We start from the raw sequence: 57,671 nt of genomic DNA, 5'->3' as shown, positions 1-57,671 counted from the left end.
CTACAGCGCTAGTTTTAGCCCAGATGGCAAGACTTTAGCCAGTGCTAGTAGGGACGGTACAATCAAACTCTGGAGTTTGGACATTAGGAAACGGCAAACTTTGACTGGTCATGGAGATAGGGTCATGCGCGTCAGTTTCAGCCCCGATGGTAAGACAATTGCCACTGCTAGCGAGACTATTAAACTCTGGAGCCTCAACGGGAGGGAACTGCGAACTTTCAAAAATCCTAGCGCTGGTGTCACAAGCGTTAGCTTCAGCCCTGACGGTAAGACACTCACCACTGCTAGTTATGACTTTTCTAGGGATAAATCCGGCACAATAAAACTCTGGAGTTTTGACGGTAGGGAATTGCATACTTTCACTGGCGATGCAGACCGCGCGTACAGCGTTAGTTTCAGCCCTGACGGCAAGACCATCGCCGCAGTTGTCGATGACAATATCAAACTATGGAGCCTTGACGGTAAGGAACTGCAAACTTTCACGGGTCATAGCCTTGACGGTAAGGAACTGCAAACTTTCACGGGTCATAGCAGCTGGGTCCGTAGTGCTAGTTTCAGCCCTGACGGCAAGACCATTGCCAGTGGTAGTTTTGACGGCACAATTAAACTCTGGAGTCTGGACGGTAGGGAACTGCATACTTTTATCGAGCATAGCGGTGGGGTTACAAGTGTCAGTTTTAGCCCGGACGGCAAGACCCTCGCGAGTGCTAACCTTGACGATACAATCAAACTCTGGAATGTTAACGGCAGGAAACTGCATACTTTCAAAGGTCATAGACGTGCGGTCTGGAGTGTGAGTTTCAGTCCCGACGGGAACACTATAGCGAGTGCTAGTTTGGACGGCACAATTAAACTCTGGAGTCTGGACGGTAGGGAACTGCATACTTTCAAAGGTCATAGACGTGCGGTCTGGAGTGTGAGTTTCAGTCCCGACGGAAAGACCCTCGCCAGTGCTAGTGATGACAAGACAGTAATTTTGTGGAATTTGGATCTGGAAAGTCTACAGGCACTCGGTTGCAGTTGGGTGCGCGACTACCTGCAAAACAACCCTAAAGTTAGCGAGGGAGATAAGCAGCTGTGCGATCGCATTCCAAGCCAGAAGTGAAAGAGCGATCGCTTGTTTTCCTAGCTCGATTCTTTATATGGAAATCAAGAGCGATCGCTGCCACTACTTTGGCCTAAAAATGGGTGCTGGCAACAGCTAGCGATCGCTACAGCAGGAAGGGAATGCTGAGAACGCCCAAAACTATCACAATACCCGCCGTTACCCAAATTATGAGACGATTCGGCTGATAGTCGCTGCGCTCGATTTGCCAAAAGACTTGGTTGTAGCGCCACGCCGCTAAAGCAATTAGAACAATGCCGACAATTACCAGACTTATGCCAACACTCTGCGAGTTGAGGAGGGACTCCGAAGAGCTATCCTGGGGCGCGATCGCCGCTTGGAGTTGGCGCATAAATAAACCAAAACGAGCTATAGCAAACCCAAACCCAATCAGCGCAATAGAGGTACGCAACCAAGCCAGGAATGTGCGTTCGTTGGCTTGATGCTCTCGCTGGCGGTCAATTTTGGGCATCCGCTCATTGGACATCTAAATTAGCGCCAATCAATCAAAACTAGCGATAGTTAGTAAATTGCAAAGCAACGGGCAAATCTTCCTGCTTCAATCGCTGAATCACCTCTTGCAATTCATCTTTAGATTTAGCAGAAACGCGCACGGCATCACCTTGAATTGAGCCTTGCACTTTTTTAAATTCGTCCCGCATCAACTTAGTAATTTGTTTAGCAATTTCCTGGCTAATACCCTTACGAAGTTTGATTTCTTGACGGACGCGATTACCGCTAGCTGAGTCAACTTTGCCGTAGTCAAAGATTTTCAGCGATAGATTGCGTTTTGCTGTTTTAGTTTGCAGAATAGTGTGAACAGCATCAAGGGTGAATTCGCTATCCGTGTTAACAGTAATAGCTTCCTCGCCCAATTCCACAGTTGTTTTGGTATCTTTGAGGTCGTAGCGGCTGTTGATTTCCCGAACAGTTTGGTCTACAGCGTTCACCAATTCTTGGCGGTCAAAGTCGCTAACAATGTCAAATGAATATGTAGACGCCATAAAGAGTTGTGAGTGGATAAATTGCGATTGGTAATTGGGAATTGTTCGATTTTGGATTTTAGATTTTGGATTGGAGTTTTCTCCGATTAGCCATTACCTATTACCAATTACCCATTACCTAAAGAGCTATTAGCAGATAGGAGACTCAAGACAATGAGAGTACCAGAGCTAAGGGAGCCAATGCCGAACATGAGCGATCGCGCTATCGGCACATTTAATATATAAAATACCGAGTAGAGCAATCGGGCGACAACAAAAGCGATCGCAGCGATCGCCGCCACCGAGGAATCTTGATTCGTTACATAAGCCATCAGCGCCGCTGCTGCAAACACCATAAACGTTTCAAACGAATTTTGGTGCGCCCAAGTAGCACGTTGAGCATAAGCAGGCAGCTTCTCAAACATAGCGCGAGGGGCGGCGGTATCGTACCCAACCTGAGCGCGGGCGTATCCCACTACCAGAAAGGGTAAATAAATCAAGACAGCGGCGGCGGCTATGCAATCCAACAGAATAGCAGAGACGGGAAGAGTCATTTAGTCTTAATCAAAATAGAACAGAGTCACAACCTTGCGTTGATCTTCCGCATCCCGACAACTTTTTAGCAGGGTTTGGCTATCGTGAAACGCAAAGCAAATAAGCTGCTGACACCTAGACACGATCTCCTGATTGCACAATGCACTGGCTTCACCCAGAGTCAGGTTATCGTTTTCAGGACTTTCAACAAGGTGCATCACCTGTTGCAACTGTTCTTGGGATTCGCGTGGCTGACGATCCAGACTTTGGGGCAATATAACAGTTAGCAGGCTCGGATCTGCCCGCATTGCACCGCGAATAGCGGCAGAGTTAGTCCCAGTAGCGCCAGACGTAATAATACGATTGCCCGTTAAAACTAGGGCGTAGCTCATCATCTCAATCATCTGTTGATGAGTAATCGGAACGTGGCGCGAACCCAGCAAGGCAATCCGTTTGGAACCAGTTTGCTGGATAGAAGCCAGTTCTTGAGCTAATTCATCTACCTTGGGGATATTTATAGATTGACTCAAAGAAGGCATGATACCTGAACAACCCCGCTATTTTAGCTCATAGCGTGGGGTTAGGATTAGAGGAATGAGAGTTTTATTATTAACAGAAGATTTAGAGAGCGCGATCGCCATCCCGCTTGCACATCCAAGAAAAGCTGTGCTATATTAGTTTTCCGGACGGACGCATAGCTCAGTTGGTTAGAGCGCGTCGTTGACATCGACGAGGTCACTGGTTCGAGCCCAGTTGTGTCCATAACATTTCTCACGCAAGAGCCTGAGCTGAGGTTGGGGCTTAATACTCAGTTTACTTGCCTATTTTTCGCGGATAGGTAGTACCTCGACGCAGCTTTTCACCTGCCGCAGCCTACCTTGTTCTGTTCCGGTGTGCCCGTACCACTTTTTCTATACTTTCGAGGTGTTGAAGTTTAGAGTCTGGGGTCTCTTCGTAAAAAAGATAGCAGCCGAAGTATAAGTTAGGACGTTAAACGAAAGGCTGTATCTACTCGTTTACGGAAATCTTCGATAATTCCAAGAAACTTGCTCATTTTTGTTCTTAATAGAAAACCAGTAATGCTCAATATCCTTTAAGTCTGGAGAATAAAGTGGTAAGTATTCGAGTTTACATCCGGCTGATTCTATTAATTCTCTAATTTTTTCTTATTTATAAAAAGTGACATTATCTAAAATTACAATTTGCCTTAATGCAACTCAGTTTATGAGTCTTTATGATAACCATCCCTCAAAAAAAGTTTAAAAGAGAAAAAGTTTTCTATTTAAAAGGTTAATTTATAAATTTGCAAATTATTTGTAATACTAATCACGGCACCTTTTTTAGTTGTTTAAAATTATGTAATCTTTGTCATTTTCCACTCCATACATAAATATAATTTTTCTACTATCTATGCCTTATTCCTCAACATACAGTAGGTTTATGGCTTTTGGCTCTTGATATCTTGGATGAACATCATTCTTTTTTCTCCATCCTTTCGAGGTAAGCAGAATTTTTTTAAATCCAAGTTTTTTCAAGCATGGACCAGTTGTGCGGGCGCTAATCTCACCGCTCTAGGCTTGCGCCATTTCGGCTAGAGTTTTACTGCCAAAATCCATCGTATATTCTTTAACTCTTCGTAAGTCACTAATTTGCGGCTGTATATCTTTTTTGATAGCAAACTTTTGCTGGATAATCTCCTGTTTCTTTTCTCTGCTTGAGCCACAGTTCAATCGTATTAGGACTAATTCGGAAAATTCGGCTAGCTTCCGTTTTTCTCATTTCTCCATCAAGGGCTTGAAGGTTTTTTGCTCTAAAGTCGAGCTATAAAAAGTTGACATCCCTCTTTTTATCCTTGTTTCAACATTTCTATCTCTAATATGTCCTGAGCTTTGCTTCAAGGGCATAGGTGATGAGCTGATTATGCCTTCTGCATTAATCCTTTTCCAACAACCTACATTTGTAAGCGCCCCGCCGTGCAGCTTTTGGTAAAATCTACTATAATTCGCAAGATAACCCCTTCTTAACCCCGCAACCTAAACTTGTGTTTACGACTGCACTTACTCCAAGAGACATCACTAAGACGGCTACTGGACTACCTTACGATTTATTTGAGGCCATTAAAGCCCTAAAAAAAGAGCTAAACGCTATTATTCTCGCTCATTACTACCAAGACTCGGATATTCAAGACATTGCCGACTATATTGGCGATTCTCTGGAACTTTCCCGCAAAGCTGCCAACACGGATGCAGATGTAATCGTCTTTGCAGGAGTCCACTTTATGGCAGAAACTGCCAAAATTCTCAATCCAAATAAGCTTGTACTGCTGCCAGATTTAAATGCTGGTTGTTCCTTAGCAGACACCTGTCCCCCAAAAGAATTTGCCGCCTTTAAAGCCGCTCACCCCGGACATCTAGTTGTTTCCTATATCAACTGCTCCGCTGACATTAAAGCGATGAGCGATATTATTTGTACCAGTTCCAACGCCGTTAAAATTGTCAATCAGATTCCAGAAAATCAACCAATTATCTTTGCGCCGGATCGCAACTTGGGGCGTTACGTTATGGAGCAAACTGGGCGAAACTTGGTGTTGTGGCAAGGTAGCTGCATGGTGCATGAAACCTTCTCTGAAAAGAAAATTATCCAACTAAAAATACAACACCCAGAAGCAGAAGTAATCGCTCACCCAGAATGCGAACCTCCCGTATTGCGCCACGCCAACTTTATTGGTTCGACGACAGCACTGCTGAAATATTCGCAAGCTTGTTCTAGTAATAAATTTATTGTTGCTACCGAGCCAGGAATTATTCACCAAATGCAGCAGCGCGAACCTAAAAAGCACTTTATACCAGCGCCGCCGATGAACAACTGCGCTTGCAATGAGTGCCCGCATATGAGGTTAAATACTTTAGAGAAGCTGTATTTGGCAATGAAAAATCGTGCGCCAGAGATCGTTTTGCCGGAAGAAACGCGAGTAGCGGCTCTGCAACCGATTCAGCGGATGTTAGAAATGAGCGTCTAATATATTTTAGATTTTGCCCTAATGAGTTTGGGGCTGGGATGATTTCAGATGGGCGATCGCGGACGTGGGAAAATAGAAAGTTTGTAGGGGACTGTCGGCGCCAGGTCTCCCCGGAAAACCTAACTTGTCGATGAACCCACGTCCAATCTAATAGCCTAATAATCTAAAATCCCAAATCAAAAATATGAGTACGAACTGCCTGATCGTTTTTACTCGCTATCCAGAACTAGGAAAAACGAAGACGCGATTAATTCCAGCCTTGGGTGAAAAAGGTGCAACGAACCTGCATCGCCAAATGGCGGAACATACGCTAGCTAATATTAAAGAACTCCAAAAAGTTTATCCGCTATCAACTGAAGTCCATTTTGTAGGTGGTAATTCAGATCTGATGCAAAAATGGCTGGGTTCTGGTATTGTCTACCGCAATCAGGCTGAAGGTGATTTGGGATGGCGGATAACGTCAGCTTTCCATACTGCTTTTAATAACGGTATGGAAAGCGTGGCTATTATTGGTACAGATTGCCCCAAACTCAATGCGAAAATAATCGAGCAAGCATTTGACCATTTAAGCAGGTACGATTTAGTTATCGGCCCGGCTACAGACGGCGGCTATTATTTAATAGGTTTGCGCCGTTTGGTTCCAGAATTATTTAAAGAAATCAACTGGGGAACATCTGAAGTGCTGCAAAAAACTCTGGCGATCGCTACTTCTCTCAATTTGGCAGTTGCATTCCTCCCCCCCCTCGCTGATGTTGACCGTCCAGAGGATATTTCAGAAGTTTTGGGTTATGGAATTAACTTAGACCTCAAAACTGATTTATAAGTAATGGAAGTAGCAAAAATTTCCATTATTATTCCAGTTTTGAATGAAGCTACTAACATCAGTTTAGTATTAGCTAGTCTTCGCGATGCCGCAAATATAGAAGTAATTGTGGTAGATGGTGGAAGCCAAGATGAAACGGTAGCTATAGCTACATCTTTGGGATTCAAAGTTGTGTTAGCTAAGCCTGGACGTGCCCATCAAATGAACGCAGGTGCATCTTCGGCTACTGGGGATATCCTGCTTTTTCTCCACGCAGATACGTTTTTACCAACGGGGTTTGAGACAATGGTACGTTTAGCATTGACTCAACCTGGAGCGATCGCTGGTGCTTTTTCCCTTAGAATTGATGGCAATATGCGATCGCTGCGGTTAGTGGAAAAAATGGTGAATTGGCGATCGCGCAATATTTCCTTACCCTACGGCGACCAAGGTATTTTTTTGAAAGCTTCTGTATTTCATGACATCGGCGGCTTCCCCGATTTGCCGATTATGGAAGATTTTGAATTGATGCTTCGCCTCAGACGTAATGGGCGAATTATAATTGTCCCCGCCTCTGTGCTTACATCAGCCCGTCGTTGGCAGAAACTTGGTGTAGTAAAGACTACTTTCATTAACCAAATAGTAATTATTGGCTACTTCCTGCGAGTTCCTCCTTCTATCCTAGTTCGTTGGTATCTAAGCTTCCGCCATTAAAAGATTTTAGTAAGGCTGGAACGCCAAAATTTAAAAATTTCATTAATATTAATTATATTTAGTGTTTTTAGTATTGCGTGGTTATATAGTAATAATACCGATGCCAATGCTAAATGAATATTGCAAAATAAGGTATTGCACAATTAGTGCATAACATAAAAATAGAAAGTATATAAAGTATAAAAATTTTTTTTGTTATCTTTAGAGTTAATTACTGTTTTTAAAAGGGAAAATTAGTCAAAACGGGGGAGTAATTGCAGCGAAGAAGCTTTCTAAAGCATAGTTATCTCTAACCCAATATATCGCAATGGTGATAGTGCAGTGAGTAATCGATAAGTACGTTTAGGCAAAATCTACAATTAAAACATCAGATTTAGTCCCTATATGAAAGTCATGCGTTTAATCGTGCGATCGCTATACAGACAACTGGGTAAAGTATCTCTAGGCTGCGTTAAGTTTTTTCGTAACTACCTCAAGAGGGGGAAGAGAAAACCAGTCGCTTCTAGTTCTGATAGCACGCCGACACCAAAAGCAAATCCAGCACCCTTGCCTAGTAACGAAACGGAGAGACTAAAGGCGCTACACCGCTATAACATTCTGGATACTCCTGCGGAAGAGGCATTCGACGATCTGGCTGTCTTGGCTTCCTATATTTGCGACACTCCCATTGCCTTAGTCAGCCTTGTTGATGAAAATCGGCAGTGGTTCAAGTCAAAAGTTGGTATTGAAGCAGCAGAAACACCAAGAGATTTAGCGTTCTGCGCCCATGCCCTTCTTAGACCCGATCAACCGCTCATTGTGCCCAATGCTCTACAAGATGAGCGGTTTGCCACGAACCCCCTCGTACTTTCTAACCCAGCGATCCGATTTTATGCAGGAGTCCCGTTAGTTACACCCGAAGGGTTTCCTGTGGGAACCCTCTGCGCGATTGACACAATTCCTCGCGATCTAACTAATGAGCAGATTGACGCGCTAAAAGCTTTGGGGCGGCAAGTTATAACCCAACTAGAGCTAAGAATTCATGTCACTCAGTTACAACGCACAGTTATTAAACGCAAGCAAGCCGAGGAGGCATTGCAGGAACAGAGGGAGTTATTAGAAGTAACTCTTTCCAGCATCGGTGACGCTGTAATTGCAACTGATACAACAGCAAACATAACTTTTATAAATCCTTGGGCAGAAGTGCTAACAGGATGGCTTGCCGAAGAAGTTATAGGAAGAAAAATAGATGAAGTTTTTTATACTATCGATGGTCAAACGCGGCAAGAAGTTGAAATTCCTATAAGGAAAGTGCTGCAAGAAAGAGTTGTTGTTGAACAACTAACTAATAATACAGTCTTGCTCGCACGAGATGGCAGACAAATCCCGATCGATCATAATTGTGCCCCCATTCTTAGCAGCAATGGGGCAATGTATGGAGCGGTATTAGTATTTCGCAACATCACTGCTCGTCGGCGGGCAGAACAAGAGCGACTGCAACTCCTCGAACGAGAGCAGGCAGCAAGGAGCGCAGCGGAGGCAGCGAAAAACAGAGTTACGAACATTTTAGAAAGCATCACCGATGGTTTCTTTGCTGTAGACAACGAGTGGCGATTTACCTATCTGAACCCACAATCAGAGCCGCTTTTGCAGCGATCGCGCGACAAACTGCTGGGTAATAATCTGTGGAACGAGTTTCCCGAAGCTGTTAGCTTAATCTTTTACGAGCAATTTAACAAAGCCTTATCCCAGAAAATTGCCGTAGAATTTGAAGAGTTTTATCCGCAGCTCAACACCTGGTTTGCCGTCCATGCTTATCCTTCTAAAGATGGCCTGTCAGTTTATTTTGAAGATATCAGCAAGCGCAAGCAAGCTGAAGAAGACATGCGGCGCACTCAAAACTTCCTAAACTCCATCGTTGAAAACATTCCCCATACAATTTTTGTCAAAGGTGCGGACGAACTTAAGTTTGTCAGCGTCAACAAAGCAGCTGAAGACCTATTTGGTTTTTCCAAAGAAGAGATAGTTGGCAAGAGCGATCGCGACTTTTTTCCTCAAGAGGTAGCTGATTTTTTCACCGCTAAAGATCGGGAAGTATTGTCAAACGGGAAATTTTTAGATATACCCGAAGAACCTATACAAACAAGCCATAAAGGCAGAAGGCTACTGCATACCAAAAAGATACCGATTTTCGACGCCACAGGAAAACCGGAATATTTGTTGGGTATTTCAGAAGACATTACATCGCGCAAGCAGGCAGAGAAAACTTTGCGGCGACAGTTAGCTGCTGTGGAAGCTGCAACAGATGGTATTGCCATTCTTAATAAAAATGTTGAATATATCTATCTGAATGATTCGCACGTCCAAACATTTGGCTACGGCAATGCGGAGGAAATGATTGGCAAAGCTTGGAAAGATTTATACCATCAAGACGAACTAGAGAGAATTGAAAGCGATATTTTTCCCAACCTCTTAGAAAAGGGTAACTGGCAAGGAGAAGCACTTGGCCAAAAACGGGATGGCACTACATTTCCTGTGGAAATTTCCCTTACCTTAATTTCAGATGGTGGAATGATATGTGTCTGTCGGGATATAACTGCTCGCAAGCAGGCAGAAGAAACATTGCGACTGCGCGATCGGGCGATCGCAGCTAGCAGCAACGGCATTGTTATTTGTGATGCCAGAGTGCCCGATTTGCCCATGATCTACGTGAATCCTGCCTTTGAGCGGATGACTGGGTACAAAGCCGAAGAAGTACTGGGACGAAACTGCCGATTTCTTCAAAGCGGCGATCGCCATCAACCAGAGTTAACCAAGCTAAGGGATGCGCTTCAAGAAGCTAAAGACTGCACCGTTGTTTTACGCAACTACCGCAAAGATGGCACTCTGTTCTGGAATGAATTAAGCATTGCGCCGATGTATGATGCTGCTGGCAATCTCAGCCAATATATTGGCATTCAAACAGATATCACTGAAAGAAAAGTAGCTGAGGAGGAACTGCAACAGGCTAAAGAACACCTCCAAGCCGTCTTGGATGCTGTACCTGGGTTTGTTTCTTGGATTGGTTCAGATCTGCGATACAAGGGTGTCAATCGACATCTTGCTGCCAGCTATAACTTATCTCCAGATGCCTTTGTCGGTCAAACTTTGGACTTTTTAGAAAAAAAATCTGAGTGTGCTGGATTTATGCATCAGTTTCTTACCAGCCAGGATCTAGCAGCAAGTCAAGTCATACAAACTAAAGTTAATAACTCTATTAGAGATTACTTAATCGTCGCTCAAAAGTATCAGCAAGGCAGCGCGGCTGTTTCAGTAGCAATTGATATAACCGAGCGAAAGCAGGCAGAAGAAGCACTGCGCGAAAGCGAGGAGCGGTTCCGCCAGATGGCAGAAACTATCCATGAAGTCTTTTGGATAGCTTCTCCAGATCGCACCCAGGTCCTTTACGTCAGTTCTGCATATGAAAAGATATGGGGCTACAGCTGCGAGAGTCTGTACGAGCAGCCTAGCTCTTGGATGAATGCTATCCATCGCGAAGATCGGGAGCGCCTGATAGCTGCTCTAGAGACACAGGTTCGTGGCGGCTACGACGAGGAGTATCGAATTGTACGCAAGGACGGTACGATTTGCTGGATACGCGATCGCGCTTTTCCCGTTACAAACGAAGCAGGAGAAATTTCACGCATCGTCGGTCTTGCAGAGGATATTACCAAGCGCAAGCAAACCGAGGAGGAAGTCCGTTTCTTACAAATAATAACGAAAGCGGTTTTTGATTCCGAAGACTTTCACGCTGCGTTGCGAATTGCCCTAGAGAAAGTTTGCGAAGCTACAGGGTGGGATTTTGGAGAAGCCTGGATTCCGCGCCCCGATGGCACCGTTCTCGAATGCAGCCCAGCTTGGTACACCCGCAGCGATCTTTTACACGAATTCCGAAGACTGAGCGAAGAGGTGACATTTGCACCAGGCGTTGGAATGCCCGGTCGCGTCTGGGTATCGCAAGAACCAGAGTGGCGACGAGATGTTTCTATTGAGTCCAAGCAAGTTTATCCGCGCGTACATTTAGCACTCAAAGCTGGACTAAAAGCCGCACTAGCAATTCCTATTGTTGCTAATGATAGTGTCCTGGCAGTCCTCGTTTTCTATATGTTTGAATCTCGCGAAGAAGATCGACGTCTGATTGAACTTATTTCAGCTTCGACTGAATTGGGCTTATTCATTCAGCGCAAGCGAACCGAAGAAGAAGTTATTAAAGCACTAGAAAAAGAAAAAGAACTGGGGGAACTCAAATCCCGGTTTATTTCTATGACTTCTCACGAGTTTCGCACTCCGCTGACGGCAATTCTGGGTTCTGCCGAATTACTAGAACATTATGGCCACAAATGGCCAGAGGAGAAAAAGCTCAACTATATCCTTCGCATTCAATCTAACGTAAAACATTTAGTTCAGTTATTAGAAGATGTGATGCTGATTGGCAAAGCAGAAGCGCGAAAAGTAGAATTTAAGCCTTCCCCGATCGATTTAGTGCAATTCTGCCTTGTCGTGGTCGAAGAACTGCAACTTACAAGTGGCAGCCAGCATAAAATTGAATTTACGGTTCGAGGTACGTGCAGCGATGCTTGCATGGATGAAAAGCTGCTGCGGCACATACTCACAAATTTACTCACGAATGCTATTAAGTATTCACCCCAAGGCGGTGTCATTGATTTTGAGTTATCTTGTGGGGATGGCAGCGCAGTTTTCCAGATAAAAGATCGAGGAATCGGCATGGCCGCAGAAGATTTACCAAGGCTATTTGAGTCATTTTATCGGGCTAAAAATGTTGGCAAAATTTCTGGGACTGGACTAGGACTGGCAATTGTAAAAAATTCTGTAGAGTTACACGGTGGAGCGATCGCGGTTACAAGCGAAATTGATAGGGGTACAACATTTACTGTCACTCTTCCATTGAATAAATAGATACAAAACTATGACAAAAATTTTAGTAATCGAAGATCAAGAAGATCTTAGAGAGATTATTTTAGAAATGCTTGATAGTGAGAATTTCGCTGCCCTTGGTGCAGAAAACGGCCAAATCGGCGTCCAATTAGCTCAGTCTTACAAACCTGACTTGATTATTTGCGATGTAATGATGCCTGAACTCGATGGTTATGGCGTAATTACCGCCTTGCGCCAAAACCCCGCAACGGCGATGATTCCCTTTATTTTTCTCACCGCCAAAGCTAGCAAAGCAGATTTGCGTCAAGGTATGGAACTGGGAGCAGATGATTATCTCACCAAGCCGTTTACCGTAAAAGAACTGCTGGGAGCTATCACCACTCGATTAGCAAAAAAGGTAGCCGGGGATAGACAATCCCAAGAAAAGCTGGAGGAGTTGCGGAGTAATATCGTCAAGTCACTTCCCCACGAATTGCGTACCCCCCTCAATGGGATTATGGCATTTTCAGAACTTCTTATCGAATCATATGATTTGATGGAAAAAGAAGAAGTTGTGGAAATGCTTTCAGATATTAATTCTTCGGCGATCCGTTTAAACAGGCTGATCCTGAATTTTCTCCTATATGCAGATCTTGAATTAATGGCAAGTAAGCCGGAGCGAGTTGAGGAACTGCGGAATAGTCAAACGAAGAATCCGCAGAAAGCGATCGCAGAAGTTGCTCGCAAAAAAGCTAAAGATGTTGGTAGAGAAGCAGATTTGTCATTAGAATTGCAGGATGCAACTGTTCAAATCTCCGAAGACAAACTGAGGAAGATTGTTGAAGAATTAATTGATAATGCCTTCAAATTTTCTGCAACTGCAACCTCAGTTTACGTCAAAAGTATTTGTCAGAACAATACATTTAATATATACGTGAGCGATCGCGGACGGGGTATGAACGCCGAACAAATCGCCAAAGTAGGAGCCTGTATGCAATTTGAGCGCAAACTCTACGAACAGCAAGGTTCAGGCTTAGGGCTAGCTATTGTTCAACGCTTGGCTGAATTACATGGAGGAGAATTGACTATCGAAAGTCTCCCCAGCGTACAAACAACTTTACATATTTCTCTCCCATTGTCCAGTTAATATTGTTTAAAGTTGTTGACATAACCTCCAGCCACTCAGACTTTTCAAGAGAGGGGCTGGGGGTTATGTTTGGGTTATGCAAGTGTCAAGAAAAGTTAGGAAAATATCTCCTCAACCTCATCCCAAGTGCTTCCAACCAAGAAGATTACACCTCCTAACTTTTACAAAATACCCATTTATAACTAATAACTACCCAACCACCCAGTTAGGTTTTGTTTCTGGGCGTCGGAGGGATTTTCCAGCAGCACAACTTGATAGCGGGTGGGGCGGGGTTCGTCTAAAGTTACATTGCAGGTGCGGAGTTGATCTTGATGGAAAATTGAGACAGCGATCGCGTTTCCAGGTTGGTAATCTTTCAAGCGATCGCTCAACTGTTCTGCACTCACCCGTATCCCATTAATCGCCAGCAACTCATCATTAGCATCAATTCCCGCTAGTTGCGCTGGAGAACTATATTCAACAAACTGAATTATCTCGCGCCCGTTTTGTGATTTAACAGTTATGCCTAAATAGGGTGGTAGATCCTCTTCTATTTCCGGTTCCAGCCGCAAGCCAAAGGGTTCCAAGTATTCCTCAAAAGGCAACTCTTCAGTCCCATCAACGTACCGCTTAAAGAAGTCGCTTAAATCATCGCCAGCAACAGATTCAATTATCTGTTGCAACTGTTCTGGAGTAAAACCGATTTCCTCTTTACCAAATTGCTGCCACATTTGGCGCATGACATCATCGAGCGATCGCTTATTTTCATGACGCGCTCTAATCAGCAAATCCAGCAACAAAGAAATTAATTCCCCTTTCACGTAATAAGAAATTTGCGAATTGCCGCTATTTGCATCAGGTCGATATAGCTTAATCCACGCATCAAAACTCGACTCGCTTACTGGCTGCACTAACCGCCCTGGCGTTGTAAGAAAGCGAGTCAGTTCTTTACCCAAATTAGCCAAAAATGTCTTGGTATCATAAATACCAGCCCGCAGCGGAATCAGCAAGTCATAGTAACTTGTGGCCCCCTCGGAAAACCACAGAGAGGGAGTGTAATTTTCGTTTTCGTAATCAAACACCTCTAATGCTTTAGGGCGGATGCGCTTGACATTCCACAAGTGAAAGAACTCGTGCGCCACCAACTCCATAAACTGATTGTATTTATCCTTCGCCCGAAAGCCTAAGCGCGAGTAATTTAACGTACAACAGTTTTTGTGTTCCAAACCACCAGCGCCCTGAGATGCCAGATGCAACAGAAAAACATACCTGTCATAAGGCAGTCCTTCAAACATCTCGGCTTCTATTTGCACGATTTTCTGGATATCTGGAATTATCCGCTGTGCATCAGCGTTACCTTCTCCCCAGATTGCTAACTGATGAGGTTTTCCTAATATCTCAAAGTCATACAATTGGTGGATACCAATTTCAAACGGGCTATCTACTAGCGTGTCAAAATCCGTCGCATAAAAGGTGTTTGCTTCTCCTGACACCTGCGGTAAGGGTGTTGTGACGCGCCACTCGGGTCGGGGTGGCACAATTTTCACGCGGATGGGTTGTTGCTCTAAACCCGGTATAAAAAAGAACAGGGCAGCGCCATTGAAATAGCCGTGAGTTGAATCCAGATGGTTAGTCCGCACCGTCAGCTCGTTAGCAAATATGCGGTAACGCACCGTTATTTCTGATCTGCCAGCAGTTTGTAACTGCCAGTGATTTTTGCTCAATTTTTGCCAGTTTAAAGATTCCCCATCGCTAGAAGTGGATGAGAAGTTTTGCAGATGTTTGGAATATTCCCGCACTAGATAAGAGCCAGGAGTCCAAACGGGCATTTTTAAATCTAAAACTGCGTTCTGCCAATTTTCTACCCGTAACTCCACTTCAAATAAGTGGGATTCTGGCTGGGGCATGGCGACTTGGTAATGAATCGCCGGGGCGGTGTTAGATAGATTAGCGGGGCGAATAGCTGTTGCTTCAGTCATGGAAGGGGCGATCGCTAGTGACTAGGGACTAGGGCAGCATTACAACGGTTTTTGCTGCCCTGGACTATTAACTATGAACAGTCTAATGTCTCAAGTCTAAATCGCGTGCCTACCGTCGGGCTAAACTCCCCTGGCTAGATGGGTCAATTGCTTAAAATTGATCAGATGGATTATCTCGCGAGCAGGCTCAATCTTGAGCCAGCCTCTACTATCGAGCTTTTCCATAATTTTTGCTGTTTCATCGATGCTAATATCCGTGACGTTGGCCAAATCTTTATAGGGGATGTTGAAGATTTCTATCCCATTCTGGGTTACGTGGCCGTAGTTTTCTCCAAGAGAAACGAGGGTATTAGCTAATTTGACCGCTGGGGGCTGCTGGCGACGTTGAAGGCGTTGATTGATTTGGCGCAGGCGTCGCACCATGAGTTGCAGCATTCGGTGGTGCAACTGGGGGTCTTTGAAGAGGGTTTGAATAAATCTTTGAGCGGAGACACTGAGCAATTTTACATTTGAGAGGGCAATCACATCAGTTGAGCGGGGGGATTCATCAAGAATGGCCATTTCGCCAAAAAAATCGCCCTTGCCCAAGATAGCTAGTGTAACGACATCATCACCTACAAGACGACGGACTTTAACCCAGCCAGACACCACAAAGTAAACGGCGTTGCCCCAGGCATCTTCCATCAAGACTGCTCTGGCTTCTGGATATTCGTGTTCGACGGCAACAGATAGGAGCCATTCCAATGTCTCTGCGTCGGCAGTATTAAACAGAGGGAAAAGCTCGCTAAAAGTTTTAGTGTGCATGGAAGATACTCGGCAATTGTGAACTATAAGGTGTAAAGTATGAAGTGTTAAGCAAGTATGAAGTATTAAGTTTTTTAGGGTAGGCGATCGCATGTCACATCAGCGCTTACCTTGCGGCAGGAAAGAGCTAGCGATGGGTTAGTGCATTATGAACTTTAGGTTTCTAGTGTTGCTGCCGGGGTTTTTGGCAGTAATCTTCAACCCCTTGCCTTTTAATCATCGTTCATTTTTCATCTTTTATGCGACTTTTAGCCCAGCCTGAGAACCTTCTACGGTTCTATTAGAACACAGACAGGCGAAAGCAGTCGTCAACCATTGTTGTTAATGTTTTGCAACTTCGTTCCTGATGGCTGCCAACTGTTGGTCTAGGCTGTCTAGCATTTGGTTGAGCGCTGGAAGAGACTTTAAATCACCGGGAGTGAGCCTCGTGCGATCGCGTATCTCATGCACTTTACGCTGCAACTGTTGAGCCAGACTTAGCGCATCCCGGCTGAGTCTGTCTATCTGTTGCTGCTGATAAAACTTCAAAGCAGCTCCTCGTATCACTTGTAACGTTGCCTCTTCTCCATACTTACCTGGCATTACCCGCAAGCACAGCAATAGACGGTTTTGCTGATAGCGTCGCTCAATTTCTACCTGTGTGGGTTTTTCGACCGGGATTAACGACATATGCGCCATCCGCTTTAGCTCGTTCATTACACCCTGTAAGACTGACAGGGGTAAGTTTTCTAACACTGACTGCAAAACACCATTTTGGCTCCACAGTATGCGGCCTTGAGATTCCTGCCGCTCGAAATAAAGCCGACCAATGCCCTCAATTAATACCCGACCTAGTAATTCTTGGAGTAGTTGCTTAGGCGGCAACGTTCCCAGAACTTGAATCGAATCGGACAAGTGCTGCGCCTGGACTTCTAAAGAGGGCAGATGAGTGCCTATTTTCTGAATATCCGATTTTTCTGTAGGTGTTTTTTGCTCTGGGGCTGGCTGGGGCTGGGTATCTGTACGATCTGCATCAATTTTTGTTTCTTTCTGGTGTTGCGTCTCCCGCGACGGGTCGATCTGAGATTCCATCGCACGACTCAAATGCTCTGGACTTTCCACAATTAAAGTGGGTTGAGCGTTTTGTGGCGGTCTTTTTGCTTGTTTGGTTGTCTCTTTTGGGGCGTTTTTAGACTTGCCGCTATAGTTCAAATAAGCTGAAAGCATTGTTTGGTGGCATTCAACTGAGATCTGCTCGGGTTTAAGCGAACAGTTTAAGTAAGCCAAGATGCGCTTCGCGTAATCTAATGCGGAGGTATCTTTGGTATTTACCATGCCCAACTTGAGGTGACTGCCTTCGAGTGCCAGGGGCAGGATTTGATAGTAAAGGCAAGCTTCAAAGGGGAGAATACTGTCAATGAGGCGAAACATCTGCTCAGTATTCATATGTCACGCCCCAGAGAAAATAAAAATTAAAATGCCAAAAGTAATAAGAAAGAATAAAAGTAGGCTTCCACCCTGACACGGGGCAGCTAGGGGGTTGCATTTTTACTTTCGCCTTCTTACGGAATTGCTTTAAATTAGCCTTGTGTTTGGACTGGGCTGGGTTAACTGGTAGGGACACCATTTACCTTATTCTCCCTATGGTATTTACTCTAATTAGATGCCCCTGGGAGCGATTTTTAAGAGGGAAATATGCAGCTTTGCGGGCATAAATCCACCAATATTGCTAGTTTTTCTCAGCCCCTAATTTTTTTATGGATTAGCGATTAGCCTTGAGAACGGCAACCAAGGGGTTTTTAGCAGCTAGGGCTGCTTTGTAGCGCAGGCTGCGGATTAACAGCTAAGAGCCAAAGTCATATCAAAAGACATTACTCTAAGAGGCAATATCGGCTCACGAAGCGCTGCGTATAGCTTGAGCTGCTAAGTAAAGTTTACTCCATTCGCCCATAACCTGATGAGTTTTCAGGTTTAAGTCTTGGGCGATCGCTTCTAAACTTTTTCCTGCTTTTAACTTATCTAGTAGCTGGCGTTGCGGTTCGCTAAGGGTTTCCCTATATTGCTCCCACTGTTTTGGCGTCAGCCCCAAGCTGTGTTCCTGCACTGATATCTCCAGCCAGCTATCGACTAAGTGCGGCTGAGTTTTGAGGGCAAAGACGCGAATAGCATGGTAGCTGACTTTTTCCCGCAGCCGATACACTTGGTTGATAGGCAAATTCAGGGCAGCCGCGATCGCCTCTTGCGACTTGCCTTGCAGGTAAAGCCGCAGCCACGTTGCAGCCTCTGCGCTGACTTTTTGTGCTAAATAAGTTTCAAATTCGTTTTTGACGGTACTCCGCAGTGTTTGTTGTTCTTCCCAAGCTCGATCGTCTTGATAATCGGTAAGTGCTTGGGAATCTAGCAAACTTATTGGTGAGTCAGAATCATCTAAGTTCACTTCTTCGGAAACCATCCGCACTAGCTCCCCTTCAGGAACGTGGGTCATTCCCGCTCTTTGGCTGCGCCGCAGATAATTGACAAACCTGTATACCAACAGCGGTTGGTTGCGAATCGGTCGCAGGCAATATTCCTCGACGCTGGTTAGCAGCAGCGAGTCGCGCAGGCGGGCGTCTTTGGTACACTTGGCAATCCAGCTTATTTGCTGTTGGATGTAGCGATCGCCTTGCAACATTTCCTGAATTACTTCTTGCAAGACATCCCCCACAGCTCTACTGCGATCGCGGCTGAGTGCTACCCATGTGCGGATTTTATTTCTCAGCAACACTAAACTCCCCAATCTCCCCGTCAGATTGCGATAAGCACGCTCTGGTGACACTCCTAAGTAGCGAGAACGCAAAATTCTGTAGCGATAGTCCATCGCTTGTCTCGCAATCGCCATTTGGCTGGTCGTTAGTGTCTCATAGCGGTCTAAATCTTCTCCTAATAACCAGCGAATGATACTTTCTTGCGTCGCTGGACTTGCTTCTGGGCAATCGCTCAGCAGCCGCGATCGCCAATCTTTTTCCAGTTCCTCCGCCAACCTTGCCATGAGATTGCGCTCCTCACATCCCTGCTTTAAAGTTTGCATTACAACCCCCATTTCAGCACTTCCTCTGTTTTCTGGCAGATGGTCTTTATTTCACCATGTCTCACCAATGGATGATGCGATCGCACTCGCCGATCTACTCCTAACTTAGTCACACTGCCTCTAGTACACAGCTCATGAGGTTTCACGACTTCGATCTATACCCATAAGTGTCTGAGATCACAAACGATCGGGTTGTAGCTCACTACAAAGATTTGTTAAGTTTTTTAAACTAAAGAAATAACTATTTTTAGCAGCTCGAAGATTTGAACTTTTGGCCGTAATAAAACGCAAAAATTTAAACTAGAAGGTGTAATAATATACCGTTTTAATACATAAAATTTCGGCAGTAAAAATGAAAACAATGCAACCAGAGCAGATTGAGCGGCGTTTACAGCAGTTACAAAACGAGCAAAAACTGATACTGAACCAAGTGGATAACGCGATCGCCCTATTTAACAAATCCCATCACCTAGTTGTCTTCAATCAGAAATTAGCCGAAATATGGGGACTAACCCCCGAATGGTTAGCCACCGCGCCACATTGTAACGATGTATTTGCCGCTGTCGTCGCTCAAGGCTACTGGTCGAAGGCTCAGTGCGAACACATCAAATCAACCCTTCACCAAGCCGATGCCCCCGATATCTCAACCTATATAGAACAAACCAACGGCATCTGCTTGGAGGTTTACACAAATGTAACCTGCGATGGCGGACGCCTCTTCAACTTCCGGGATGTCACCCCCAGACAACAAGCGTTTCGTGAAGCTTCGCTAACCCAGTCAAATTTGAACGCCGAGGTAAGGCGGCTGAAATTCTTACTGAGTTTAATGGAACGGCTGCAACCCGCCACTGAACTCAAGGAAATTGGAGAATTTGCGCTTACCTACCTCGTACAGGTTATGGGTGCAGCCTTCGGCGATGTCAAAGTAATTAGAGGTGAGGGATTCGACGCCCAAGCTAAGTTTCTAACAAATCAGATCTCCAGCGAGTTTATTGCCACCTACGGCATACCAGCAATAGAACACATGCAAGCTGTTCTAAGTCAAGGTATCCCCTACGGTCAAGGATTACTCTGGCAAGTTGTAGAAACGGGTAAGCCCCTGTTTGTTGACGATTATCAAACACATCCCAACTCAGTGCCTGGTTTTCGCCACCCAGGAATCGGTCAGCTGGGCATCTTTCCCATTCCTGCCGCCAACGGCAAAATTATTGGAGTGCTTACCCTGGAAAGCAGATGCAACAAGAAACTTCAGGAGGCCCCGCAACAGGATATGCTATTGGCTGCCTGTCGGACGCTGGGCGTCGCGATAGAACGCGCCCAAGCTCAAGAACATCTGCGCCACGTCAACGAGAATTTAGAGAAAGCTTCTCAGCTAAAGTCGGAATTCCTCGCTTCTATGTCCCACGAACTGCGAACGCCCCTCAACAGCGTATTGGGGTTTTCTGACCTGCTGTTGCGAGAACTGGCAGGCCCTTTAACCAAACGCCAGGTAAGCTATGTCCAGGCAATGGAACGTAGCGGGCAACACTTGTTACAGCTAATTAACGACATTTTGGATTTGTCGAAAATTGAAGCTGGTAAGGCAGAACTTGACTTGGAACCAGTCTCGATCCAGACCCTTTGTTCAGAGTCCCTCAAAATGATTCAACCGCGTGCTGATAAAAAGCGGTTGGCACTTTCGCTGGAAATTGATTATCGCTTACAGCAGGCGTCTCTCGATGAACGTCGAGTGCGCCAAATCTTGATTAACCTCCTCTCCAATGCGGTTAAATTTACCCCAGAGGAAGGAAAGATCAAATTAACTGGGCGGCTGGCTTACGGGAGCCAGTTGGCCGGAGAACTGCGACCAGACCGCAGCCCCGTCAATGCCACTACACCTTATCTTTGTCTAGAAGTACAAGACACTGGCATTGGAATTCCCACAGATAAGCTGCATTTGCTGTTTCGGCCTTTCCAGCAGGTGGACTCTTCGTTAACTCGTCGGCATGAAGGTACGGGCTTGGGTCTGGCACTCACCAAGCGGCTGGCGGAACTTCACGGCGGTACTGTTTCTTTGGAATCAGTGGAAAATCAAGGCAGTACGTTTAAGGTCTGGCTGCCTCTTACGGAGATGCGCGAGGAGTTATCGCAGCGGCAAAGTTCCACTGCTGACAGACCTGCTTCTGCTGTGTTCGGAAGCCAACTATCAACCGAGAAGGCGAAACGCATTATGGTTGTGGAGGATCAGCCTTACAACCAGGTGCTGATTACTGAGGTGATGGAATTGGAAGGTTATGCTGTAGAAATTATCTATGACGGTCGCAGCATGATGGAGACGATTCATTCTCCTTTGGTGACGGCTAAATCATTGCCAGATCTGATTTTGATGGATATTCAGTTGCCAGATGTAGATGGATTTGAGCTTATTCGGCAACTTAGGGCTTCGGCTTTATGGAAGCAGGTGCCGATTATTGCGGTTACAGCTATGGCTATGCCTGGAGATCGCGATCGCTGCTTGGCTGCTGGTGCGTCAGAGTACTTGAGTAAGCCTTTAGATCTCGATAAGCTGATTTCTATAGTGCGATCGCATATCTAACCTAGAGTTGATAACTGAAGTTACCTCGCAGGTTAGACCTTCTATCTGCGGTGTATTGCCAGTCACAGAAATTCTATGTTTCAATGTGTTAAGCATCTTTCACCTGGCTCCTCTAGCGGAGGAGTTTGGTTATTTTTTTGGTTCGGCTTGCTAATCAGAAAACTAAAGATTCATCCAGGGGCATCGTTTCCAACGCTATAGTAACCAGTCCGTCTCTTATACGTCGTCCGAACCGTATCCACTTCGTTCGGCAATTGGCATCATTACTTTGGTTAGTTGAGAAAGATGCAGAAGCCGTATTGGTATTATTTTCTATTTTAAACTGCTTATATTGCGTTAGCCCCATGCCAAACAATCCGCCCTGCATTCTACTGGTTGATGATGAGCCTAGCAATTTATTCATGCTTGAAGAGTTGTTGCAATTAAAAGGCTATACCACTCTTTCAGCTGGTTCTGGGGTAGAAGCATTGGAGATGGCTTTGGCGTCAAACCCAGACTTAATTTTGCTGGATGTGATGATGCCTGATATGGACGGATTTGAAGTCTGTCGCAGGTTGCGTGCAGATGTAAATCTGCAAACAGTGCCAGTGATATTTCTAACGGCTTTGGATGATGATGATTCCCGAATGCGGGGATTGGAGATGATGGGAGATGACTACTTCACAAAGCCGATTAAGAGCAATTTACTGCTGACAAAACTGGAAAGCGTGCTGCGATTGAGCAAAATGCGATCGCAACAATCTGCTAAAGTTGTTGAGCAAAAAGTAAAAGAAAAAACCAGGAAGCAATTATCAGCTGCTTGGGATATTAATCAATATCTTTCAGAAAAATTTCGATTATTTGTACCCGACCAATTTCTCAAACGGATTGCACCCAAAGGGGTGGAGTCAATTAAATTGGGTAATGCAAACGAAGAAGAACTTACTATATTATTTTGTGATATTAGGGGATATACTACGATAGCGGAATCGCAGGATGCATCGGAAACTTTCCGCTGGATAAACGCTTTTTTTACTCTGATGAATGAAGCGATCGCTACCCATTATGGTTTTATTGATAAATTTTTGGGAGATGCTATATTGGCCGTGTTTGACCGCACAGAAACCCACGCTGGTGATGCGCTTAGTGCGGCATTGATGATGCAACAAACCCTCATGGATTTTAACGCTACGCGGGACAAGTACAACCTGCAAGAGCCAGTGAAGATTGGGATTGGCGTTCACACTGGTAAGGGTATAATTGGCACTATTGGGTCAGATCGTCGCATGGACTCGACAGTGATTGGCGATGTGGTGAACACTGCGGCACGACTGGAAGAATTAACCAAAGTTTACAACTGTCAAATTATTGCCAGCGATGCTGCGATCGCGCAACTTAGTAAACCGGAATTATTTCAGCACAGGTGGATAGATCGCGTAAACCCGCGAGGAAAGAAGCAAGCAATTGACTTATATGAAATTCTCGGCAGTCACCCCCAAGTTTTAGGCGAAAAGAAAGTGCCAAGAACCTTTTGAGGAATGAGAATTGATAAATTGATTCGGTAAAGCCACCCGATTTATATAACTATCGAAGGTGAATTGCCGGAAATGCTGTATCTAATAGCATTTCTTTTTTTATGCTGGGGTTTCCCGCCAGCAGCAGTTGAGTTTATGAGAGTGGGCTTGAAGTTGTGATACCTACTGACAAAGCTTCCCCACTCAAAATTCTACTACCAAGGAGACTTAATATTTAGTAAGGACAAAGCAAAATTGTATAAATTTTGCACTTTTCCCGGATATGGCTTTTTCGCGCTTGTAATACAAGACAATAATTTAGTAGTTCTGTTAGCAGTCATTGGTTAATAGATTAAGGACAAAGGACAGACTAACAACTACTTAGTAAGCACTGCAAAACATAAAATCATGACAAGCGAATCAAATTTTACACAAAAGCCTCATTTAATAACACTCAACTGCTCTGGTGGCATCTCTCTAGGGGCATATATGGCCGGAGTGTTTTATGAGCTTACAAAAGAAGCAGTAAAGCCAAATCCTAAGATTATTATTGATATTATCACAGGGGCTTCAGCGGGGGCAATGTCGGGAGCGATCGCAGCCTACAGCTTACTTAGAAAAGACACAGATCAACTGCCTCAACCAGGCAGTCAACAACATCTCGACCCCGCACAAAACAGCATATTGTATCAAGCTTGGGTTGAACAAGCTGACATTGAATTAATCGATAGTTTACCCGTAGCTATCAAAAGTTTTCAAGATGGCATACAAGCCACTATCGATAGTTTTAAGGACAGCTTAAAAATACCATTTACCCCAGAAGAAAATCGACGAAGAAAAAAATTGAGCGTGCTTTCAGGAACTGCAATAGAGAAAATTGCTCAACTTGTTAGCAACTCTATGGCCATCCCACCAAAAACACAGCCTTTAGCCCTTTTGATGACTATTACTAACTTGCAGGGGCTGCTTAAAGAAGTAAAATTCAAAAATTCTAAAGGCGCGTGGGAAAATATTAAAACTACCACCAGCGCAGAAACTCGCCAATTTCTCTTTTACTCAGGACTCGATACTGAAAAAAGAGATGATATGTGGAGAAAAGCAGTAGATGGCGGTCGGGCATCTGGAGCATTTCCTGTTGCTTTTCCACCTATTTTAGATCCTTCAAACAATATTACCAGCATCAACCTAAAAGGTTTAAGCGATGATTACTTTGCTCCAGGCAGCGATAGAAAAATACTTAGTAACGATCCGCAATTAGCTGATATCCACAAGGATGATACTCATTTAAGTTTTCTCTATACTGATGGTGGGATATTAGATAACTTACCCATCGTTAAGGGAATTGACCTAGAAACTGCCTTGCTTTCAGAAAAAGAACAATCACTGCACTTTCTAGAATTTCAAAATCAATGGCAAGAAATTAGGAAAGAAAGCAACCCAGAAAGGGTATATGTTTACATTAGGCCAGTGCCAGTAGAAAGTTTAAATAGTGCGGCAAGGTTAACGCAAGGCCACTTTACGGTTCTGGATGTTGCACTCAGCGGACTAACACTACCGAAGACAGAATACGACGCAACGCAGTTAAGAGAAATAGAAAAACGAAATCAAATAGCCGAAACCAAAAACAAGTTGCTACAGGAACTTGATAAAGAATGCCCCCCAAATTTAGACAAGCTCAAAAAAATGTTGGACGAGGCGATACCTTATCGCCACATCGATCTTAGCCCGATTACTCCAGCAATTCTGTGCAAAATTGACCGCGCAGAACCTGGTTCAAAACTTGCCCAGCTTAAACAAATTTACGCAGGACTGCAACAAACTGAATATATCAAAGAGAATCTTAATACAGGTAATGCAGCAGCACTGCTTGCATCAGATTTCTTAGGGGCATTTGGTGGCTTTTTTGATAAACGTTACCGCGAACATGATTTTCTATTAGGGAGGCTGTGTGGCATTACCTGGCTATATGATAATTGTCCATCTGTAGAGATTCCGCCTGAAGAAATTGATGATTTAGTAAGGCAAATAACGGGGGATGAGAAAAAACAAGGTAAAAAGATTCTGGATCGAGATCCAACAGCCGCAGATTTGAAACTGAGTCAGAAGATTAGAATCGCAAGGCTGGCTTTGCGTGCCCTAAGAATAGTGTTGATAGAATCAAGAATCTATGGAATGGCGTGGATTTTAGTTTTCGGAGTTATTAAGCTTTCTTTGATTGTAGTTGTGGCACTTCTGGAGATTGCGGTGAGTTTATTAGGTATGCTGCTAGATAGATTAGGTTTCTAAATGCGATCTAATGTTCCCTTTAGTCTTCCTGAACCGCTAGCAAAATGTAACTTGCGATGGATGCGTAATACAAGCGAAAGGTTGGACACTTAAAGATGTAAACCATAAGCCTTGTTCCTTGGAGCCAATATGAGCATTGAAGATAGGGCGGCAGCGGTTGCCAAAAATATTGAAGGCAAGATTCAAGAAAGCGTAAGCGAACTGACTGGCAGCCAGAAAGACAAGTTAGAAGGGCAAGCCAAGCAGGATGAAGCAGCGGGAATTCATCTGAGAGAAGACCTTAAAGATAAAGCAAAAGAGATAATTGACAAAGCTTAGTTTTTCTTTGTAAAAAGTTGCTTTTGAATAAACCTAGCAGACACTGGTCTGCTAGGTTTATTTGTGTTCAGCCTTTGCAAGACTTATAATTTATTACGGGGATTAGATATAGGGGGATTACATGGAAAATATGGAAAATATGGAGTGGATGAATTACGTGGCAGGCGGCTTAGCGATCGCTATTTTTATCGGCGCGTTGCTAATGATGTTTACTACGGTTTGGACTACCAAACGCAAATAAATTAGTTTTTTAGTCGATTTCCCTGCACCCTTGCGCCAAGCGATCGCGATCTTGCTGCTGTAGTCTGCATACCTTGGCGTGCGGGGATATCGTCATATCTGGTTGTCAAGCCGCAGCAGCTTTCTTAAGTCGCATGAAATTTATGGATGTGCCCAATAGCTTCATCCAACCGCTTCGCACAGTTGAAGTTGCTTCCGTCGGGTAAGCTGGCTCCTGTAAGATCTGCCCCAGTCAGGTCAGCACCTTGCAGTTGTACTGTCTTTAGATCCACCCCCCTCAAATCTGCTCCAACTAAATTAGCGCCTCTCAAGTCGGCTCTGGTCAGATCTACTTGTCTAAGGTCAGCATTATTAAAATTGACATGATGCAAATCGGCCTTGGTCAGGTCTACCCCTCTCAAGTCAGCTCCACTAAAATTGGCTCCTCTAAGGCTTGCTTTCGTCAGATCTACCCCTCTGAGATCCGCTAAAGCTAGATTAGCTTCATTCAAGCTGGCTCCCGTCAGGTCTACCTCTCTCAAGTCAGCTCCTGTTAGAGTTGCGCTATCCAAGTCAGCCTTTTTCATGTTCGCCTTGGTCAGGTCTGTCTCGCTCAGGTTGGCTCTACGGAAATTAGCTTCTCTTAAGTCGCTTCCCCTCAAGTCTGCTCCAGTCAGATCGACTCTACTCAGGTTAATCCCTGGAAGGGATATACGCGGGCCAATCAAGTAAGCTCCAGCTTGCCTGGGGTCAAAGCCGTCAGGAAACACCGTTTCGTGATTGTAGACAGCTTTTTGCAGAACAATCCCCCTTAGACTAGCTTTAGTCATGTCTGCGCCAAGGAGATTGGCTCCAGACATATTAGCAAGGCCCAGGTTGGCTCCGGTAAGGTTAGCCTTTCTTAGGTTGGCAGAACTTAGATCGACTGATTTGAGATCGACACCACTTAGATCTGCTTCACTTAGATTGACTCCTGGAAGCGATACTTGAGGTGCAATTAAGTAAGCCCCAGCTTCCTTTGGGTCAAAGCCTTCAGGAAAAAGAGTTGTGTTATTGTAAACAACCTTTTCCAGAATGGCTCCATGCAGTTCGGTTGCACTCAAGTCTGTTCCAACTAAAATGGCTCCACTCAAGTTGGCGTTTTGGAGGTTGGTGCAAACGAGAGTCGCCTTTTTTAGGTTTGCTCCTTTCAAGTCGGCTGAACTCAAATCTGCTCCTACCAAATTTGCCCACCTCAAATCCGCTCCACTGAGGTTGGCTCTATTCAGGTGTGCCAAATTTAGGCAAGCTCCGCTGAGGTTTGACTTACTGAGATTTGCCTCAGTCAGGTCTGCTTCAATCAGTTCTGCATAGGCAAGGTTCGTCTCGCTCAGATTTGCTCCCCTCAGCTTGGCTCCTCTTAGGTTTTGGCCTTTGAGTTCACCTGCGCTCAGGTCGCCTTCTGTGAGATCTGATGCGCCTAGTTTGGCTGCTTTCGGATCGTAGCCATTTGGGCGCTTATTGTTTAAACTTGCCCGAATTAGTCTTACCCTAGTTAAGTCTGCATCAAAAGCTTCCAATTCCTTCCTCCGGCACCTGCTAGTAAAATACTTGCTGTTCTTGACTTATTATTCCCAATGCTAAGGCGCGTACACCACTGCCAAAATTTAAACGACAAAAATATCAGAAATGCAACCCAGATGTAGGAAAATATATTCAGATAATTTTAGCTCTTTTGGCAGATGTCCGGAAATCTAATTGATGCAGAGGGGTTATATTCGAGAAATCCGGTTTTTAGAGTAGCTGCATTAAGTTTACTGCGATCGCAATGGCAGTATGCGATCCTATTTTCGGTGCGAACAAACTCCCTACCGAGGGCTTTGCACGCTTTGTTAGCAAAAGCGCGATCGCTTTTTTTGTTTCGGTGGCTCCTATAAATTTTGCCATTGCTTGCTTTGTTGTCCATTCTACCTGTAGGCGTAATAACTTTCGCCTTGCTGAAGTATGAGCAAATTTAGGTTTGCATATACTATATGAAGTTATTACAACACAAACCCTTGCCAAGATTTTTATTATTAATATTTTGTTTATAGATTAAAAATAACTTTTACAAATGCTATAAAAATTTTCTTATAAAATCCCAAATTGAACATCGTTATGGCAGCGATATCACGCCTTTATAATTACTGCGATCGCTTTGATTCTCCCCTAATTACTAGCTAGTTAATATTTTAAATAATATCTTGTTTTAGTATTGCCAAACGCTATAGCACACTGGTGACATTGCTGTAATATACCCCAAAATATTAACAATAACACTATGCTAAAGTTAGTATAAGGAATGACTAATTTATTATAATAACTCAGCTAGATTTGGGGCGAATATAAATACTGCTTTATTTAGAAGTTCGTGATAAATTAATTAAACAGAACGATATAAACTATTAAATTAAAGCATAATTATTATAAATAGCAATCAATAATTTGCATTAAAACGGCAACCATTACAGATACCCGCCCTGCAACTGTAATGAAAATTAATGCCGTATCTTTCCTATCCCTTGGCGCTTTAGCACCAAGGTAGGATGAGTAAGAAATACTCTTCAAGCCGTTAAGGGTGATTTTAATAAAATTTGTATGTATCGAGATACACGCAATATTATTGTTACTAGATAACAATTCACTAGCATTAAATTATTTCGGATAAAATATATTTTATCCGGATTATTTTCGCACTTCCATGCAAAAATATTGCATATCTGCACTCACCAGTATCGCCATGTGGCTAAGTGCCCTAAAGTAATCGTCTGAATAAAGAGAAAACCATATGCCTTTAAAAATGTACGGTGTTTTGAAGTGTAGGGTAGAAGACAGCAAACCCGGTGAAAAGTCTAATCCTCATTACCAGGTGCTTGTGACTGAGGGTAAGTTTAACTATCGCATTGACATAAACGTACAATCAAAACAAAGTCCATCTGAGTTGCTGTACTTCGTAAATAACAATTTTCAGCACCCTATTACTCAGGAATTAACTCAATTAGGCTTCGGATTCAATAATTTGGATAGCAAGCCGGGAGGACTTGCGTTAGACTTCATTCGAGGCAATATGTTTGATGTCCAAAATATGAAGCCGTTACCGTTTGAGGTTCAAGGGCCAGAAAATGACCTCAACGAGTTGTTAGATGTTTATATTCAACGAGCAATTAGCGAAAGGGATGCTGTCCTCTATGCGTATGGACAAAAGTGGGGGCCAGATAAAAATATACCTGACAAAGTTTTTCACTTTCTCCCTGGTAATGGCATCCACAATATTCATATGAATCAGGGTAATAGCAAAGAATTTAGAGGGGACAATGGTGTTTGGCAAGATGGGGGTTTGCTGATTAATTTTCCCTCGCGCAATCAATGGGTTGCTGTATTTCTAGCTTTTCAGTCGCAAGCTTTACATACTGATGATGTTACCGGACATCAACTAGATGATGCGGCGATTTCAAGAGACACGGCGGGGGTGCGTATCATTGCAGCTATGGTGAATCCTATTGGTGATGATGTTGGTAAAGAGTCAGTGACTTTAATTAATACTTCCCCTAATAGTATAAATCTGACTGGTTGGGCGATCGCTGATAAATTTAAGCACAAACGATCCCTTGATGGGACTATTCTTCCTCCTGGTGCGTTTGTCAGGATACCTTTGAGTGGAGATAACCTTCAGCTATCCAATGATGGCGGAATTATCACTCTTCTAGATGATAAAGGGCTGAAAATTCACGGAGTCTCTTACACTAAAAGCCAAGCGAAAAACGCAGGTTGGACAATTTTATTTTAATAAGAAAACTTAGGTAGGCGCTGTCTACCTTGCATCTACTTTATTTAACTTACGCAGAGAAACATATTTTTAATACTTTATCCGTAATGTTTTCTCTGGATAATATCTTTTTGTTTTAAACTTACCCAAATTAAATTTATAAACTTTGCTATAAGCAAGTTTATTATTATCCCCCTTCCCGCATCCCAAATATTATAAGGTGTTTTTCTAACAAATCGCTAAATTTAGGTTGGTTCAATGCGGCTCCTTCCTAAGACAGATTTCATCCTATATCTTGGAACAGGATACTGAATACAGCCAGCCGTTTGCGTATAAGGTTGAGTGCAGATGAAACGCAGCATAATGGGAAAATTTATTAATAATTGGGAAGGCGAATCTAAAAAACGTGTCAACTTATCTTTAACGGAAACGGCTTGGAACACCCTAGATGAATTTGCTAAAACAAAAGGGCTGTCTAGGTCGGAGATAGTTGAACTTTATGCTCGAAGCTTAGAGGCGGAAACCAAGGAGCCATTTGCACAGGAGAAAGAATGTGTAGTGCAAGTGGCTGATGAGCAGAAAGAGGGAAGAGAGTTGTGCTTGGCGATCGCTCAATTACCTAATGGAGAAAACGATCTGCTAGCAATTATAGATGCCGTACCTGTATTGGTTGCCTATATCGATGCACAGCAACGTTATCGCTTCAACAATAAAGCGTTTCAAGATTGGTTCGGCTCAACACCTTCCCAATTCTATGGCAAACATCTCGAAGAAGTAGTGGGCAAGACAGCGTATGAAAGCGTGCGTCCCTACATTGAAGCAGCCTTAGCAGGACAAGAAGTAACTTATGAAAGCAGCGTAACTTACAAAAAGGGCGAGACACGTTACATCCGCGCCACTTATGTACCTCGTTTTGCAGAAGATGGGGTTGTTGAAGGGTTTGTTGCTTTAGTTAAGGATATCAGCGATCGCGTCTTCGTTCAGGATGAACTCCGCAAGAGCGAGGAGCGCTACCGCTCGTTGGTCGAAGCTAGCGCCCAAATTATCTGGGATACCAAAGCTGAAGGTGAAATTGTCACCCCTCAACCAGGGTGGAGCGAGTTTACAGGGCAAAGCTACGACGAGCTAAAAGGGTGGGGCTGGCTCAACGCCGTCCACCCAGACGATCGCACTCATACCGCGCAAGCATGGTCAGCCGCACTTAGCGATCGCACCTTCTATCAAGTAGAGCATCGCCTGCGGCGCAAAGATGGCGAGTACAGGTACATGAGCGTTCGTGGCGTACCTGTATTGGAGCCAGATGGCAGCATCCGCGAGTGGGTGGGGGTACACACAGACATCACAAGTACCAAGCAAGTAGAAGAAGAGTTGCAAGAAACAAACCAGACGCTTCAGGCTTTAATTCAAGCCTGCCCTCTGGCGATTACCGTCTTTGCTCTCGATGGCAAGGTGAAGATGTGGAATCCAGCGGCGGAAAAGATTTTTGGCTGGACTGAGCGAGAGGCACTCTCGACGTTTATTCCTTGCGTCCCTGAAGATAAACGAGACGAGTTCCTGGCGCACCTTGATGCTATCCGCAAAGGCCAAATTTTAACTGGTGTAGAGGCACGTCGTCAAAAGAAAAATGGAGAATCGATCGACATCAGCTTGTGGGCAGCACCGTTGCGCGATGCCAAAGGCAACATTAGCTGTATGTCGATCCTTGCTGACATAAGCGAACGCAAGCAGGCGGAAACAGAACGCGAGGCAGCGCGAGAGCAAATCTCCAAGATTCTCGAAAGCATCACCGATGGCTTTCTCGCTTTCGATCGCGAGTGGCGCTTCACCTACCTTAACCAAGAGGGAGCGCGGACGCTGGGACGTTCGCCAGCAGAACTTGTTGGCAAGAATCTCTGGCAAGAGTTTCCAGAACTCAGCAGCACCAGCTTTGGAAAACTTTATCAGCAAGCGGTTGCTTCTAGAGTGGTGCAAGAACTGGAAGATTACTACCCTCCGTTCGAGGCTTGGTTTGCAGTCCGCGCCTACCCTTCTGAAGCCGGGTTGTCACTGTATTTCCGCAACGTCAACGATCGCAAACAGGCAGAGGAAATATTACGCCAAAGCGAGGAGCGACTGCGATTGGCTCTGGATGCTGGCAAAGCTGGAGTGTGGGACTGGGACATATCCGGCGATCGCATAAATTGGTCGGAACGCATATATGAGTTTCACGGGCTAACTCCTGGGACTTTTTCCGGCAAACTCGAAGACTACGCCTATCTTGTTTATCCAGAGGATCGGCACCGAGTTGCTGAAACTATACAGAAGGCAATTGAGGAGAAATCACCATTCCTACTTGAAATTCGTATCGTTCAGCCGAGTGGTGCGGTTCGCTGGATTTCGGCTAACGGGCGTGCGATCTATGATGCGAACGGAAAGGCTGTGCGAATGCTCGGCGCAACTATAGACATAACTGAGCAAAAGGCAGTTGAGGAAGACCGCGAGCAACTCTTGGTGCGAGAACAGACAGCAAGGGCGCAAGCAGAGGTAGCGCAACGGCAGTTAACAGCAATTTTTGAAACTTCGCCAATTGGTATAGGCTTTTTGGACTCTGAACAGCGGTTCGTGGCGATTAATGAGGCGCTTGCAGAAATTAATGGTTTGAGCCGCGAACAGCATTTGGGCAATGCTATACCCGAAATTTTTGGAGAGTCTGACCCGGAATTAGTTGAGGTATTCCATAATTTGTACGCTACTGGGACACCGTTCATCTCGCCCAATCTTGCGGTTAACGTTCCAGGCAGAGACGATCGCAGCCCCGGTTACTACTATGTGTACTACCTACCGACGCTAAATCAAAACAACAGTGTGGAGGGGGTTTTGGTTTACGTTGTGGATGTAACTGAACGAGTGCTTTTAGAGGCGCGATCGCGTTTTCTGGCTGAGTCTAGTGCCCTGCTTGCTTCCTCACTTGACTACCAAACTACACTGGAGCGCGTAGCTCATTTGGCAGTTCCTCACCTTGCCGACTGGTGCGTAGTTGATATTCTTGATGAGGATGGTTCGCTACAGCGGCTGGCGACTGCCCATATAGATCCGGCAAAGGTGGAGTGGGCAAGCGAACTACAGCAGCGCTATCCAACTAACTTAAATGCTCCCCAAGGTGTAGGGAACGTGTTGCGGACTGGTCAGCCGGAATATTATCCCGAAATTTTGGATTCGCAGATAGTAGCAAGCGCCCGCGATGCGGAACATTTAAAGATTCTGCGAAATGTGGGTTTCAAGTCTGTGATGATTGTGCCGCTGCGGGTGCGGGGTAGAATACTTGGTGCGATATCGTTCGTGTCGGCTGAGTCTGGTCGCCGTTACAATTCGGATGACCTTAATAATGCTTTGGAACTTGCCTGTCGTGCGGCAGTAGCCGTTGATAATGCGCGGTTGTATCAGATTGCTCAACGCGATCGCGCCCAAGCAGAAGCAGCCAATCGCATGAAGGATGAGTTTTTAGCGACGCTTTCGCACGAATTACGCACGCCTCTTAATGCGATGCTTGGCTGGACTCAAATGCTGCGTGCGAGGAAGCTGAATGAGGCTACTGCGGCGAAAGCTTTAGAAACTGTAGATCGCAATGCGCGATCGCTATCGAGATTGATCGAGGATCTTCTCGATGTTTCTCGCATTATTACAGGCAAGCTCCGTTTAAATATGCGTCCGGTTGAACTTTCTGGCGCGGTCGAGGCAGCTATCGATGCTGTCCGTCCAGCAGCCGAGGCGAAGGAAATTCAACTTGAATTCTTATTAGATCCTTTATCAGGAACGGTTTCGGGCGATCCAGACCGATTGCAACAAATTGTGTGGAATTTGCTTTCTAACGCAGTTAAGTTTACGCCCAAGTACGGGCGCGTCGAAGTCCGACTCGATCGCATTGAGTCCCACGTCCAGATTCAAGTAAGCGATACTGGTCAAGGTATTAGCCCCAGCTTTCTGCCTTATGTATTCGATCGCTTTCGTCAGGCTGATAGCTCGATTTCAAGGTCTGTTGGTGGCTTGGGTTTGGGAATGGCTATCGTGCGTCATTTGGTAGAACTGCACGGCGGTACTGTGAAGGCAGAAAGTCCAGGCGAGGGACAGGGGGCAACATTTACGGTCTGTCTGCCCATTATTGCTATCTACAGTCCTAAAGTTTCTCTAGAGAACAATTTAGAGGAGGAGTTTGCAACAGAGTCGAATGCAGTTGCATTGCAGAACTCGCTGATGCTTAAAGATTTAGAGATACTGGTTGTGGATGATGAGGCCGATGCCCGCGAGTTGCTGATCGCTATTCTGGAACAGTATGGAGCCTCAGTTAGGACAGCTGGAACAGCTAAAGATGCACTTGAGGAGATCGCCAATTCTCAACCCAATGTACTTATATCTGATATTGGGATGCCACAAGAAGATGGCTTTAGTCTAATTCGCCAACTAAGATTGCTACCAGCAGCGCAAGGAGGACGCATTCCGGCTGTGGCTCTAACTGCTTATGCTAGGGAGGAAGATCGTACAAGGGTTCTTTTGGCAGGTTTTCAACAACATTTGCCTAAACCTGTTAGTCCAGATGAATTGGCTGCTGTAGTTGCTAGTTTGACTGGTAGAACTGGGAATGAGTGTTGAAGACGCACGCTTGCAGTTCGGAGAATCGACGGTGAGGAGATGCGGGCGATCGCCCTCTGTATGAGTTTAATGCCCTAGTTTTAAATATGTTGTGCTTAGTAAAAAAACGCCATTGCAGGGTGCATATGGGCGATGAGTTAAAGTGGCTCAGTTGTGGTGCGTGTAAGAGAAAACTGCCAAAAGCGTCTCTGCTTTTTTATCCTGGATAAAGACTGACAAGGGAAGGCGCATGACAACTAATCGGGATAAAGAGATCAAAATAGCTGTTGTTGGAGATGTTCATTATGCTTGGGAAGCGGAAGATGAGGTTGCTTTAAGCCGCTTGGGTGTGGATTTGGTATTGTTTGTGGGGGATTTTGGGAATGAATCGGTGGAGGTCGTGAGAGCGATCGCATCTCTAGATATTCCCAAGGCGGCGATTTTAGGGAATCACGATGCTTGGTACAGTGCATCTGAGTGGGGTCGCAAGCAGTGTCCCTACGATCGCGAGAAAGAAGACAGAGTGCAGCAACAGTTGGATTTGCTGGGTGCGTGTCATGTGGGTTATGGCAAATTGGACTTCCCAGAATTGAATTTAAGCGTGGTGGGAAGTCGTCCGTTTAGCTGGGGTGGAGAGGTTTGGAAAAATAGTGATTTTTACCAAAAGCGGTTCGGTGTCAAGAATTTTGATGAATCGACAGCAAGAATTGTGGCGGCGGCGCAGAGTGCTACTTATGAGACGATAATATTTTTGGGGCACAATGGGCCGTTAGGTTTGGGCGATCGCGCTAGCGATCCTTGCGGGAAGGATTGGGAACCGATTGGCGGAGATTATGGAGATGTGGATTTTCAAAGCGCGATCGCCCAGTCTCGCGATAGCGGTAAAATAATTCCCCTTGTGACCTTTGGACATATGCACCACTGGCTGCGCCACAGCGATTTGCCACGAAGGGCTATCCATGTGGCTGAAGGTACAGTTTACTTGAATGCAGCGAGCGTACCCAGGATTATGCAAGAGGAGAGCGATCGCCTGCGTAACTTCTCTATTGTCTCTTTACAAGCTGGTGTCGTCTCTGAAATATCTCTGGTTTGGCTTGGCAAAGACTACGCTGTAGCATCCAAAGAGATTCTTTACCGTCGTACTGAGTCAGTAATAAAACCTTTTGCCAGCTAGTATTAACAAGTCGCACCACCCTTGGTATGATGTAAATACAGACCTGGAGAGGTGGCAGAGTGGTCGATTGCGCTCGACTTGAAATCGAGTGAACCGAAAGGTTCCGAGAGTTCGAATCCCTCCCTCTCCGTTTATTCAATTACACATCGGTTGTGGGGATAAAAATTAGCTTCACCCGATTTCAATTATCTGTTTCCCCACAAATAATGCTGGAGGATGCCTGGATCTGATTGCTCATGCTCCCCTCCACTCGAACAACGTTAGTTGCCCTGGTTCCCAGGCTCAACTGCCAACGCAGGCGATCGTTGCTGTCTTGCAACAGGCTCCTTGGGCGTAGTTTTATCCTGTCTTCGGGCGACTCCCGATACAGCATCTAAATTGATTCCAATTCGAGCTAAGTCGCGATTAAGGATGGCTTTTGCAGCATATATGCGATCGCGGCATTCTTCAGAGCTAACTCTGGGGTTAACTTTTTGCAAGAAAACACCTGACCTTTGGGAGCAAAGCTTGACTTCGCTTTGTATTTAGAAAGCGAGCGTTATTATTGACTTATATATGCTTAAAAAGTATAAATTGCCAATAATAATTATATTTATATTATCTAATAACAAATGCTATTAAATAAATCAATTTGCCTATTATTTTAGAGACAATAAACGCCAAAGACTAATAAAAATATAAGTATAATTATCAAATAAATTTATTAAATTTATCAGAGTTATCTTAAAGTATGAGGCAAACCCAACATCCATGTTTTGCCTCACTCTGTAAAAAGCTAATCGGTAGTTAGAGGATTTTCAGTTTCAAAGGAAGTGCCTGCGGAATACGCTATCGGTGACAACGACAACATAAAATAAGAATTCAATATTATTCATTGCAAATAAAGCCGCGATTGTGAAGCTATTCGTTTACCACACACCCGAACTCACTCCTACCGACAGCGTGCCAGACTGCGCGATCGCTATCGATGTCCTCCGTGCCACCACTACCATTGCCACCGCACTCCACGCTGGTGCTGAGGCTGTGCAAGCCTTCAGCGATATGGAAAAATTAATGCAAGTGAGCGAGGAGTGGCCTGCCGAAAAACGCCTTCGCGCTGGCGAACGTGGCGGTGCAAAAGTTGCTGGCTGCGATTTGGGTAACTCTCCCCTCGATTGCACCCCAGAATTAATGCAGGGACGCCGCCTGTTCATCAGCACCACAAATGGCACTCGCGCCTTACAATGCGTGCAAGCTGCGCCAACTGTTCTGGCTGGTGCGTTTATCAATCGTCAGGCTGTCGTGCAGTATGTTCTGACTCAGAAGCCAGAGACGGTGTGGCTTGTCGGTTCGGGTTGGGAAGGAAGTTACTCTTTAGAGGATACCGCTTGTGCAGGAGCGATCGCCCACAGTCTCCTTAGTGGAAGTAACATCCCACTAGATGAATTAGCTGGTAACGATGAAGTCATAGCTGCGATCGCGCTTTTCTCCCAATGGCAAGACAAATTATTAGATCTCTTCCACTACGCCAGTCACGGCAAACGGCTGTTGCGCCTTAACTGTCACGAAGACCTGAAATATTGCTCAAAACCAGATATTTTAGATGTCCTACCGATTCAGCGCGAACCAGGCGTTTTAGTTAAAAATAGCTAATAAGCTTGAAATATTGTCATCCCTCTTAATTTCCCAAATTGAGAAATTCATCGAGGGATTCAGCTATTTTTGATAGTTGGCTAGCGATCGCTCTATAGAAATCCGACAGCGGATTTGTCAGAGAAGGCGAATCGTTGGAACCGCGTCAGTGTAGCGTTAGCCGTTAGCGCACAAGAAAGATCCCAAGCGAGAGTTTACAGGTTTTAGGATGGTTCTATGACTTGCATTAGTGCTTTTAGATGTAAGGTTGGTAAGTTTTTCCTATTTCTAAAAGCACTACAAGCTTAGGACGAAAATTGTGTTAAACGCTCTATAAAACACCCGGCAATGCGGCTGGCGGCTCCTGGTTCTCCCATACGACGGCGACCATTTTCAGCAATTAGCTGTAATCTATCTGGATCGCGCAGTATAAATTTCACGACATCGCCAACTTTGGCTGGTCGCTCTACTAAAATTAGCGATGGGCCTAGCAGCCGTGTTTGAGCTTCAGCAAAAGTTGGGTTAAACTGAGGGCCATTACCAGGAATAGCGATCGCTGGTTTCCCCAATCCTACAAACTGTTCTGTTGCTGTTCCCGCCATTGCGATCGCCAAGTCTCCCTTGTTCAAGCACTCGCTATAAGCATTCTGGCTCAAAATCAACGTCGCCTTTTGTTGGACTAAGGTAATAGCATCTGGATCGGAAATATGCTGTTGTACAGAGGGCGATTTTCTAACTTCCTGGGATGAATTATCGCTATCTTTTATATCTCCAACCTCGCTAATTCCTATTTTTGCCTCAACTTCCTGCTTGGGCTGCCGCCAGCCGAGAGATTCGCAAATTAGACGCAATTCGTCTAAGTTTAACCCAGGGGCGATCGCTCCCAACAAAACTAACGATCTGTCGCGAAAAGCATCCATCAACCCGCTACAAGCTAACAATATTTTCTCCCAATTCTCGTAAGCTTCAGGTGGTCTAGAACCGGGGAGCAGAGTAACAACAAGCGATCGCGCTTGTTCTTTTAATTCCGCATTTGGATCGTAAAAAATAGGGGCTGTATTCTCAGGCTGAATACCATCCATCATCGGGTTTCCCAAATCGAAAGCACGGATAGACATCTTCTGTAGAGTTTCCGTCGTCAGCGTGTCTCTAGGAAAAACTGCAACGCAACGGCGCGGACGCATCAACCAACGCTCCCAAGGCAAATAAACAGAGCCAGACCAACCCTCCCAGCGATTCGCCCTTGTTCGACGCGGTAGCTGCCCGGCTTCATCTTTTAAATAGTATTCCGATTTTGCTGTACCTACGAATGCGTAGGGAAGTCCGCTTAACCAGGCAAACAATAGCGGTACTATATCTCCCACTGCCAAAATTGCTCCACCTGTCTTCGCCCAATCGCGGATGGCTCGGTGCTGCGCCAGCGTCAGTTGCAGCAAACCGCCTTTTACATCCCGCATTAGCTGTCGCCCATCCATATATATGAAGCCGCCGGAGGGCATTGTCCGCACTGAGCCAATTAAGGGGATGTCTAATTGCGTGTAAGCTCGTCCCTCACCTACTAATGGGAGAGCCGCCAGTTCTAGGCTATTTGATTGTTGTTGCAATTCTCGACATATGCGGACAGCGATCGCATCCTCTCCATGTCCGTTGCTCAGGCAAAGTACCCTCATTCACAACCTCCACTTAACAATTTGTTCACGGTTCATTGTTCATTGTTCATCGTTATTGGCGATGGATCGTGAACCATTTACCCTGAACCATCTATTATGCGGGTCATTCTGCGGAACATGAACGACCTTATAACTGTCAAATTTACAAAAGCATAAGATTCTACTGAGTACACAGTAAACTATTTGCCACCACGCTAAATATATAGTGAGGCTTGATTTATGCGTGCCTATTACGTCGCAATTTTAACATTAGCGGCTCTGACGAATGCGGACTTAACACATCAAGCGATCGCCAATACTAACCCAGAACCAATCGCAAGACCAGACGCTCCCGACTATGTTGTTCCTGTTACTACTGCGACACCACAACCAACAGTAGTAATTTCTCCACCAGAAGCGCAACAAAATCCGCAATTTGCAGGAAATACTGGGGCTTCTAAAACTAACACCACCGCCGCACGCCAGAACGTCAAACCAACCGTACCGTCCTCTGGTGCAAATAGAACTGATTTGGTGGTAATGGCAAGCGATGTGCAGGTGGTGGGTGCAAATCAAGAGTTAGAGCAAGTTGTCCTAAAGACGATTAAAACGAAAGCTGGTGGCGGTACAAGTCAAAGCCAACTGCAAGATGATGTAGATGCAATTTTGACTACAGGGTTATTTGCAGATGCTCGCGTCAGCAGCAACAGCAACAACACGGGAGTAAAAGCCGTTTTTGAGGTCAAGCCGTTAGTAGTGCGATCGCTCCAACTTTCAGGCGCACAAGTCCTTACCCCAGCGATCGCTAACAACATCTTCAAATCCCAGCTAGGCTCAAATATCAGCCCAGCCGCCCTAAACCAAGCAGTCCAACAAATCAACAAGTGGTATGCCGACAATGGTTATGCCTTAGCACAAGTTTTGGTACTGCGTCCCAATCCCGATGGAGTCGTCACCTTAGACGTAGCAGAAGGAGTAGTTGGCGATGTCAACATTCGCTTTCTTGACAAAGATGGCAAGCCAACCAAAGGGCGTACCAAAGAAGATTTTCTAACTAGCCAGTTAAAAGTAAAACCCGGTCAAGTATTCCGCGTAGAGACTGCGCGGCAAGACTTGCAGCAGTTGTATCAAACCGGGCTAGTTGAAAAAGCTGATGTGGCACTCAATGGCGATTCTAGAAAAGTTGCAGTTTCCTACGATGTAGTTGAGCGTCCAGCGAGATCCGTTAATGCCGGAGGCGGCTACAGCGAGGATAGCGGCTTGTTTGCTACCGCCAGCTATAAAGACCAGAATGTGGGCGGCGAAGGTAAACAAGTAGCAGCGAACGTCCAAATGAGTGGCAGCGACCTCCAGTTTGACGGCAAATTTGCCAACCCGTATCGAGCCAGCGAACCAGATAGGTTGGGCTATACAATCAATGCCTTTAGACGTAGGGAACTTTCTCAGACATTTAACGAAGATGTAAATTTGCCCAACGGCAGCCAAGCAAGGGAAGGTAGGATTGGCGGTGGTATAGCCTTCAACCGACCAGTGGGTGATTGGCAGGGTGAGGTAGGGTTGAACTACACCAGGACAACCATACGCGATCGCAATGGTAAAATTTCCACCACTGATGAATCAGGCAACTCCCTCTCCTACAGCGGTACTGGTATTGACGACAAAGTTGCCGTAACTGCTGGCATCACCAGAGACAAGCGAGATAATCCCTTCAACCCCAGCCAAGGCAGCGTAGCCAGCCTCAGCACCGAACAAACCATTCCCGTTGGTAATGGCAATATTTTGATGAACAAAGTTCAAGCAAACTACAGCCAGTACGTCCCAGTGGGAATATTGAACAACAGCAACAAAGAAAACAAAGAAGTATTAGCCTTTAACGTCCAAGGAGGCACCACGCTTGGCAATTTACCACCCTACGAAGCCTTTAACTTGGGCGGTCAGAACTCCGTGCGAGGCTACGGCACCGGTGAAGTTGCCAGCGCCCGCAGTTATGTATTGGCCAGTGCCGAATATCGCTTCCCACTTTTAAATCCTGTAGGTGGCGTCCTATTCGCTGACTTTGGTAGCGATTTAGGCTCTAGCGATACCGTACCGGGACAACCAGGAGTAGTCCGCGACAAACCAGGGAGCGGTTTTGGTTACGGTGCCGGATTGCGCGTCAACTCTCCGCTGGGCATACTTAGGGCTGACTTAGGCTTCAGCAACCAGGGCGAAAGCAAATTGCAATTTGGCATCGGTCAGCGATTCTAATATTGTCATATGTCATTTGTCATTGGTAAATACCACGCGCACAATGGACAATGAACCAAAGACAAAGGACGACTGACATGACTGCTTTAGTCGGCAAAACTTTGCAGGGTGGTAAATATACTCTGGAACGAGAACTGGGACGGGGTGGCTTTGGCGTCACGTTTAAAGCTACTCACAATTATGTGGATCAGCCCGTAGTTATTAAAACCCTAAATGAGGCTGTGCTAAACCATCCCGAATTTAAACAGTTCCAGGGTCAGTTTCAGAATGAAGCGCGACGGCTGGCGTTGTGCGTTCACCCTAATATCGTCCGACTTACCGACTTCTTTTTGGAAGGGACGATACCTTATATGGTCATGGATTATATCCCTGGCCAAACTTTGCAAAATATTGTCTTTCCCGATCGTCCTCTGCCAGAAGCAACTGCAATCTACTACATCCGGCAAATTGGCACTGCGTTAAAGGTTGTACACGATAAGGGTTTGCTGCATCGCGATATCAAGCCTAGCAATATTATGCTGCGCGAAGGTAGCCACGAGGTAGTGCTGATTGACTTTGGAATTGCGCGGGAGTTTACTCCGGGGGTAACCCAGACACATACGAGTATTGTTTCTCTGGGATATGCACCGATTGAACAGTATTTGGATAAGGTAAAGCGCACCCCAGCAACAGATGTTTACGGTCTGGCAGCAACGCTTTATGCTTTATTGACGGCGCGAGTACCAACTCCTGCGGTGTTGAGAGATAGGCAACCTTTGGTTGCACCGCGCGAGGTGCAACCCCAACTGAGTGCTGCTGTGAATGAGGCGGTGATGCGGGGTATGGCAATCGAGGCGTGCCATCGTCCTGCTAGTGTTGATGAATGGCTGTCTCTTTTACACGATTTGCAGCTAGATATTCCGACTGCTCCCCCACTTGGCTTTAATGTATTAGCGTCTAAAGATGGGCAAGGGTTGCAACCAAAGCGGGAATACTTTACTTCTAAGTTGTTGCGCGATCGCCGTTTTTTGCTTGGAGGTGCGGCTGTTATGGCTACAGGTGTGGCGATCGCTCTAAGTACTGTTTTGCATCCAACCCCCCAACGCTCATCTCCTCCGGCGGGGGGGAAAGTTAATCAATCACCACCAAAAAGTAGCCCTACTCTAGAGAAAGTTAAGGTTGTTCCACCGTCTCCTTCAGCGTCGCCTGTCGCGTCACCTGCTGAAAAATCGGTTGAAAAACCATTACGCAAAACTTCTCAACCTTTGCGGCGGCGGGTTGTCGAGCAGCAATCTGTTACTCGTCCGGAGGAGTCACCGCGTCCGGTGAGAAGGCGGCGATCGCGTCGCACTCAAGAACCCTCATCGTCGCCAGTCAGAAATATTCCCCCATCTCCGGCGGCGATTGCATCGCCTGAACCCACTACTGTAGAAAATCCCCCATCTCCGGCGGCGATTGAGTCGCCTGAACCCACTACTGTAGAAAAGCCGCCATTACCTCCTAGCGATCGCAAGTCGCCTGCTCTTGAGCCATCGTCTCCACCCGATATTTCCCCTCCCTCTAGTTCAGCACCACAAGGCGATCGCAACCCGCCTGCTCGTGATGGAGATAGTTCAGCACCACAAGGCGATCGCAAGCCACCAGTCCAAGAGCAAGTCTCTCCACGGGATACATCCCCTGAACCTAGTTCAGTTAGCCAGCCAGTTGGAAGAAGCGATCGCCCTCTATCTAAACCTGATAAGGACAATCAACCCATTCCACAGCAGGACGTTCAGCCTACCGACGAGAATAAATAGTTATCTTTGGAGCGATCGCAGTAGATATTGTATTAGTTTGGCGAGTCCTCTAAGTTTATATACTTATTGCTTAAGATTTCATCCTTGTGATATATCTGACAGCTTGACGAGCCAAAATTAATTGACTACTATAAATATATAGCGCGGGCCTGCAATGGTTTCGACGTGTTGGCGAACGTTACTCTGTGATTCAGGTCGAGAGTGAGTCTTCTCTCGTAAATACAAGGTTCAAAAACAATAAGTGCAAACAACATTGTACCTTTTGCTCGTAAAGCAGCTCCTGTAGCTGTCTAAAAACCTCTAACAGGTTCGAGCGTTTGTAGTCTGACTCCGTTAAAGGCTATAGACAACCCCCAACGGACGCTCTAGTAAGTTTTCTCTGGTAGACTTGCTAGCTAAGAACTCACCAAAGAATCCCACCGTCCGGGATAAGGGACGGTTCCCGCCCAGAGGGTTAGATGGGATAAACCTGTGAACGAGCGGGGTGCTAATACCCAGCAGGGACGGCAGTTCGATTCTGCCCAGGTCCACTAAAATAAAAAATTTTCAATCCACCTTACAGCTAACTGTAAGGTGGATTTTGGTTTTTTAGGGCAAAAAATCAGCAGAACTGTTGGAAAAAAAGAGCGATCGCTTGCTGCGTGTAAGTTTTACATACTTCTTGTTGTATTCAAGGTTGTGCCTATAGAACCCATTTGAGATCTATTCATTCGCCAGCCTTTTGAGCATGAGTCGGATGAAACACAGATTGAGCTTGGCAGTGGCATGACTCAAGGTTCTCTCAAAGTTTTTGACTAAACTTTTACAACGTTCCATCCAAGCATTTGACCGCTCAATCACCCATCGAGTTGCCACAGGGACAAATCCCGTTTTTCCTTGTGCCGCTTTTTCGGCTTTTGTGGGCTTGGGTGCCAGTTCAAACCGGATCTTGGTCATGATTTGGGGATAAAGTTTTTGCAAGGCGGCGGTAATTGTCTCTGGGTGATAGCCATTGTCCAGCAAGATGGTGATATAAGAGGATGTTGACAGGCTTGGCGCGAAAATAATCGAGGTTGTGACTCAACATTTCGATCAAGCCCTGGTCATCGGATATATTGGCTTTAGTGCAGTGGGTGAAAAATGGAAAGCCCAACGTATCCACAGCAAGATGTCGCGCAGATGCCATTAGTACATTTGTAAAAGCTTTTATCCTTTGGACTCGATATTCGCATTGCAGGTATTCTTTACCGCTTGGGAATCGATCATTAGCAACGTTGTCCACTTAGCTTTTTTTTCACTTGTTCACGCACTTGTCCATGTAACAGGTTCATCAGGGCCAGAAAAGCTCCTGCTTGCCGCCACTGTTTATAGTGCCAATAAACGGTGGAGTAGGGCGGTAAATCTTTCGGCAAATCTTGCCAATTGCAGCCATTCTTGAGTTGATAGAAGATGCCATCCAAGATCTCTCGTTTCGTCCAGTTACAAGGTCTCGTCTGCTTCTTCATCGGCAATATCTGGAGCAGTAGGGGTTCAAGAATTTCCCATTCTTGGTCTGTGAGGCTGCTGGAGTAAGGCATATTCGGTGGGATAAGGCTTTGGCGCTACTTTAATGGCACATAGTCAAAGATGTCAAATGGGTTCTATAAACGCCAGAGTATACGGCGCAACTTATTCCTTAAGATAGGTGCAACTTTACTTAACTTTCCCTTAAGTTAACCTTAACCAAAAATTAATTAACTCGAAGCTTCACCTGATTGCTATTTGTCAAAACAAAAAGTTTCGCTGCAATGTTAGGTGAATTTTTTAGCAAAGAGGGAGAAGGCAATGAGGAAAAAAAACGCTACTTCGGTAAAACAATCTAGCCAGGAACTAGGTGAAGAATATAATTCGCAATCAGTTTCTGCTAAAGCGTTCAGTGAGTTGGAAGTTAATCTTGCCCCTAGAAAAACTCTGCGGTTTTTGGTTGTTTTAGTATTAGGTTTGTGTCTTATTAGCACTTTGGGACAGTACAGCCTCTACTTTCTACCTGACTATCCCTTAAAAGGCACATTTATAAGATTGTTCTACATAGATGCAGAGAACAATATTCCTAGCCTCTACTCTGCATGTGCGTTAATATTTTGTGCCATTCTTCTGGCAACCATCACCTATATTAAGAAATTAGCTCATCACCGCTACGTCCGCCACTGGGCATCTTTATCGATAATTTTTCTATATTTAGCCTTCGATGAAGCATTTGTCCTTCACGAGGAATTGATGGAACCGCTGCGAAATAAACTGAATGTTGGCGGTTTACTTTATTTTGCTTGGGTTATTCCTGGTGCCATTTTCGTAGGCGCTTGCTTGCTAGCATATCTGAAATTTCTCTTTGATCTGCCTGCCAAGACACGGGGTATGTTTCTTATTGCCGGAACTCTTTATGTTGGTGGTGCTATGGGTATGGAACTTTTGGGTGGTTACCATACAGAGCTATACGGCCTCGAAAATATGACATATGTTTTAATAACAACTTTTGAAGAGTTGTTGGAGATGCTAGGTATTGCCGTCTTTATTTACGCGCTGCTTTCTTATATAAGTTCCTACATGAAAGGTGTACTCTGGAAATTACAAATCGTTGAAGACAGCGAGGCAAGGAAGCAGAAGCTAAACGGCTACCCTAAAAGTGCAACTGTTGGGGTGACACCCCCCAGGGAAGCCTAAGATTTGCTTGCGATCGCTCTATGTTGCAAACAGCTAAAACTTGTTAGATTGCCCCTCACAAAAAATTTTTCAAGTGCAAGCAGACACACCTGCATATCTGGATTTCCCTAGCTGTTTGACGATTGATCTGGGCGCAGATAGGCAAAAGCATTTAAAGCTGGAGCTTAATATTCTAGAGGTGCCTAGCACATCTCTTCATATGCTGGTACTTCAAGACTTCAAGCGCGATATGTGACTTTATCACATATCGCGCAATTTTTATTATCCCTACCTGGGAACTTTTCCCGCTCTCCGTGAAACTACAGAGATGGGCGCAGCCCGTACTAGAGATTCGGTAATTCTCACCAAGCAACTTTGTCTCCACTTTTGGCAAAGTTATAGAAGCAGACAAGAAATCAGCACTAAGCGCGATTACAGTCTCTCCCACAACTGCTACATACTATTTAATCCTATGGCTCCCAAACACAGCAATATTAAGTTCCCCTTCTGGCAGTTCCTTAACCAGCCTGTCTTTAGTCGCACTAACAAAGTTATACTAAATCCGCGTCGCTTCTGGTATCTCTACACAATTACACTGCTAGAACGCTGCTTGGCTAAAGAGTGCGACTCAAAGCGTCGTCAGCGTTAATAAATTAAGTAGAAAGGGGATTATCGATTACAGTCTCTCCCACAACTGCTACATACTATTTAATCCTATGGCTCCCAAACACAACAATATTAAGTTCCCCTTCTGGCAGTTCCTTGACCAGCCCGTCTTTAGTCGCACCAACAAAGTTATACTGAATCCGCGTCGCTTCTGGTATCTCTACACAATTACACTGCTGGAACGCTGCTTGGCTAAAGAGTGCGCCTCAAAACATCGTAATCCTTAATAAATAAGTAGAAAGGGGGTTATTTGGATGGACGACAGTTTCAGTATCGTCATAGCCCAAACTCAAAGCTACTTAGCCCCCCATGAGGCTAGTCTATTCCAGAAAGTTACTGCTGTAGTACTTCAAACATCTGCCAATCTAACAAACATGGCGCTCGCTGGGCTTATGAGTGCTAAGTTCAATCATGCCGCGAACTTAGCACGTATAGTCCTCAAACCCACACTTGCGATCGCATACCAGGATTATATAGTAGCCCTAAAATATCCGCTCGCTATATAACCTAAACTTAACCAGATAAAACAGGTATTTTCCGGATTGTATAAAAATTAGCCGATCGCTGTTTATTTTTAGGTTTACCCTAACCCATCTGCATTTCAAAAAATTATAAAAAATAAGACTTTAGAGATATTTTCCTTAAAAATAGCTTATATCTAACAAACTAAATTAAATTAGCGATCGTATAATTAGCTTGTAGCTTGTACTATCAAGCTAAAAATCATATTTTAAGATACAGAGGCTACGTGGTAACAGCCTGTGTGCATCTATAGGAAAATCTCTGCAAAGCTAAAGCATTAAAACAATTAATGAATTTTGGCAGATAAATCAGGCTGCGGCTGCTGGTGACGACTGGGTGCAGTTGCACAAAAAGTAAAAAGCTATGAGAGCGATCGCTCTACTTAAAGGGTAACTACGGTTACTGCCTTCGCATTTGTTTGACCTTTAACAAGCCTCCAAGCGTCCGTCTTATGTGAAGATTCTCCCTCATCAAGGGCAAGAACATATAGCTTTTTGGTTCTTTCAGCCTAACCAGTCTGATAAGCTAACCATCCGGAATTAGCGTCAACGTGTAGAAATGATAAGTGAGATACCCCGACACTCCAGTCCATTGAGGACTATTCGCCACCCCAGGCGCGATTGAAGTGTAGGGGATTTAGTTGCACCCACTCAGCAATTCTTTGCACTCAGTTAATGTAGTTCTGTTTCGATCAACCACAAAGACAAGAAAACTCATGGGATTACAATCTACATACAACTTCACTGTTGCTGGAAGCACAACGGTTGAAATTACCAAGGAAAAACTGGGGTCTCTCCTGAGTCAAATAGAAGCGGAACTGCATAGCAGTGAAGTTTACAGCCGTGCTTTGGCTGGGTTGCAGACAATGCTGGGGGAAGCAGCGGGGAGTGCCCAGCTTTTGATCAAAGCAGTAGGACAAGAAGCCATCAAGCTTGCATTTCATCAGTTTGCTAGACAATCAATGGTTGTCCCAGTTGCACCCCTCGAAAATGATGCCCACCAACAACAGCCAACAGAAGGCGAAATGCTTAATCCGATGCGGGAGAAACAAGATTCTTCCCTATCGGCTGACTTGGCACTAACAGAGCCTATTCAAGACAATCGACAGTTTAATGGTGTCCAAGATGCCCCAACGAATTCCTCTGATGCCCTCAAACCACAGATGTTAACCAGTACACCTCTTGTTTTTCCCAAACTTAGTAAAAAACTCTCTAAGGCTGAAATAGCAGCGCAAAAGTATGCCCAAGAGCGCGAGGAGGCTATTCGTTACATCGGCCAGCAACTACAGCAGGCGCGAATTGCACGATCGCTCTCTGTGCGTCAACTTTACAATAAAACCCTAGTGCAGACCCATCACATAGAAGCTTTGGAAACAGGCTGCGTTGATAAACTGCCAGAAGATATATATATCAAAGGTTTTATTCGTCGTATTGGGTATGTATTAGGTTTAGATGGTGCTGCTATGGCAGATGCTTTACCCGCACCCGATCCGAACAAGTCCATACTGCCATCTTGGTATCGCTCGACAGCGCCATCATTAGGGGGAATTGCCCTAAGCCCAGTTCATTTGTATGTTGGCTATGCTGCCTTGGTGGCTGGAGCGGTAGGAGGACTCGCGTTGATGTCTAACCAATCAGCTTCGGACGGAGCGATTGATGCCCACGCTCCTACTACCTCGGATTCATCAGTTTCTAAGCGCGATGCCCAAACATACGGTAAACCAGGGTTAAAGGCTAGCAAGGCGGGTGTAAAAGCTGGCTCGGATATTGCTCCACCCGAATCGTTTTAGCAACTAGATAATGGCGAAGCATTCCAGTAGACCTTAGAAAGGAAAACAAAAAATTTATTTTTTGTTTTTACTTACCGATGCCTCTAGCTAACAACGAGGTTATCTCTGTGGACTATGGTTTCCGCTCCTTCATAGCCCAAAATGGTGGGAATTTCTGCCGAGTGGTGGCCGCGAATCAGTTGTAATTCGCTGCTGCTGTAGTTTACGATTCCTCGGGCAACTTCACGACCTGCGATGTCGCACAACCCGACAGCATCTGAAGCTTGGAATTCGCCTTCGACTTTAGCAATCCCTGCTGCTAAAAGGGACTTTCCAGCAAAGCAAATAGCAGCGATCGCTCCATTATCTAAATATAATTTCCCCGCCGGGACTAATCCATGAGCAATCCAGCGCTTGCGGGCATTGTCGGTGCGGGGTTGCGGTTCAAACTGGGTGCCTATGGGTTCTCCCTGTAAAATTTTCTCGATATTACTAGGAAGCCGTCCGTTGGCGATCGCCGTTCTTACCCCAGCGCTGGTGGCAATACGTGCAGCAGTAATTTTTGTTACCATGCCGCCCGTACCCCATTGAGAGCCGCGATCGCCAGTTTTCACCTGTAACTCTTCGAGTTCTTCCATACGGTTCACCAGTGAAATTGGCTGAGCATCTGGAAAAGAGCGCGGATCGGCTGAATAAAGCCTATCCACATCAGTTAATAAAAACAGCCAATCTGCCTCTATCAAGCTTGCTACTAGAGCTGAGAGTGTATCATTATCCCCAAACTTCAGCTCCTCTACTGCGACCGTATCATTTTCGTTCACAATTGGTATCACTCCAAGCCGCAGTAATTCCTTAAAAGTGTTGTAGGCATTAACATAGCTGGTGCGTTCTCCAAAAGTACTGCGCGTCAAAAGAACCTGAGCAATTGGTTGTTGAAGGGTCGTAAACATATCGTCATAAACCCGCATTAAACGTCCCTGGCCCACCGCGGCAACTGCTTGCTTCAGCGCCATCGTCCGGGGACGCTCGGTTAAACCCAGCCTCGCGCAGCCAACGCCCACTGCACCCGACGTAACCAATACGACACCGCATCCCTGACGGCGGAGATTAGTGAGGGTTTCAACTAAAGCTGCAATTGTTGAGAGAGCCAGTGTACCGTCTGCTTTTGTGAGACTAGAAGTACCAATTTTTACAACAATTGTTGATTGATTATTGTTCACTGTTGACTGTTGTTTGTGGGTTATTAAGGGTAAATTGTCAACTGCGAACTGTCAACGTCAACAGTCAACGTTGGCTTGGATTTTAATATTTTTAACCCTTGCCAGATTTTCTCTAAAGTGACTTTAGATAAGCATTTAATTGAGCCAGCAGTTCATACCACTATTGAATTAAGGCTGTTTATAGAAGAACTTAATTATTTCTAGGATGGGTAGAGCGCGAGCAGACCCCATCAAACCTTTTATTAATGTTGGGTTTCGTACCTCAAACGCCACGTCGCCAGGGCGAGGGTTCCCAACCTACAAGATGACAGGAGTTAATTCAGTTCTCCTACTTAGGAGATTGTTCGCGCAACCAATTCTCAGTCAATTGCTTGTTTCGTTTATATATCGCCTAGCGATATTAACAAAACCTATCATCACCAAACAGCCTATATGTCAATAACTACTCATCACACGATAGATAGTTTTCAGCAAATTTTCTGCCGTAAATGGTTTTGGCAAGACTGCTTGTGCGTTAACCGTACTAGCCTCAGCCATCTGCCCGCCTAACGTCAATCCGCTAGCGGCAATAATTTTAACCTTGGGGTCTAGTTTTCGCAAGGCTCGAATTGTTGCTGGCCCGTCCATAATTGGCATCTTCATATCGACGATCGCCACATGAACTTTTACTTGCTGCTGAACGTAAAGCGCGATCGCCTCGGAACCATCATCGGCTGTTATCACCTTATATCCAAATGTTTCCAGGGTTTGTTTAGCGATATCCCTAATAGAGGCTTCATCATCGATCACCATAACCAATTCTCCGCCTCCGGAGGGCATATCGTCATGTTCTATTTCTATGTCCTCTAGTTCAATTTTCGTATCTGCTGGCAGATAAACTTTAAAGCTGGTGCCCTTACCCACGTCACTGTAAACATTGATAAAACCACCGTGACTCCTGACAATGCCCAATATAGTTGAGAGTCCCAAACCAGTGCCTTGGCCAACAGGTTTTGTGGTAAAAAATGGTTCAAAAATTTTATCGATGATAGCAGGAGGAATCCCCATGCCTGTATCCGTCACTGTGAGCAACACGTAAATACCTGGTTTTGCTTCCAGGTGCATTCGCGCATAATTTTCATCTAGACGCACGTTTTCAGCCCTAATCAGCAGCTTTCCCCCGTTGGGCATCGCATCGCGAGCATTAACGCACAAATTTAACAGCACCTGTTGCAATTGCGTTGCGTCTCCCAAGATTACCCAAGGCGTTACTGGGATCTCTACCCGAATATCAATATATTTGGGAAACGTTTCCTGAGCCATGTGTGCAATTTCTCGCACCAGATGCTTTACTTGAAGCTCTGCATGTCTCCCTTCCAAACCTCTAGCAAAAGCCAGAACTTGCCTGACAATATCTGCCCCGCGCTTAGTACTTGCTTCTAGTGTTGCTAGCACCTTTTGGCTTTCGGGGTCAGGAAGTTTCATTTTTATGATTTCCAACCCCATCAAAATCGGCGCCAGCACATTGTTGAGATCGTGGGCAATTCCCCCTGCTAGCGTGCCAATGCTTTCAAGGCGCTGCGTGCGGAGAAATTGGATCTCCAGCTTCTTTTTCTCTGTAATGTCTGTATTCACTACGAGAACAGATTTTGGTTGTCCCGAACCATCGCGCATCAGCCTCCAGCGACTTTCGACGATGATTTCTTCACCTTCTTTAGTTACTTGATCTAACTCACCCTGCCACTCTCCTTTCCGTGTAAGCAGCGAGGGGTGAGGGGTTAGGTGTAATGTGGCTGTAGGATCGGCAAATAGCAGTTCCGCAGCTTTTTTCCCTATTACTTCCTGAGATGTCCAACCATACAAGCGTTCGGCGCTTTTATTCCAAAAGCAGATGCGGTCTTCTAAGTCTTGGACAATAATCGCATCTTGGGCAACATCTAGTAAGGCTGCTTGTTCTCTAATTTGCTCTTGAGCTACAATACGCTCTTGCCTGACTTTTGCCTCGCGTAACTCCCGTTCTACAGCAGGGACTAGCCGCGCCAAATTGTCTTTATTCATGTAGTCGTGAGCGCCTGCTTTCATTGCTCCTACGGCTACATCTTCGCCAATAGTCCCTGAGACGATAATGAACGGCAGGTCAAGTTGCTTTTGTTGCAATACTTGTAAGGCTGAAATGCCGCTAAACTGAGGCATAGCGTAATCAGCAATAACGATTTCCCATTGTTCGCGATCGAGCGCCTCGCTCATAGCAGCAGCTGTGTCTACACGTTCGTAGACAGGATCGTAGTTGCCGCGTCGCAGTTCGCGGGTGAGCAACATTGCATCGTCTTCTGAGTCTTCGACTAATAATAACCGCAGCGGTATACGCATCTAATTTCTCCTTGTTTTAGATGGCTGTTGGTTTAAATTCAGCCAGTACAGACCCAGGTTATTGACAGTTTCATTTAATTCAATGAAATATACTTTTTTACCTATATAACTGTTGCAGCCTGAGTTGTAGGTATCGTTGGGTTTTAGCTCCTCAAAAGATGAGGTGAGGATTGCTAGGGGGAGTGGTTTTGCGCGATCGCTGTCTCTGAGGCAGCGCAATACTTGCACTCCATCGATTTTAGGCAGTTTTAGGTCTGATACTATAAGTTGTGGCATGAGGCTGCGATCGCTAGTGCTATAAGCTCCCATTGTAAATAAATAATCTAGCGCTTCTACTCCCTCGCGAGCCACCCTAACTTCTTTTGATATCTCATTCCTTTTAAAGCTACGCAATTTTGATGCTTCTTGTTCAGGATTGCCGCTTACCAATATATTGATTGTATTTTCTAACATCTTTGCGCTCTAACCATGAAATTTAGGTAAAGTCTGAATAAAATTTTTACCTTGTTTCACAAACCCTTGGTATATATCGTATACATATGGGCATTATGACAGAATCAAGAGTTTGTGGGCGGCGCGATCGCCTTTAGCCGTAGCATTTTTGTAATAAATATTTTCTTTATATTTTCTCCTGCCGAACTGACTTATAAAGTTTCTCTAAATTTGGCTGAAATCTGTATCCAGCAATACTTATTCTTAGAAGCTGTATATATTGTGCTGGAGAAAATTTGCAATAAACAAATTTATTGAATTAAGACTTAGCTATGCTGTGTCTTTTGCAGCATCGTGAAGGCGCTATTTTTCTTAAATTAGGGAAAATTACTAAAACAGCAATATCAATATATTTTGCTTCCAGTTCGCTGTGACTCTCAAGAGATTAACCCTCATACTTTCTAGCACTTTATTAATAATCCAGAGGGCTAAAAATGGTTGCAAGCGTAGTATCTTGATGTGTATAGAGAGATATTATCCGCAAGTAAGCCATCACCCTGCGGTTTATTCTATCTAGTTAACCCTAGCTTCAGCGATCGCACTAACTTATCCCGCCCGCATCATAGCCTTTTGGGACAATTTTAACAGCTATTTTTTTATAAGCCCACCGATGCCTAGCTAGCTTTATTATTTATCATAATTTATGTCTTATTTTTCTCTTTACAAATTTGCCCTGGCAAATTTTATATTCAATTTTTTAATACTTGTCACCGTTGTTTAAGTTTTATTGCTTTGCCCTAAAGAAACGCCCAAAAATTGAGATAGCCAAACTTCAAAATCCCTTACTGGGTGGGAACGGACGGCAAACGAAGGATCTACCATAGGCTCAACAAGAATAGTAAACATTCCCAGCCGATTGCCTGCTAAAACATCAGTAAACAAGCGATCGCCCACCATTGCTATCTGTTCGATGGGCAGATTCATAGCAGTGGCAGCCTGCCGTAACTTCCGGCGCGAAGGCTTGGCAGCGCCAAGAATATAAGGGACATTCAAGGCATAGGCGATGCTACCAATCCGAGTTGCACTCAGATTATTACTCACGAGGGACACCTCTGCCACCTGTCTAATTTGCTCTACCCACAGCAAAAGTTCTTCAGAAGCTTGGGCTGCTGTGATAGGTACAAGGGTTTCATCAACATCCAACACCAGACCTTTGAGATTATGCTGCTGTAAAATATCGGGTGTCAGAGTTAGAATTGAGTCTCCTAAAATTAAATTAGGAGTCAGGAAGTTTGCCGCCCACATTGTCATTAATTCTTAATTGTTATTTTTAAGGGACAATGGGGAATTCCTCGATTTCAGATTATAGATTTTGCCCCAATCAAAAATCTATCATCGGGATTCCCCATTACCCATTATCCATTCTGCTTAAAGTCAGTTGCCTTTAAGACGCCTTTCGCTTCTGTGACTGTTGTTGGCGAATGGCTCTTGTAGCGGCTTCGTGTGCTTGTAGCGTGCGACTGAAAACGTGACTGCCATCGTACCGAGCCACGAAAAAGAGGAAGTCTGTATTTTCAGGATAAAGCGTGGCTCTTAAACTTGCCAATCCAGGGCTAGCAATAGGGGTGGGTGGTAATCCTGGGTTGAGATAAGTGTTGTAGGGAGAGGCTGTTTTTACTTGGGCAAAAGTCAAGGGCTGATCTGCTGTTTGCCGAAAGCCCAATCCATACTCAACAGTTGGATCGGATCCAAGTTTCATGCCTTGACGCAGCCTTTTTGTGAAAACGCCTGCAATGCGGGGGCGTTCTTCGGGTTTCACAGCTTCTTTTTCCACAATGCTCGCCAGAGTTACCCATTGAACGAGGTTCAATGTGGTACTGTTCTGGCCTTTTTGATAGATAGGCAGAGCCTTCTGTTCAAAATTATCTAGCATTAGGTTGATAACTTGTTGGGGACTAATGCGATCGCTGGCCAACTGGTAAGTATCTGGATACAAAAATCCTTCCAAAAAAGGTAAATCTGCGGGCAACCAGGGGTATTTATCTTTAGGAATTTGGCTAGCAGCAGCAAGAAAATCCTGCGCCTTAAAAAAACCCAAAGATTCAAAATAAGTAGCCATTTGCTGTAAAGACCAGCCTTCGGGAATGGTGAAGCTAAGTTGCATCACGTCGCCAGTCCAAATTTTGCTAGCGATCGCACTTAGCGGCTGAGTCGGAGACAGTTTATAAGTTCCGGCTTTAAAGCCCCCTGGCTGATTGCGCCACATCAGCCAATAAGACCACAGCCTCCAAGCATCAGTAGAGCGAATTAAACCCGCAGCTTCCAAATCTCGGCCAATTTGCTGGGCTGACGTTCCCGCCGGAATACGGATTTGCACTGTTTTATCTCCACCCTGCGGCGATGTATCCGGCATGACAGGCGGAGCGCTTGCCCAACTCCACCAAGCCCAGCCTTGCCACGCACAGATACCCAGAATCATCGGCAATAGAGCCAGATAAAACCACCACTTGGAGATGCCTATGCCTGCTTTCATTTTCACTTGTGGTAAAAACCGCTTACCCTTAAAAAAAGCCAGGATTGCTCGATGGCGCTAGTTATAGTAATTTTATCTACCACCGCGCGATCGCATGACTTTTTGTGGCTATTCCAATTCATCAAACAGCCTATCTTCTAAAAGCGGTTGTATTTTTTTAAATTCCTCTGGTGAAAGTAGCTCTGGTTGACCTTGGTCATTAAGTCGCGCAAAGAACAGAAGCGGGTCGAGGGGAGTATAAATTGAATACTCCTGGTCTTCATAGTAAAAAGAAGCCAGCAGTTGAAATTGTTCTGGCTCAGTGTCGGTTTCCTCATCCTCAACTTCGAGGGTAAGAATTTCATCCTCCTCAATCGGGGGCAAGTCACCGGCAACTGTAAGAGCAAAAGCCGTGCGGTTGAGGGCGAGGTTTTGTTCTGACAAAACTGCTTGAGCAGTAGTAAAAATTTTGTCAAGTTCTGCCTCGTCTTCGACGAGGGTAGCTTCGGCTTCCTCCTCGTCCCCGTCCCAGGCAACAATTTCTACTGGCGCGTCAGTGGGTAGCAGGAGGAGGTATTCCTCCCCCTCTACTTCCAAGGAATGCTCAATGTAGCACGAGAGAGTGCGCCCATCTGTATCCGTAAGGGTGACAGATGCTGCACTAGAATATTCATTCTCTTCAGGAGATTGGGATGGGAACATGGCAGATATGCTGCTATCTACAGTCAAAGGTACTGAGAAACCGCTAACCTCATCGCTAATAAACGCTGGGGGTGCAGGTTGCAAAACTCAGGATATCACGGACTCAGCCAGAAAGCGTCTGCATTAAAAAGGGAATGGAAAATAGGGAGTGGGGGCTTTCCGGACTCCAGACGCCTATTCCCTATTACTAAATAGGATTAACCAGATGCGGCTATTAGTTTTATTCGTTCCCGCCTACCCAGACGAACACTGCCGCTTCATATTCTGGCAACATAATTGTTACCCCATCCTCACGAGATTCTACGTCATAGCTGCTCGTGCATTCATGCCAAGTACCCGCAGCTGGGAAGTTAGGAATTTTATAGTCCATCAAAGATTTATCTGAGAAATTAGCGACAACTACAACACGAGAACCCTCATCGTTCCAACGAACGTAACCCAGCACTTTAGCTTCTGAGTTTTCGTGAAAAAACTCAATATTCTCAGTTTGAAGGGCAGGAGTTTGTTTGCGTAATGCAATCAAAGTTTTGTAATCTTCCAACAAACTGCGATTCGCCTCATGTTTTAATATCGACCAATTTAGTTTGTTTTGCTGGTTTGGTGTTTGGCGCGTATATTCACCAAACTCTTCACCCATCCAAATCATGGGCACTCCCATTGCTGTCATCAGCAAAACAGCGCCTAACTTTGCCCGCTTAATCGCTTGTTCCTTATCGAGAGTGCGGAGGTGTTCCTCTGCCATTAAGTGATCGCGGTCGTGACTGGCTAGATAATTGATTACGCTAGTAGCACCTGAATAGCCTTGCTGCTTGCCGTCCAACGCCTCTTTGAGCCGATCTATGTTGAAGGTGTCCCCAGTAATATTTTCTATTGCAAAAATCCGAAAACTTTCATGCCAGCAAGCGTCTAATGGCCCTTCTGGAGTAACTATGCTGCTAGTGTCGGGAATGTGTTCGGCAATGTTATAAAATGGCTTGTTGCCAGCAGCTTTTTTGGCTTCTTCAACGACCCAGTAAAAAAAGTCATTATTAGCAAGCTGACGCACGGCATCGAAGCGAATACCATCAATATGATATTCTTCGATCCAGTACCGCACTACATCGCCAATGTATTTCCAAGCGGGCTTGATGTCTAATTTTTCGTCATAGTTATCGTAATTAAACTCTGGACCCCAATAATTAGCAGGATCGTCGGGATAGTGTTTGTCGTGGTAATACCAGTAATCGCGATCTATCTGCAATAAAGGGCATTTGTCCTCACAGTGGTTGTAAATTCCGTCTAAGATAACGCGAATGCCTCTACCATGGCATTCGTCAATTAGTCGTTTCAACTCTGCGGTTGTACCATAGCTAGTTTCTGTAGCGAAAAAATGCCTTATTAAATAGCCCCAGCTATAATTTCCTGGATATTCATTTACTGGCATCAACTCTATTGCGTTAATACCCAGTTCGCTTAGGTAATCTAATTTCTCAATAACGTGCTTGAATTTATTGCGATCGCGCGGCTCATCACCTGAAAAGTCGGCGACGTGCATTTCATATATAACTAACTCATGATTTTCAGGTAGTGGCTTGTCGTCATTCTGCCAAACATAGTCATCGACAATTCGTTTTCCGTTTTTGATTTGTACAATGGCATTTTTAGTGGTTTCATCAACGTCAGTTGCGTAGGGATCTATTACTTCTAGCCATTGCTCTGGGTTTAAAGATGGGGTTTTTGATTGTATGCGAAATTTATATTGATAAACGCCATCCTCCAGCTCTACTTTAGTGCGGAAATAACCATTCTCACCTTTTTTCATTGATATCTCTTTCCCTTGATTGAAAGAGCCAATTAATCTTGCTTCTTTATTATTAGGAGCAAATAAGTTAAATTCAATCAAACTCGGCATGAAATTTTCTATTTCCTAATATCAACGGTGTGAATAAAAGCATTTTCCCTACTAAGAGTGTGCTTGCCATCACTCTGCGGTCATACAAATTTGACACTTTTATATAAGTTGTTAAATATTTTTTATGCTATAACCATTTAGCAATAGGTTAATTTATATCTAACTTTAGACGGATGTTTATGAAAATATTAAATGCCGCTAAGGGTAGAG

The 57,671-nt window shown here is 45.0% G+C and carries 42 protein-coding genes, 2 tRNA genes, 1 other RNA gene and 1 pseudogene (1 of these 46 only partly in view); 24 read left to right on the top strand and 22 right to left on the bottom strand.

Features of this window, described 5'->3' with window-relative positions:
* On the top strand, positions 1-1,105 hold the 3' end of the coding sequence (locus H6F77_RS25825) for an AAA-like domain-containing protein (RefSeq protein ID WP_190491784.1). It extends 2,495 nt beyond the left edge of the window; 1,105 of the gene's 3,600 nt are visible here — the last part of the coding sequence; the start codon falls outside the window, past its left edge; the stop codon is at positions 1,103-1,105.
* 106 nt (positions 1,106-1,211) lie between these two features.
* Here H6F77_RS25825 and H6F77_RS25820 read toward each other — a convergent pair whose 3' ends face one another.
* The 4 genes from H6F77_RS25820 to H6F77_RS25805 form a co-directional block, all read right to left on the bottom strand.
* The gene (locus tag H6F77_RS25820) at positions 1,212-1,592 is read right to left on the bottom strand and encodes a YidH family protein (protein ID WP_309228922.1); all 381 of its coding nucleotides are present in this window, start codon (positions 1,590-1,592) and stop codon (positions 1,212-1,214) included.
* Positions 1,593-1,617: 25 nt separating this feature from the next.
* Positions 1,618-2,109, bottom strand: coding sequence for a YajQ family cyclic di-GMP-binding protein (locus tag H6F77_RS25815; protein ID WP_190491783.1), 492 nt, complete (start codon positions 2,107-2,109; stop codon positions 1,618-1,620).
* A gap of 107 nt (positions 2,110-2,216) precedes the next feature.
* Complete coding sequence (locus H6F77_RS25810; RefSeq protein ID WP_190491782.1) at positions 2,217-2,642, bottom strand: MAPEG family protein; 426 nt, start codon at positions 2,640-2,642, stop codon at positions 2,217-2,219.
* Positions 2,643-2,648: 6 nt separating this feature from the next.
* Positions 2,649-3,152: a DNA-processing protein DprA gene (locus H6F77_RS25805; RefSeq protein WP_190491820.1), complete on the bottom strand. Its 504-nt coding sequence runs from the start codon at positions 3,150-3,152 to the stop codon at positions 2,649-2,651.
* A gap of 158 nt (positions 3,153-3,310) precedes the next feature.
* Between H6F77_RS25805 and H6F77_RS25800 the strand changes: the two genes are divergently transcribed.
* Positions 3,311-3,384: transfer RNA gene (locus tag H6F77_RS25800), tRNA-Val, on the top strand.
* Between the two features lie 220 nt (positions 3,385-3,604).
* Here H6F77_RS25800 and H6F77_RS28975 read toward each other — a convergent pair.
* Positions 3,605-3,827: pseudogene (locus H6F77_RS28975) on the bottom strand (transposase); the annotation flags it as partial.
* Between the two features lie 836 nt (positions 3,828-4,663).
* Here H6F77_RS28975 and nadA point away from each other — a divergent pair.
* The 5 genes from nadA (at position 4,664) to H6F77_RS25765 (ending at position 13,197) form a co-directional block, all read left to right on the top strand.
* Complete coding sequence (nadA, locus tag H6F77_RS25785; RefSeq protein WP_190491780.1) at positions 4,664-5,641, top strand: quinolinate synthase NadA; 978 nt, start codon at positions 4,664-4,666, stop codon at positions 5,639-5,641.
* A 184-nt stretch (positions 5,642-5,825) separates the two neighbouring features.
* Positions 5,826-6,464, top strand: a complete 639-nt coding sequence (locus H6F77_RS25780; protein ID WP_190491779.1) for a TIGR04282 family arsenosugar biosynthesis glycosyltransferase — start codon at positions 5,826-5,828, stop codon at positions 6,462-6,464.
* A gap of 3 nt (positions 6,465-6,467) precedes the next feature.
* A complete protein-coding gene (locus H6F77_RS25775; protein ID WP_190491778.1) occupies positions 6,468-7,157 on the top strand; it encodes a TIGR04283 family arsenosugar biosynthesis glycosyltransferase in 690 nt (229 codons plus the stop codon).
* A 384-nt stretch (positions 7,158-7,541) separates the two neighbouring features.
* On the top strand, positions 7,542-12,092 hold the full coding sequence (locus tag H6F77_RS25770; protein ID WP_190491777.1) for a PAS domain S-box protein: 4,551 nt from the start codon (positions 7,542-7,544) through the stop codon (positions 12,090-12,092).
* A gap of 10 nt (positions 12,093-12,102) precedes the next feature.
* On the top strand, positions 12,103-13,197 hold the full coding sequence (locus tag H6F77_RS25765) for a hybrid sensor histidine kinase/response regulator (RefSeq protein WP_190491776.1): 1,095 nt from the start codon (positions 12,103-12,105) through the stop codon (positions 13,195-13,197).
* Between the two features lie 182 nt (positions 13,198-13,379).
* Here the strand turns inward: H6F77_RS25765 and H6F77_RS25760 are convergent, their stop codons facing one another.
* The 4 genes from H6F77_RS25760 to H6F77_RS25745 form a co-directional block, all read right to left on the bottom strand.
* On the bottom strand, positions 13,380-15,155 hold the full coding sequence (locus H6F77_RS25760) for a M61 family metallopeptidase (RefSeq protein ID WP_190491775.1): 1,776 nt from the start codon (positions 15,153-15,155) through the stop codon (positions 13,380-13,382).
* A gap of 120 nt (positions 15,156-15,275) precedes the next feature.
* Complete coding sequence (locus tag H6F77_RS25755) at positions 15,276-15,959, bottom strand: Crp/Fnr family transcriptional regulator (RefSeq protein ID WP_190491774.1); 684 nt, start codon at positions 15,957-15,959, stop codon at positions 15,276-15,278.
* Positions 15,960-16,280: 321 nt separating this feature from the next.
* Complete coding sequence (locus H6F77_RS25750) at positions 16,281-17,384, bottom strand: ATPase, T2SS/T4P/T4SS family (protein ID WP_190491773.1); 1,104 nt, start codon at positions 17,382-17,384, stop codon at positions 16,281-16,283.
* A 448-nt stretch (positions 17,385-17,832) separates the two neighbouring features.
* A complete protein-coding gene (locus H6F77_RS25745) occupies positions 17,833-19,005 on the bottom strand; it encodes a HetZ-related protein 2 (RefSeq protein ID WP_190491818.1) in 1,173 nt (390 codons plus the stop codon).
* A 361-nt stretch (positions 19,006-19,366) separates the two neighbouring features.
* Here H6F77_RS25745 and H6F77_RS25740 point away from each other — a divergent pair, with 361 nt between their 5' ends.
* The 4 genes from H6F77_RS25740 (at position 19,367) to H6F77_RS25725 (ending at position 25,677) form a co-directional block, all read left to right on the top strand.
* Positions 19,367-21,580 carry a hybrid sensor histidine kinase/response regulator gene (locus H6F77_RS25740; protein ID WP_190491817.1) on the top strand — a complete coding sequence of 738 codons (2,214 nt, stop codon included), beginning with the start codon at positions 19,367-19,369 and terminating at the stop codon, positions 21,578-21,580.
* Between the two features lie 137 nt (positions 21,581-21,717).
* Positions 21,718-23,094 (top strand): response regulator, encoded by a 1,377-nt coding sequence (locus tag H6F77_RS25735; protein ID WP_375335974.1) that lies wholly within the window; start codon positions 21,718-21,720, stop codon positions 23,092-23,094.
* A gap of 387 nt (positions 23,095-23,481) precedes the next feature.
* Positions 23,482-25,359, top strand: coding sequence for a patatin-like phospholipase family protein (locus H6F77_RS25730; protein WP_190491772.1), 1,878 nt, complete (start codon positions 23,482-23,484; stop codon positions 25,357-25,359).
* Positions 25,360-25,488: 129 nt separating this feature from the next.
* Positions 25,489-25,677: a CsbD family protein gene (locus tag H6F77_RS25725; RefSeq protein ID WP_190491771.1), complete on the top strand. Its 189-nt coding sequence runs from the start codon at positions 25,489-25,491 to the stop codon at positions 25,675-25,677.
* 365 nt (positions 25,678-26,042) lie between these two features.
* Here H6F77_RS25725 and H6F77_RS25720 read toward each other — a convergent pair whose 3' ends face one another.
* Together H6F77_RS25720 and H6F77_RS25715 are read right to left on the bottom strand one after the other, a co-directional pair.
* Positions 26,043-27,455, bottom strand: coding sequence for a pentapeptide repeat-containing protein (locus H6F77_RS25720; RefSeq protein WP_190491770.1), 1,413 nt, complete (start codon positions 27,453-27,455; stop codon positions 26,043-26,045).
* 214 nt (positions 27,456-27,669) lie between these two features.
* The gene (locus tag H6F77_RS25715) at positions 27,670-27,822 is read right to left on the bottom strand and encodes a hypothetical protein (protein ID WP_190491769.1); all 153 of its coding nucleotides are present in this window, start codon (positions 27,820-27,822) and stop codon (positions 27,670-27,672) included.
* An 880-nt stretch (positions 27,823-28,702) separates the two neighbouring features.
* On the opposite strand from H6F77_RS25715, the gene H6F77_RS25710 reads away from it, so the two are divergent.
* From H6F77_RS25710 to H6F77_RS25695, 4 genes are all read left to right on the top strand, one after another.
* On the top strand, positions 28,703-29,701 hold the full coding sequence (locus tag H6F77_RS25710) for a DUF2278 family protein (RefSeq protein ID WP_190491768.1): 999 nt from the start codon (positions 28,703-28,705) through the stop codon (positions 29,699-29,701).
* Between the two features lie 327 nt (positions 29,702-30,028).
* The gene (locus H6F77_RS25705; RefSeq protein ID WP_190491767.1) at positions 30,029-34,306 is read left to right on the top strand and encodes a PAS domain S-box protein; all 4,278 of its coding nucleotides are present in this window, start codon (positions 30,029-30,031) and stop codon (positions 34,304-34,306) included.
* Positions 34,307-34,535: 229 nt separating this feature from the next.
* On the top strand, positions 34,536-35,459 hold the full coding sequence (locus H6F77_RS25700; RefSeq protein WP_190491766.1) for a TIGR04168 family protein: 924 nt from the start codon (positions 34,536-34,538) through the stop codon (positions 35,457-35,459).
* A 45-nt stretch (positions 35,460-35,504) separates the two neighbouring features.
* Positions 35,505-35,589, top strand: a tRNA-Ser gene (locus H6F77_RS25695).
* A gap of 130 nt (positions 35,590-35,719) precedes the next feature.
* Here H6F77_RS25695 and H6F77_RS25690 read toward each other — a convergent pair.
* Entirely contained in the window at positions 35,720-35,938 is a 219-nt protein-coding gene (locus H6F77_RS25690; RefSeq protein WP_190491765.1) for a hypothetical protein, read from the bottom strand.
* A gap of 415 nt (positions 35,939-36,353) precedes the next feature.
* Between H6F77_RS25690 and H6F77_RS25685 the strand changes: the two genes are divergently transcribed.
* Positions 36,354-37,091, top strand: coding sequence for a 2-phosphosulfolactate phosphatase family protein (locus H6F77_RS25685; RefSeq protein ID WP_190491764.1), 738 nt, complete (start codon positions 36,354-36,356; stop codon positions 37,089-37,091).
* A gap of 284 nt (positions 37,092-37,375) precedes the next feature.
* Here H6F77_RS25685 and H6F77_RS25680 read toward each other — a convergent pair whose 3' ends face one another.
* Positions 37,376-38,740 carry a lipid-A-disaccharide synthase-related protein gene (locus tag H6F77_RS25680; protein WP_190491763.1) on the bottom strand — a complete coding sequence of 455 codons (1,365 nt, stop codon included), beginning with the start codon at positions 38,738-38,740 and terminating at the stop codon, positions 37,376-37,378.
* Positions 38,741-38,959: 219 nt separating this feature from the next.
* On the opposite strand from H6F77_RS25680, the gene H6F77_RS25675 reads away from it, so the two are divergent.
* The 3 genes from H6F77_RS25675 to ssrA all read left to right on the top strand — a co-directional run bounded on the left by H6F77_RS25675 (position 38,960) and on the right by ssrA (position 43,274).
* Positions 38,960-40,966 (top strand): BamA/TamA family outer membrane protein, encoded by a 2,007-nt coding sequence (locus tag H6F77_RS25675; RefSeq protein ID WP_190491762.1) that lies wholly within the window; start codon positions 38,960-38,962, stop codon positions 40,964-40,966.
* Positions 40,967-41,016: 50 nt separating this feature from the next.
* A complete protein-coding gene (locus H6F77_RS25670; RefSeq protein ID WP_242022623.1) occupies positions 41,017-42,741 on the top strand; it encodes a serine/threonine protein kinase in 1,725 nt (574 codons plus the stop codon).
* 145 nt (positions 42,742-42,886) lie between these two features.
* Positions 42,887-43,274: a transfer-messenger RNA gene (gene ssrA, locus H6F77_RS25665) on the top strand.
* Between the two features lie 169 nt (positions 43,275-43,443).
* On the opposite strand, the gene H6F77_RS28130 is transcribed toward ssrA, so the two are convergent.
* Positions 43,444-43,743, bottom strand: a complete 300-nt coding sequence (locus H6F77_RS28130) for a transposase (protein ID WP_242022622.1) — start codon at positions 43,741-43,743, stop codon at positions 43,444-43,446.
* A gap of 242 nt (positions 43,744-43,985) precedes the next feature.
* Positions 43,986-44,297: a transposase gene (locus H6F77_RS25655; RefSeq protein WP_190491761.1), complete on the bottom strand. Its 312-nt coding sequence runs from the start codon at positions 44,295-44,297 to the stop codon at positions 43,986-43,988.
* A gap of 247 nt (positions 44,298-44,544) precedes the next feature.
* Between H6F77_RS25655 and H6F77_RS25650 the strand changes: the two genes are divergently transcribed.
* The 5 genes from H6F77_RS25650 (at position 44,545) to H6F77_RS25630 (ending at position 48,376) form a co-directional block, all read left to right on the top strand.
* The gene (locus H6F77_RS25650; protein ID WP_190491760.1) at positions 44,545-45,420 is read left to right on the top strand and encodes a DUF8692 domain-containing protein; all 876 of its coding nucleotides are present in this window, start codon (positions 44,545-44,547) and stop codon (positions 45,418-45,420) included.
* Between the two features lie 307 nt (positions 45,421-45,727).
* Positions 45,728-46,048, top strand: coding sequence for a hypothetical protein (locus H6F77_RS25645; protein WP_190491827.1), 321 nt, complete (start codon positions 45,728-45,730; stop codon positions 46,046-46,048).
* 67 nt (positions 46,049-46,115) lie between these two features.
* Positions 46,116-46,292, top strand: a complete 177-nt coding sequence (locus H6F77_RS25640) for a hypothetical protein (protein WP_190491759.1) — start codon at positions 46,116-46,118, stop codon at positions 46,290-46,292.
* Between the two features lie 27 nt (positions 46,293-46,319).
* On the top strand, positions 46,320-46,571 hold the full coding sequence (locus H6F77_RS25635) for a hypothetical protein (protein ID WP_190491758.1): 252 nt from the start codon (positions 46,320-46,322) through the stop codon (positions 46,569-46,571).
* Positions 46,572-47,302: 731 nt separating this feature from the next.
* The gene (locus H6F77_RS25630) at positions 47,303-48,376 is read left to right on the top strand and encodes a helix-turn-helix domain-containing protein (protein WP_190491757.1); all 1,074 of its coding nucleotides are present in this window, start codon (positions 47,303-47,305) and stop codon (positions 48,374-48,376) included.
* A gap of 83 nt (positions 48,377-48,459) precedes the next feature.
* Here the strand turns inward: H6F77_RS25630 and proB are convergent, their stop codons facing one another.
* From proB to H6F77_RS25595, 7 genes are all read right to left on the bottom strand, one after another.
* Entirely contained in the window at positions 48,460-49,575 is a 1,116-nt protein-coding gene (gene proB, locus H6F77_RS25625; RefSeq protein ID WP_190491756.1) for a glutamate 5-kinase, read from the bottom strand.
* Between the two features lie 435 nt (positions 49,576-50,010).
* Positions 50,011-51,924 (bottom strand): hybrid sensor histidine kinase/response regulator, encoded by a 1,914-nt coding sequence (locus tag H6F77_RS25620; protein ID WP_190491755.1) that lies wholly within the window; start codon positions 51,922-51,924, stop codon positions 50,011-50,013.
* On the bottom strand, positions 51,925-52,377 hold the full coding sequence (locus H6F77_RS25615; RefSeq protein ID WP_190491754.1) for a response regulator: 453 nt from the start codon (positions 52,375-52,377) through the stop codon (positions 51,925-51,927).
* 756 nt (positions 52,378-53,133) lie between these two features.
* On the bottom strand, positions 53,134-53,661 hold the full coding sequence (locus tag H6F77_RS25610; RefSeq protein WP_190491814.1) for a YqeG family HAD IIIA-type phosphatase: 528 nt from the start codon (positions 53,659-53,661) through the stop codon (positions 53,134-53,136).
* Between the two features lie 139 nt (positions 53,662-53,800).
* Positions 53,801-54,889: an endolytic transglycosylase MltG gene (gene mltG / locus H6F77_RS25605; RefSeq protein ID WP_190491753.1), complete on the bottom strand. Its 1,089-nt coding sequence runs from the start codon at positions 54,887-54,889 to the stop codon at positions 53,801-53,803.
* Positions 54,890-54,997: 108 nt separating this feature from the next.
* On the bottom strand, positions 54,998-55,654 hold the full coding sequence (locus H6F77_RS25600) for a DUF3727 domain-containing protein (protein WP_375335973.1): 657 nt from the start codon (positions 55,652-55,654) through the stop codon (positions 54,998-55,000).
* Between the two features lie 136 nt (positions 55,655-55,790).
* Complete coding sequence (locus H6F77_RS25595; RefSeq protein ID WP_190491752.1) at positions 55,791-57,461, bottom strand: alpha-amylase family glycosyl hydrolase; 1,671 nt, start codon at positions 57,459-57,461, stop codon at positions 55,791-55,793.
* Positions 57,462-57,671: the final 210 nt, after the last annotated feature.

Source organism: Microcoleus sp. FACHB-831 (genome assembly GCF_014695585.1).
Classification (GTDB): domain Bacteria; phylum Cyanobacteriota; class Cyanobacteriia; order Cyanobacteriales; family FACHB-T130; genus FACHB-831.
Note: the sequence above shows the minus strand (reverse complement) of the source record. Positions and strands in the feature narration are given on the sequence as shown.

Coding starts and splice junctions, on each gene's coding strand:
- H6F77_RS25700 (WP_190491766.1), top strand. CDS start 34,536: ATGACAACTAATCGGGATAAAGAGATCAAAATAGCTGTTGTTGGAGAT.
- H6F77_RS25725 (WP_190491771.1), top strand. CDS start 25,489: ATGAGCATTGAAGATAGGGCGGCAGCGGTTGCCAAAAATATTGAAGGC.
- H6F77_RS25760 (WP_190491775.1), bottom strand. CDS start 15,155: ATGACTGAAGCAACAGCTATTCGCCCCGCTAATCTATCTAACACCGCC.
- H6F77_RS25770 (WP_190491777.1), top strand. CDS start 7,542: ATGAAAGTCATGCGTTTAATCGTGCGATCGCTATACAGACAACTGGGT.
- H6F77_RS25645 (WP_190491827.1), top strand. CDS start 45,728: ATGGGCGCAGCCCGTACTAGAGATTCGGTAATTCTCACCAAGCAACTT.
- H6F77_RS25815 (WP_190491783.1), bottom strand. CDS start 2,109: ATGGCGTCTACATATTCATTTGACATTGTTAGCGACTTTGACCGCCAA.
- H6F77_RS25730 (WP_190491772.1), top strand. CDS start 23,482: ATGACAAGCGAATCAAATTTTACACAAAAGCCTCATTTAATAACACTC.
- H6F77_RS25610 (WP_190491814.1), bottom strand. CDS start 53,661: ATGTGGGCGGCAAACTTCCTGACTCCTAATTTAATTTTAGGAGACTCA.
- mltG (WP_190491753.1), bottom strand. CDS start 54,889: ATGAAAGCAGGCATAGGCATCTCCAAGTGGTGGTTTTATCTGGCTCTA.
- H6F77_RS25675 (WP_190491762.1), top strand. CDS start 38,960: ATGCGTGCCTATTACGTCGCAATTTTAACATTAGCGGCTCTGACGAAT.
- H6F77_RS25640 (WP_190491759.1), top strand. CDS start 46,116: ATGGCTCCCAAACACAACAATATTAAGTTCCCCTTCTGGCAGTTCCTT.
- H6F77_RS25765 (WP_190491776.1), top strand. CDS start 12,103: ATGACAAAAATTTTAGTAATCGAAGATCAAGAAGATCTTAGAGAGATT.
- H6F77_RS25820 (WP_309228922.1), bottom strand. CDS start 1,592: ATGTCCAATGAGCGGATGCCCAAAATTGACCGCCAGCGAGAGCATCAA.
- H6F77_RS25715 (WP_190491769.1), bottom strand. CDS start 27,822: ATGGCAAAATTTATAGGAGCCACCGAAACAAAAAAAGCGATCGCGCTT.
- H6F77_RS25745 (WP_190491818.1), bottom strand. CDS start 19,005: ATGCAAACTTTAAAGCAGGGATGTGAGGAGCGCAATCTCATGGCAAGG.
- H6F77_RS25740 (WP_190491817.1), top strand. CDS start 19,367: ATGCAACCAGAGCAGATTGAGCGGCGTTTACAGCAGTTACAAAACGAG.
- H6F77_RS25810 (WP_190491782.1), bottom strand. CDS start 2,642: ATGACTCTTCCCGTCTCTGCTATTCTGTTGGATTGCATAGCCGCCGCC.
- H6F77_RS25750 (WP_190491773.1), bottom strand. CDS start 17,384: ATGAATACTGAGCAGATGTTTCGCCTCATTGACAGTATTCTCCCCTTT.
- H6F77_RS25650 (WP_190491760.1), top strand. CDS start 44,545: ATGAGGAAAAAAAACGCTACTTCGGTAAAACAATCTAGCCAGGAACTA.
- H6F77_RS25755 (WP_190491774.1), bottom strand. CDS start 15,959: ATGCACACTAAAACTTTTAGCGAGCTTTTCCCTCTGTTTAATACTGCC.
- H6F77_RS25620 (WP_190491755.1), bottom strand. CDS start 51,924: ATGCGTATACCGCTGCGGTTATTATTAGTCGAAGACTCAGAAGACGAT.
- H6F77_RS25775 (WP_190491778.1), top strand. CDS start 6,468: ATGGAAGTAGCAAAAATTTCCATTATTATTCCAGTTTTGAATGAAGCT.
- H6F77_RS25670 (WP_242022623.1), top strand. CDS start 41,017: ATGAACCAAAGACAAAGGACGACTGACATGACTGCTTTAGTCGGCAAA.
- H6F77_RS25710 (WP_190491768.1), top strand. CDS start 28,703: ATGCCTTTAAAAATGTACGGTGTTTTGAAGTGTAGGGTAGAAGACAGC.
- H6F77_RS25615 (WP_190491754.1), bottom strand. CDS start 52,377: ATGTTAGAAAATACAATCAATATATTGGTAAGCGGCAATCCTGAACAA.
- H6F77_RS25630 (WP_190491757.1), top strand. CDS start 47,303: ATGGGATTACAATCTACATACAACTTCACTGTTGCTGGAAGCACAACG.
- H6F77_RS25705 (WP_190491767.1), top strand. CDS start 30,029: ATGAAACGCAGCATAATGGGAAAATTTATTAATAATTGGGAAGGCGAA.
- H6F77_RS25595 (WP_190491752.1), bottom strand. CDS start 57,461: ATGCCGAGTTTGATTGAATTTAACTTATTTGCTCCTAATAATAAAGAA.
- H6F77_RS25635 (WP_190491758.1), top strand. CDS start 46,320: ATGGACGACAGTTTCAGTATCGTCATAGCCCAAACTCAAAGCTACTTA.
- H6F77_RS25680 (WP_190491763.1), bottom strand. CDS start 38,740: ATGAGGGTACTTTGCCTGAGCAACGGACATGGAGAGGATGCGATCGCT.
- H6F77_RS25780 (WP_190491779.1), top strand. CDS start 5,826: ATGAGTACGAACTGCCTGATCGTTTTTACTCGCTATCCAGAACTAGGA.
- H6F77_RS25655 (WP_190491761.1), bottom strand. CDS start 44,297: ATGCCTTACTCCAGCAGCCTCACAGACCAAGAATGGGAAATTCTTGAA.